Raw genomic sequence first — 57,671 nt, forward strand, 5'->3', positions numbered from 1 at the left:
TTTTTTAATAAATATGCTACAGATTAGATTTTTTAATAGGAATATTTTTTTCTAAAAATTTGAAATTAAATGTAAATTATTATTTATTGAAAATAAATTGCTTAAAAAGATGTTGGTATAAAAAATAAGTGCTGCAGATTATTCTACAGCACTTACTTACAAAAATAATGTATATGAAAAAAACTATTTTATTATTCAGTAGGTCGGAAAACCAAACCTGTTTCTACAAAGTAATCCAGCGTAATTCTATCTCCGTCGTTTACATTTCCTGCAAGAATCTCTTTAGAAAGTTTGTTTAAAACTTCCTGCTGAATTACTCTCTTCAGTGGTCTTGCTCCGAAGGCAGGATCATATCCTTTGTCCATCAGATAATCTACTGCGTCCTGAGTGAAAGTCATAATAATGTTTCGTTTAGATAACATTTCATTAAACCCTCTCAGCTGATACTGAACAATTTTTCCGATTTCTTTTTTTCTTAAAGGCTGGAAGAGTACAATTTCATCAATTCTGTTCAGGAATTCCGGACGCAGCGTTTGTTTCAGCAGATCGAATACTTCGTCTTTTGTTTTGTCTACAATTTCATCCTGATTTTCCTCCGTAAGATTCTCAAAATTCTCCTGAATCAGATGTGATCCTAAATTGGAAGTCATAATGATGATGGAATTCTTGAAATTCACTACACGGCCTTTATTATCCGTCAGACGTCCGTCATCCAAAACCTGAAGTAATGTATTGAAGACATCAGGATGTGCTTTTTCAATCTCGTCTAAAAGCACTACGGAGTAAGGTCTTCTTCTAACTGCTTCAGTCAATTGTCCGCCTTCATCATAACCTACGTATCCTGGAGGCGCTCCTACTAATCTGGAAACACTGTGACGTTCCTGATATTCACTCATATCAATTCTGGTCATATTGTTCTCATCATCGAATAAAAATTCCGCCAGTGCTTTTGCCAGCTCGGTTTTACCTACTCCGGTAGTTCCCAGGAATAAAAAGGATCCGATAGGCTTTTTATCATCACTCAATCCGGCTCTGTTTCTTCTGATCGCATCTGCAACTGCCTGAATCGCTTCATCCTGTCCCACAACTCTGTGGTGCAGTTCAGCTTCAAGATTCAGTAACTTGTCTCTTTCTGATTGCAGCAATTTGGTGACAGGAATACCTGTCCATTTAGCAATCACTTCAGAGATGTTTTCAGCAGTCACTTCTTCTTTGATCAGTTCATTCTGATGATTCTGCATTTCGAGTTCAACCTTGGCAAGCTCTTCTTCCTTTTCACGAAGTTTTCCGTATTGGATCTCCGCTACTTTTGCATAATCTCCTGCTCTTGAAGCTCTTTCAGCTTCAAGTTTCAGAGACTCAATATCTTTTTTGATCTGAGTAAGATCTTCACTTTTCTGTTTTTCTTTCAGCCATTTGGCATTGATCTCATTTCTCTGTTCGGATATTTTGGCAATATCTTCCTTAAGGTGATCAATCTTGGTCTGGTTGCCTTCTCTTGAAATAGCCGCAAGCTCAATTTCCATCTGCATGAGTTTTCTGTCCAGAACGTCCAGTTCTTCCGGTTTGGAATTGATTTCCATTCTCAGCTTTGCAGAAGCCTCGTCAATAAGGTCAATGGCTTTATCCGGTAAAAAACGGTCTGAAATATATCTTTGAGACATTTCCACAGCGGCAATAATTGCCTCATCTTTGATTCTTACTTTGTGGTGAGCTTCGTATTTATCTTTAATACCACGAAGGATAGAAATTGCAGATTCAGTATCCGGTTCTTCCACCATTACCTTCTGGAAACGTCTTTCCAACGCTTTATCTTTTTCAAAATACTTTTGGTATTCGTTCAATGTAGTGGCACCAATGGCTCTTAATTCTCCCCTTGCTAAAGCAGGTTTCAGAATGTTGGCTGCATCCATTGCTCCTTCACCACCTCCGGCTCCTACCAAAGTGTGGATCTCATCGATGAAAAGAATAATCTGTCCATCAGACTTGATTACCTCATTCACCACAGATTTCAGTCGCTCTTCAAATTCACCTTTGTATTTGGCTCCGGCGATCAAAGCTCCCATGTCTAATGAATAGAGAGTTTTATCCATCAGGTTTTCAGGGACGTCGCCACTGATAATTCTGTGGGCAATTCCTTCAGCAATTGCGGTTTTACCTACTCCCGGTTCCCCGATAAGGATAGGGTTGTTTTTGGTTCTTCTGGAAAGAATTTGCAAAACCCTTCTGATTTCTTCATCACGTCCGATGACAGGGTCCAGCTTACCCTCTGCTGCTAATTCATTAAAGTTTTTAGCATATTTATTTAAAGACTGATACGTTTCTTCTGAACTTGCAGAAGTAGCTTTACTTCCTTTTCTTAATTCTTTAATTGCGCCTTCCAGCAGATTTTTGGTTACACCCATATCTTTCAGCATTTTGGAAACTTCAGAAGAGGTGTCCAAAAGAGATAACCATAAGTGTTCAATCGTTACATATTCGTCACCCATCTTCTTAGCGATATTTGGTGCGTCCAGCAATACTTTGTTGGCAGATTGTGAAAGATAAATATTTCCTCCCTGAACTTTAGGAAGCTTTTCTAAATTTTCACGGTTGCGCTCTCTTACTAATGCTGCATCTGCTTCAGATTTTTTTAATAAGAAAGGCGAAATATTTTCATCTACCTGAAAAATTCCTTCAAGAAGATGTTGAGGTTCAATGCTTTGGTTGCCAAACTCCATCGCAACCTGTTGTGCTGCCTGGATGGCTTCCTGTGATTTTACAGTATATTGGTTTAAGTTCATATTTTATATATTTTTGGTAATGATTCGTTTAAAGTTTAGTTTTTAAAAAACATCAAGAAACCAAATTCTAAGGCTCAGTTTCTTAATGCCATCAATTATTTAATCATTTATTCGATGACTGTATCGCAAAAACTGTTCAATTATTAAATTTACAAAAAAAATGGACAAATTTTCCGGATATTGTATTTTTAACGGAAATTTAACTTGACAAAATTTCCGGTTTCGTCATTATCTCTTTACAATTGATGAACAAATCGTCATAGCAGATAAATAACTCAACGATTAAACTGAAGATGAAGACTTTTTTCTTTTTATGATCAAAAAAACGACAGTTTAAATCAGAATAATTACTTTTGCATTTTACCAGATGGAACTCAAAGAAAAACAGAGAAAAATACTCAACGTAGCAGTAGAACTTTTCAAAGAGAAAGGGTATATGGGAAGCTCAGTAAGAGACCTGGCTACAAAACTTAATATCAAAGCAGCATCATTGTATGCACATATCCGTTCAAAGGAAGAAATTCTGGAATGGATTTGCTTTGGCATTGCTCAGGAGTTTTTCGATGAGCTTCAGGAAGTAAAAAATACAGATATTGCTCCCAAGGAAAAGCTGAACCTGTTATTGGATAAGCACCTTTCGGTTGTTCTTAAAAACCGCGATGTTACCCATATCTATTCCAATGAATGGAAACACCTTGAAGAAAGACTTTCTGAATTTGTAGAATTAAGAAAAAACTATCAGCAAGAGGTTGAAGAACTGATTTCCGAGATCTATAAAGCTGAAAGCTGGGAGTTAAAATCTCCGTCATTTACCACCAGATTTATCCTTCATACTTTAAATAATTCCTATTTCTGGTTCAAAAGAAGCAGTGATTCTACGGATGAAATTACCGAAGAAATCAGAGAGAAAATTCTTTTCGGCCTGCTTGGAAACCAGAAAAAATAAGCACATCGGTTGTCGTTGACTACGTCAAATCTTCGATTTCTGACGAAGGAAGAATCTCGTGACAGACTGTTAGATTTTTAAAAGATTCTTCTCTACACTTCGTTCCGCTCAGAATGACATTGGACATAATTTAACCGTCTTTCTTATTTAGAATCATTCGAAATATGACAAAAGTCATAAAAATTTTGTCAGCTTCCGAAATCTTTTTAAATTTACACCTAACAAATGTTAGTTAGTTTTATGGATTTTTCAGTTGAATATCTGGAGCTGGGTCAGTTGAGACAGCTTCAATCCGACCGGTTGATCAGCCTGATCAGCTATTTGGAAGAGAAGTCGGAATTTTATAAAAAGAAATTTGATGAACTTCAAATATCCCCTCAGGATATAAGGTCGATTGAGGATATCACGAAACTTCCTATTACTTACAAGCAGGATTTAAGAGATAACTATCCGTTCGGATTATTTACGGTTCCTAAAAATGAGCTTCAGCGTATCCACTGCTCAAGCGGAACGACAGGAAAGCCGACTGTGGTAGGATATACAAAAGAAGATGTAGACCTTTTCAGTGAAGTGGTGGCAAGATCACTGAATGCTGCTGGTGCTAAACCGGGAATGCAGTTACATAATGCTTATGGTTATGGGATTTTTACAGGAGGATTAGGTCTTCATTACGGAGCCGAAATGCTGGGAATGAGTGTTCTTCCCATTTCAGGGGGAATGACGGCAAGACAGGTAGATCTTATTGTAGATTTTAAACCGGAAGTGATCTGCTGTTCTCCTTCATATGCTTTAACGATTGCTGATGAATTTGCAAAAAGAGGAATATCAGCAGATGAAATCAGTCTTAAATATGCCGTATTAGGTTCAGAGCCATGGACGGAGATTATAAGAGGCCACATTGAAGAAAGATTAGGCGTTCATGCAACCAATATCTATGGATTAAGCGAAATTATCGGTCCCGGAGTTTCCATGGAGGATTTCGAAGAGAAGGGAGGAGCTTATATCTGGGAGGATCATTTTTATCCCGAGATTTTAGATCCTATTACGAAACAGCCGGTTCCTTTTGGAGAAGAAGGGGTTTTAGTGATTACTACTTTAACAAAAAAAGCAATGCCGCTTTTACGTTACTGGACGAATGACATTACAAGCCTTTACTACGATGAAAATGCCAAAAGAACAATGGTGAAAATGAAACCCATTGTAGGAAGAGCAGATGATATGCTGATCGTACGAGGAGTAAACGTATACCCAAGCCAGATTGAAGATGCTTTTTCTTATGTAAAAGGAGTGGTTCCCAATTACTATTTAACACCTGTAGAGAAAGAACACATGTGTATTGCTTTGGATATTGATGTTGAAATAGATGACGAATTGGTAAAATCTCAGAAAATGGAAGCCAATACCGATGATTATTTTAATTTTGTCGGCAACTTTGGGAAAAACATAGAAAACGAAATAAAAAAGAGAGTAGGAATCACTACGAAAGTAAAAGTTCATGCTCAGGACAGCTTGCCAAAGTGCGAAGGTGGAAAAATTAATAGAATACTTAAAAAATAATGAATTCATTTTATAAACTTAAAACAGTTAAAGTTCAGAAAGATACTTCCGAAGCAGTGAATGTGGCGGTAGAAATTCCTGAAGAACTGAAAGACAAGTTCAGGTTTAAACAGGGACAGTATCTGAATTTCCGGATGATAATCAACGGAAATGAAGAAAGACGTTCTTACTCTATTTGTAATGCTCCAAGTGAAAAAGGCAATACACTGGAGGTACTGGTGAAATTATTGGAGGGTGGAAAGGTATCTGGCTATTTCAATGAGCATCTTCATATGGATGAAGTGCTGGAAGTAATGCCTCCGATGGGTGGTTTTAATACCTCTTATCACCCAAGCAATGTAAAAACTTATGTCGGACTGGCTGCAGGTAGCGGAATTACACCTGTATTATCCAATATTAAAGAAAGTCTTTATCAGGAACCTAACAGTAATGCTTATCTGTTCTACAGCAACAGAAGCATGAATCATGTTTTAAGAAAAGCAGAGATCGATAAGCTGGTTGAGCACTTCAATGGCAGGCTTAAAGTGGTTTATTTAGTAAGCCGTGAGAAACATGAAGATCCGGTTTTTGAAGGAAGGATTTCATCAGAAAAATTAGAACAGCTGTTTGAAAGATATACAGATATTGATGTAAAAGAAGCTACTTATTTTATTTGCGGTCCGTCAGAGATGATTAAAGGGATTGCAGATTATCTGAAAAAAGATAAAAAAGTACCTGCTATTCAGGTATTATTTGAATATTTCACTGCTCCGGATGAAGAAAATACGGAGGAAATGAGTGATGAATTCAAGGCCATTGCCAATATTGAAAGTATGGTAACGGTAATTATTGATGATGATGAATATTCGTTCCATCTTAATTCTAAAAAAGAGAGTATCTTAGATAAAGCATTGAAAGACAATCTTCCTGTACCTTTTGCATGTAAAGGAGGTGTTTGTTGTACGTGTAAAGCACAGGTTTTGGAAGGAGAAGTTTTCATGGAGAAAAACTATGCGCTTACCGAAGAAGAAGTAGCCAGAGGCTATGTTCTTACCTGCCAATGTCACCCTACAACCAATGTGGTGATGCTTAATTATGATGTTTAAAAATTAATGTAACAATATAACAATGTACCAATATAACAATCATTGGTACATTGCTAGACTAATACATTGTTAAATTGAAAAAATTATGGACTTAGAAAAATTTGTTCAATACGTTCACGAAGAAAATAAAGTAGAACCAAAAGATGTAATGCCTGATGATTACAGGAAATTATTGGTTCGTCAGATTTCACAGCACGCCCATTCCGAAATTGTAGGAATGCTGCCGGAAGCCAACTGGATTTCCAGAGCACCATCATTGAGAAGAAAAATGGCTCTTTTAGCGAAAGTTCAGGATGAGGCTGGTCACGGCTTATATCTTTATTCTGCCACTGAAACATTAGGAGACGGAAGCATCCGAGCAGACCGAGATGCTACCTATGATGATATGCTGGAAGGAAAAGCAAAATATTCAAGTATTTTCAATTATCCTACCCTAAGTTGGGCAGATATCGGTGCCATCGGTTGGTTAGTAGATGGTGCGGCTATTATGAACCAGGTAATGCTGATGGGGAATTCTTACGGTCCTTATTCAAGAGCGATGGTGAAAATCTGTAAGGAAGAATCTTTCCACCAAAGACAAGGATATGAAATTCTTATGGCATTGTGCCGTGGAACAAAACAACAGAAAGAAATGGCTCAGGCTTCGTTAAACCGTTTCTGGTGGCCGGCTCTGATGATGTTCGGACCTAATGATGACAGCTCACCCAACTCTAAAATCTCTATGAACTACAGAGTAAAAAGAGAAAGTAACGACAGTCTTCGTCAGAGATTTATCGATGTTACCGTTTCTCAGGCTGAGTTCCTTGGATTAACTATTCCGGATAAAGACCTGAAATGGAATGAGGAGAGACAGCATTACGATTTCGGAGAACTTCCCTGGGATGAATTCATGGAAATCTTAAAAGGAAACGGACCTTGCAACAAAAAGCGTATCGAAACAAAGAGAAAAGCGCAAAGAGAGAATGCTTGGGTAAAAGAAGCTGCGGCGGCTTTTGCAGAAAAACAACAAAAAGAAGTAATATAATAATGTAACAATATACCAATGTAGAAATGTAACAATCATTGTCATGCTGAGCTTGTCGAAGCATTTCATTGTTAAACTGGTACATTGATACATTGTTAAATTAATTTGATTATGGCAAATTTAGATATGTGGGAAGTGTTTATTCAGACTAAACCGGGATTATCTCACAAACACGTTGGAATTGTACAGGCACCAACAGCAGAAATGGCTTTGCAGAACGCAAGAGACGTTTATACAAGAAGAAAAGAAGGAACTTCAGTTTGGGTTGTTCCAAGTAAATATATTGTGACTTCGGAAGGCGTGGATAAAGAAGCTTTCTTTGATCCGGCTGATGATAAACTATACCGTCATCCAACTTTCTACGAGATTCCTAACGACGTAAAAAATATGTAATAAGACTTTTGAGATAATAGACAGATAGATAAAAGACCTTAAGGTTTACTTGTCTATTTTCTATCCATCTATCATCTATCTGTCTTCAAATTGATAAAACAATGAACCCATTATATAATTATTTATTAAAACTAGCAGACGACAGTTTCATTATGGGACAGCGTTTGTCTGCGTGGTGCGGTGAAGGTCCTTACTTAGAGGAAGATATTGCATTGACGAATATTGCGTTGGATGAACTGGGACAAGCGAATAACTTTTACGTTTATGCTTCGAGAGTGATTGATAACGGTAAAAGTGAAGATGATATCGCATTTTTAAGATATGAGCATGAATATGTGAATGCACATTGGGTAGAACTTCCCAACGAAGATTATGCGCAGACTATTCTTAAAGTATATGTATTGTCAGTATATCAGAAACTGATGTATGAGGCTTTATCAAACTCTGCTAACGAAGAACTGGCTGCCATTGCTCAAAAGTCATTGAAAGAAGTAAGATATCACTATACTCATGCTGCATCATGGATGAAAATCTTTGCTCAGGGAACAGAAGAAAGTAAGTCCCGTCTGGTAAAAGCTATAGAAAATATCTGGGAATATACGAAAGGTCTTTTTGCTAAAACAGAAGGTGAAGATGATCTTGTTGCCTTGAATATTGCTCCCAATTCAGATGCGCTTTATGAAGAATTTCTTGCGATTACCAAGAAAGATTTTGCAGATTTTGGTTTAGAATATCCGGGAAATCCTTTCATGCAGCCAAAATCAAGAACAGGATACCATACAGAGTATTTCGGATATATCCTTTGTGAGCTTCAGTATATGCAGAGAGCATATCCGGGGTGTACATGGTAGGAGATTGCAATTTTGAAAAAGAAATATTTTAAAATACTGATAATAGTATTGATCATTTTAATCCCAATATTTTACTTGGGAATAATCAATACGCAGGTTAGTTTAAAGTACGAAACTAGTATTCCTGAAGATTGTGTTTCACAGATAACAGGAAAAAATTTATGTAAGGATATAGAACGAGGAAAAGTATTAATTGTCATTGATATTATTGTGATTGTTCTTTTAATGTTGTTTAGAAAAAAAATAATAAGAGATTGAAAAATCCTTTAGAAATATTAGAAATGGTTCCCGATCCGGAAATTCCGGTAATCAATATTGTGGAATTAGGAATTGTAAGAGATGCACAGATTACAGGTGAAAATACCTGTGAAGTGATCATTACTCCTACTTATTCTGCCTGTCCTGCCATGTTTACCATTGAGGAAGACATTATTAAAATGATGAAAGAAAACGGATGGGATGCAAAAGTAGTCACCAAGATGTTTCCGATCTGGACAACAGACTGGCTAACGGATGAAGCGAGAGAAAAGCTCCGTGTTTACGGAATCACTCCTCCCGAAAAAGGAGCAGACGAACACCACATCGGAAAACCGAAAAAATGTCCGCGCTGTGGTTCCGAGAATACCAAACAGATCAGCAGATTCGGGTCTACTTTGTGTAAGGCCTCTTATCAATGCTTAGACTGTCTGGAGCCATTTGATTATTTTAAATGTCATTGATGAATAATCAACCCATACACAACAAATTTTACGGCTATGCAAAGCATAACGAAGGAATTGTTAGAATGTTAAATTATTAGACCGTTACATTGATTTATATTGTTAAATTAGTGCGTTGTTAAATAATAAATTAATAAAAACTATGTATACACAACTTGATATTGAAACGCATTTTGACGGTAAGCTGAAAATCGCATATCTTAATCAACCGGAAACGATGAACGCCCTTACAAAACCGGCTTTATCAGATCTTAGAGACTTTGTTAAAGAGTGCAGCGAAGACGAAACGGTAAGATGTGTTGCCATTTCCGGAAGAGGAAGAGCATTCTGCTCAGGTCAGAATCTGGACGAAGCTTTTGTAGTAGGCAAAGAACACCATGATCATGATATCATCAGAAAAATTGTGGTAGACTATTACAATCCATTAGTAATGGAAGTTACCCGTTGCAAAAAACCGGTTATTGCTTTAGTAAACGGTCCTGCAGTAGGAGCTGGAGCAATGTTGGCGTTAATCTCTGACTTCGTTCTAGCGAATGAGGAAGCATATTTTGCTCAGGCATTTTCAAATATCGGTTTGATTCCTGATACCGGAGGAACTTACTTCTTACCGAAACTTCTAGGTAGACAATTAGCCAATTATTTAGCATTTACAGGTAAAAAATTATCTGCAGAAGAATCTAAAGCGCATGGCCTTGTAGCAGAAGTGTTCACTGAAGAAGAATTTGTTCCGAAATCTATGGAAATCCTTGAAAGAATGGCAAACATGCCAACAGCAGCCATCAAGCTTACGAAAAAAGCATTTGCCAATTCTTATAACAACACATTAAAAGAACAGCTTGAACTGGAAGGTGATCTTCAGCAGGAAGCTGCAGAAACAGAAGACTTCATAGAAGGTGTAAACGCCTTTTTACAGAAAAGAAAACCTAATTATAAAGGAAAATAAGAACTAATATAACAATGTACCAATGTAGCAGTTTATCAATGAGATGCTTCGACAAGCTCAGCATGACAATGATTGTTACATTGTTACATTGATACACTGTTACATTATGAAATATGTAGGAATTATCGGTGCCGGAACCATGGGAATCGGCATTGCACAAGTAGCCGCAACGAACGGATGCAAAGTATGGGTTTATGACGCCAACGCAAAACAAGTAGAAACGGCAACGGTAGGTTTGGAAAAAACCTTGACCAAATTGGTTGATAAACAAAAAATTTCGGCAGAGAAAATGACTGAAATTTTAGCTAATATTTCCATTGCTACCGAATTGAAAGATTTCAAAGATTGTGAGCTGATTATAGAAGCCATTATCGAAAACAAAGAGATCAAAACCAAGGTGTTTACAGAACTTGAAAATTATGTTTCAGAAAGCTGTATTCTCAGTTCCAATACCTCATCTATTTCTATCACCTCTCTTGGTGCAGAACTAAAGAAGCCGGAGCGTTTCATCGGAATTCACTTTTTCAATCCGGCTCCATTGATGCCTTTAGTGGAAGTTATTCCATCCTTATTAACAGAAAAAACATTAGCAGAAAAAATCTACAACCTCATGAAAGAATGGGGGAAGACTCCTGTTATTGCCAAAGATATTCCAGGATTCATCGTCAACAGAATTGCAAGACCTTACTATGGGGAAGCCCTTAGGATTGTTGAAGAAAACATCGCCACACCGGAACAGGTAGATGATGCCATGAAAATATTGGGGAACTTCAAAATGGGACCTTTTGAATTGATGGACCTTATTGGAGTAGATGTCAACTTTGCAGTAACAACCACTGTTTACAAAGATTATTTCTACGATCCCAAATACAAACCTTCTTTATTACAGCAAAGAATGTCTGAAGCCAAACTTCACGGCAGAAAAACAGGAAAAGGGTTCTACGATTACAGCGAAGGAGCAGAAAAACCTGTAGCTCGGAAAGACGAAGCTTTATACCAACAAATCTTTTTAAGAATCATTTCCATGTTGATCAATGAGGCTGTTGAAGCAAAAAGATTAGGAGTAGCCAATGACGAAGATATCGAGCTGGCCATGCAGAAAGGCGTTAACTATCCGAAAGGATTATTAAGCTGGGGTAAAGAAATCGGGTATACAAAAATCTCCGAAACCCTTCAGAGCCTTTACGAAGAATATCAGGAAGAAAGATACAGGCAAAGTCCTTTACTTCGTAAATTATAAAATATACCAATGTATCAGTTTATCAATGGAACAATCATTTTATAAACATTGCTAAACTGATAGATTGTTAAATTGCTACATTTAAAAAAATAATGAATATAGATGAATTCAGGGCAGAGCTGGAGACCAGACTTTTAATTGAGAAACAGTATTTAACTCAGGAAGCTTCCTCTGTTGATGAGCAGGAAAGACTTGAGCTTTTAGGAAAATTTAATGAGAAATATAAAGAGCTGATCAAAAGATTGGCCAACGAAAATGGAATTGATTTAAATGAACCCTATCCCTCTGAAAATTCATCAGATTCAGAAAGCCTCTCATACGGACAGATCATTCTGGGAAAAACAATGAACGTTTATGACAGATTATCCGATGAGCTGTATGAGGAAATAACAAACATATAATTAATAGAAATGAATCCAAGACAAGTAGCAGATTATATGTTCAATCAGGATTATTTTTCCCAGTGGATGAATATCAAGATGATTGAAGTAAAAGAAAATTACTGTTTAATAGAAATGCCAATCAAGAAGGATATGCTGAACGGACTGAAAACAGTTCATGGGGGAGTTACCTTTGCGTTTGCAGACTCTGCGCTGGCATTTTCTTCCAACAATACCGGAGATGCTGCCGTAGCATTGAACTGTATCATCAATTTTACCAAAGCAGGAAAGGAAGGCGATGTTTTCAGAGCAGAAAGTGTTTTGGTCAATGATACGAGGAAAACAGCTGTTTATGATATTCAGATTACCAATCAAAACAAAGAGCTGATTGCAAAATTTGTAGGAACAGTTTACAAAATCGGGAAAAAAGTAACCGAATTATAAAAAACTAATACCAGAAACCGGATTAAATAAAATGAAAAAAATATTAGTATTACTTTTCGGGATTTCAATCCTTGCAATCAATGCTCAGCAGAAAGTAAACGAATCTTTGAAAAATGAGCTTGACGAAATCATGAAGGTGGATCAGGGGTACAGAATGCTTTTTGATAACGAAACTACTTCGGAGAAAAAAGAACAGCTTTTGAAAGATCTGAATATTGACAAAGATGAATTCAAAAAGAAAAACTGGATGTTGGTGGCGGAACAGGATAGCCTGAACATGCAAAAAGTTGAAAGTATTATTGCTCAATATGGCTATCCCGGGAAGACACTAGTGGGAGAACCTACAAATCAGGCGGCCTGGTATGTCATCCAGCATTCTAATAAAATTGAAAAATACCTTCCTCTCATTAAAGAAGCAGGAAAAAAGAAAGAAATTCCGTTTACCTGGGTGGCCATGATGGAAGACCGGTATCTGATGGGTAAAGACAAGGAACAGATCTATGGAACTCAGGGAAAAGGCGAAATGACCAGAGATAAAGACGGAAAACAAATCTTTGTAAATTTTGTATGGCCTGTAAAAGATCTCAAGAATGTGGATAAAAGAAGAAAAGAAGCTGGCTTTGATTCTACTCTTGAGGAAAATGCCAAAAGAATGTTCGGAAAAGACTTCCAATATAAGCCCTACACTTTAAAACAGGCTTTAGAATTAAGAAATAAAAACAAATAAATCTGGTATTGTTACACTTTACTGGATTGTTATATTAAATAGCATTATGAACAACGTATACATCATAGACTATGTCAGAACTCCCATTTCAAAACTGCAGGGAGGATTATCAGAAGTAAGAGCCGATGATCTTGCTGCTATTGTTATTAAAGAAATAGTAGCAAGAAACCCTGAAGTTCCAGTTGAGGAAATTGAAGACGTTATTTTCGGATGTGCCAATCAGGCAGGTGAAGATAACAGAAACGTGGCCAGAATGGGGCTTTTACTGGCTGGTCTTCCTTACAAAATTGGAGGAGAAACAGTGAATAGGCTGTGTGCTTCAGGAATGTCTGCGGTAGCCAATGCATTCCGTTCCATTGCTGCAGGAGAAGGGGAAATTTATATTGCAGGAGGAGTAGAGCATATGACCCGTTCGCCTTACGTGATGTCAAAACCAAGTACTGCCTTCGGAAGAGACAGCCAGATGTTTGATACTACTTTCGGTTGGCGTTTCATCAATCCTAAAATGAAAGAAATGTACGGTGTTGACGGAATGGGGGAAACTGCAGAAAACTTAGCAGATATTCATAAGATCAACAGAGAAGATCAGGATAAATTTGCCCTTTGGTCTCAGCAGAAAGCAACTAAAGCTGAGGAAAGCGGAAGACTGGCAGAAGAAATTGTAAAAGTTGAAATTCCTCAGAGAAAAGGTGATCCGATCGTTTTCGAAAAAGATGAATTCATTAAACCAACTTCATCGATGGAAGGGTTGGCCAAACTTCGTCCCGCTTTCAGAAAAGAAGGAACGGTAACTGCCGGAAACGCCTCAGGAATGAATGACGGAGCCGCTGCTTTGATTTTAGCAAGTGAAGAAGCCGTTAAAAAATATGGGTTGAAACCCAAAGCAAAAATCCTGGGATCTTCTGTTGCAGGTGTAGAACCAAGAATCATGGGAATAGGACCTGTAGAAGCCACTCAGAAATTATTAAAAAGATTAAATCTTTCCCTTGAAGATATAGACATTATTGAACTAAACGAAGCATTTGCAGCACAGGCATTGGCTGTAACAAGAAGCTTAGGGTTGAAAGATGACGATGCAAGAATAAACCCGAACGGAGGTGCAATTGCAATCGGTCATCCACTTGGAGTTTCCGGGGCCAGAATCGTAGGTTCTGCAGCATTGGAACTTCAGAAGCAGGATAAAAAGTATGCATTGTGTACCCTTTGTATCGGTGTCGGACAAGGATATGCAATGGTCATTGAAAAAGTATAATTAATTTGAAAGTGAGCTAATTTGAAAATGTTGAAAGACATTATTAATTTTCAGATTATCTCATTCTCAGATTTTCAAATTAAAAAAATGAACATCTACTCATACCACGGGATTCGTCCCATTATAAAGCCCTCCGCCTACATTCATCCGCAGGCAGTCATTATCGGGAATGTTGAAATAGGAGAGGAAGTATATATTGGTCCCAATGCGGTCATTCGCGGTGACTGGGGTAAAATTATTATTAAAGACGGAGCCAATGTACAGGAAAACTGTACCCTTCATGTTTTCCCGAATATAGAAACGATCCTGGAAGAATCTGCACACATCGGACACGGAGCGATTATTCATTCCGGACATATTGGAAAAAACTGTCTGATTGGAATGAATTCCGTTGTAATGGACAAAGCTTATATCGGCGACGAAAGTATTGTCGGAGCATTAGCTTTTGTACCAGCCAATTTCACGTGTGAACCAAGAAAACTGGTGGTAGGAAGCCCCGCAAAAGTGATCCGTGATGTTTCTGATGAAATGATTCACTGGAAAAAAGAAGGAACAAAATTATATCAGGAGCTGGCAAGAGAAGGAAAAGAAGCTATTCTGCCTTGCGAACCGTTTACAGAATATGTTCAGCAGATCCCAACTAAAATTGTTGATTACAGTATTTGGGATGATATAAAATAATAACCATTACAATTAAATATGATTAAAAAAATTGCGCTTGCATGCAGCATAATGTTTGCGGTGGGGTGTACGTTATCAGCACAGATTGTTGCTACAAAACCGCTTACAATAGGAGAAGTGAGGACCATTAAGTCCAAAACCTTAAATGAAGACAGAACGCTGAATATTTATCTTCCACAGGGATATGATAAAACAAAATCATACCCGGTAATCTATTTATTAGATGGAAGTATGAACGAAGATTTTATTCATGTTACAGGCTTAGTACAATTCTTTAATCAGATGTATTCCATGCCGGAAACCATTGTGGTGGGAGTTGCTAATGTAGACAGACAAAGAGATTTTACCTTTCATACGGATTTGAAAGACTTACAAAAAGACTATCCTACAACAGGACATTCAGATAAGTTTATTGCATTCGTTGAAAAAGAACTAAAGCCTTACGTGGAAAGTCAGTTTAAAACTACAGATAAATACCTTTTCGGTCAGTCTTTGGGAGGACTTCTGGCAACGGAAATCCTTTTGAAAAAGCCGGAAATGTTTGATAACTATTTTATCATCAGTCCAAGTTTGTGGTGGGATGATGAAAGCCTTTTAAAACAGGCTCCACAACTACTTTCAAAATCTCCGGATACCAAAAAGTTTGTTTATGTTTCTGTAGGGAAAGGAGAACATCCGGTGATGGTAAAAGATGCTGAAGCTTTCTATGATGTTTTGAAAAAAGCAGGAAAGAAAAACTGGACGTTGGAATATAAAATGATGGAAACAGACAATCACGCAACCATTCTTCACAGAAGTTTATATGAAGGATTGGTGAAAATGTTTCCCTATCAGGAACCTAAATAGATGAGTTGCAGTTGATGAGCACTCTGAAAAAATATTGGATCATAATACTGATTGTCATAATCATTGTGAATGCTTTAGGGTTTCACTTTGCAAAAGAATCAATAGGAATTTCAGATGCTTTGGAACATGTTGAATCAGATGAGGCAATTGCTAAGCTAGAGCGTAAAGATTATTTCTATACGTTATTTGTTGAAATTGTCATCATTTTAGACGGCTGGCTGGCGCTTTTTATTCCTTATCTGATTATTAGAAACTTTATTAAAAAGATTAATCTAAGCAAAAAGTAAAAAACTATATGGAAAAGTTAAAAAACTATATCTGCGGACAATGGGTAGAAGGTACCGGAAACGGAATCCCCTTGTACAACGCCGTTACAGGAGAACAGGTAGCTGTTTCCGATACAGAAGGGCTTAATTTTGAACAGGCTCTTGACTACGGAAGAACCGTAGGATATAAAAACCTTTCTTCAATGACTTTCTACGATCGTGGAGAAATGTTGAAAAAAGTAGCACTTTACTTACTGGAAAGAAAGAAAAAATACTACGACTTATCATACAAGACGGGAGCTACCCACATAGATTCCTGGGTAGATATTGAAGGAGGGTTCGGAACTTTCTTTACTTATTCCGGATTGGCAAAAAGAATGCTTCCTAACACTTCATTTTGGGTAGATGGTGACACTCAGAAGATTTCTGCTAACGGAACATTCCTGGGAACACATATCTTAACGCCAAGTGAAGGAGTCTCAGTACAGATCAATGCTTATAACTTTCCGGTGTGGGGTATGTTGGAAAAATTATCCACTTCCTTATTGGCTGGAGTTCCTTCTATTGTAAAACCATCTCCTTTTGGATCTTACCTTACCAATGCAGTGTTCCAGGATATGATTGAAAGTGGAGTATTACCTGAAGGAGCTATTCAGTTAGTGTGCGGAGAACCTGGAAATATTTTAGATTTTGTTCAGGATGGAGATTCTGTATTGTTTACAGGTTCAGCAACTACAGGAAGAAAATTAAAATCACTTCCGTCTATTGCAGGAAATGCGGTTCGTTTCAATATGGAAGCAGATTCCCTGAACTGTTCAATTCTTGGATTGGAAGCAAAACCGGGAACACCTGAATTCGATCTGTTCATCAAAGAAGTTCGTAACGAAATGACGACAAAAGCAGGACAGAAATGTACTGCAATCAGAAGAATCATCGTTCCTGAGCATTTAATCGGTGATGTTCAGAATGCTTTGTCTAAAGCTTTGGATCAGACTAAAATCGGTAACCCACTAAGCAGAGAAACCAAAATGGGATCTTTGGTGGGAAGGCAGCAGTATGATGAAGTTTTAAGAAAAGTAAATCTATTAAAATCAGAAACAGAACTTGTCTATGACGGAAAACATGAACTGGTAGATGCCAACTACGAAAACGGTGCATTTATGAGTCCGAAACTATTCCTGAACGACAAGCCTTTCGAAAAAAATATCTCTCACGATGTAGAAGCTTTCGGGCCGGTATCCACATTAATGCCGTACAAAGATGCTGAAGAAGCTGCTGCACTGGCCAAAAGAGGAAAAGGAAGTCTGGTAGGATCTATCGTTTCCCATGACGAAAACTTTATCGCCGAAACTTCATGGAAAATGGCCTCTCAGCATGGAAGAATCTTTGTATTGAACAGAGATAACGCCAAAGAAAGCACAGGTCATGGTTCTCCACTTCCGACACTGATGCACGGAGGTCCTGGTAGAGCGGGAGGCGGTGAAGAAATGGGCGGTTTAAGCGGTCTTCATTTCTTCTTACAGAAAACAGCTATTCAGGGTTCACCGGATGTTCTGAAAGCAATAACTAAGATTTATCAGCAGGGAGCTGAGAAAAAATTCTCAGACAAACATCCTTTCCAGAAATATTTTGAGGAAGTGGAAGTAGGAGACTCTCTGGAAACAGCAGGAAGAACTGTTACTGATGCCGATATCGTTAATTTTTCCAATGTTTCATGGGACCATTTCTATGCCCATACAGATGCAACAAGTTTAACAGGTACTATTTTCGATAAGACTGTTGCTCACGGATATTTTATCCTTTCAGCAGCAGCAGGACTATTTGTTTCAGGTAAAAAAGGACCTGTAATTGCTAATTACGGATTGGAAGACTGCAGCTTCTTCAAGCCTGTATACGCCGGAGACACCATCACGGTTTATTTAACAGCAAAAGAAAAAATCAACAGAGGAGTAAAAGGAAGAAATATTCCTTCAGGTGTTGTAAAATGGCTGGTTGAAGTTGTAAACCAAAGAGATGAGGTAGTTTGCGTGGCAACAATTTTAACACTGGTAGCAAAACAATCTCCTTTCATTGATCTGAATTTGAAAAATATTCAGAAAATACTGAATGGATTAACAGAAAGTACACCTGCACTTTGGGGAAAAATGTCTCCTCAGCAGATGTTAGAACATCTTGAACAGGCAGTATTGGTAAGCTTTGGAGAGCCCGAAGCAGAAAAATGCTTTACTCCAGAAGAAAATCTTGAAAAATGGCAGGATTCTCTTTACAACCACAGAGCGATGCCAAAAGAATTTACAGCTCCATTCCTTCCGCAGGACGGTTCACTTCCGGAACCCAAACATAAAAATCTGGAAGCAGCAAAACTGTCATTCATGGATAACCTGAAGAAATTTGTGATCTACTATAAGGAAAACCCGCAGGCAGAGCACATGAATTACGTTTTCGGAAAACTGAATAAAGAAATGTGGGAACTGATGCACAAAAAGCATTTTACACACCACTTCCAGCAGTTTGGATTGATTTAATTCAAAATAAAATATAAATTTAGAGTCCCTTCCGGTTTAAACTGAAAGGGACTTTTTAATAACTCCTGCCAAGGTTTGAAACCTTGACAAGGGTAATATTATTTTATATTTTCAAAGTTCAAAAACACAAAATGAAAATGGCAGATATTAGAACAGCTCCAATTGAAGCAAATTGTTTTTACCACATTTATAATCGGGGTATTAATGGTGAAGTTATATTTAAATCAGATCGGAATTATTTGTACTTTCTCAATAAAGTGAGAGAATTTCTTACTCCTGTATGTGATGTGTATGCCTATTGTCTTATGTCTAATCATTTTCATATTTTGGTTAAGATCAAGTCTGATTTTGAATTGAGTAGTTTTGTTAAAGAACAGAATTTTGACAAGGTTATAAAAGGAGGTCTTCATTCTCCTCATAATATTTTCTCAAAACAGTTCGCTCGGATTTTCAATTCCTATTCCCAGGCTTTTAATAAAGAAAATAAAAGACATGGCGCTCTTATTGAATCTCCATTTAAAAGAAAGCTGATTACATCGAATAAATATTTAATTAATACAATGATTTATATCCATCAAAATCCACAAAATCATTTGGCTCTTCGATTTCCAGAATATGCTTTCTCTTCTTATCAATCTATTTTGAATAAGTCAAAAACATTATTAAAAAGGGATGAGGTTCTTGCATTATTTGACGATAGAGAAAATTTTATATTGTCACATCAAAAAGTGATTGATTTTGATGGCGAATTTTAGTTTAAAAGTCCAGCTCATCCTTGTCAAGGTTTAAAACCTTGACAAGGATGTTGGTTGATTGTAATGTGTTTTATTTCAGTTGGTTGTTTTGTTTTTATTTAAAAATTACTAACTTTAATAGGCGAAATCCGAAAAGCATACAGAGTAGGAGAGAACATCAAAACAAACCACTATGAAAAACTTAAAAAAACTTTCAAGACATGAGTTGAGATCTCTTAAAGGAGCCGGGCCAAACTGGTCTTGTACTCTTAACCCTTGTCCTCCCGGAACATGTTGTCTTCCCGGAAGATGGCCTAATATTGCCAGAGCATGTTATATATGTGCGGATTCTTAGATTTTTTTAACTTAAAACAATACACAAAGCTGCTACTATTCGTGATTGGCAGTTTTTTTTATATTTTTTCTTAAACTTAAAATATCCGTACATTAAAATGGGTAACGCGAATATCTGAAACAAAAAAACAAGCAGTGAGGGAATTCCTTCCAGATGATTTGCATTAGCTTTTATAAGGAGCTGCTTGCCAAGCGGTCCGTTCGAGAATATCAGAATATTAAACAAATTCCAGCCCAGATGAAGACCTATAGGAAGGTACAAAGATTTTGTCTTAGCAAAGGACACTGCGAGCATCCACCCAAAAATAGAGGTCATTACAAAAATAATTACCATCTGAAAAGGATTTCCGAATGCACTATAAGAAAACCAGTGGTAGACTCCGAAGCAGACAGCAGATAAAATGCAGGCTTTTGTTGTTCCCCATTTTTCAATAGCAAGATATAGCAAAGCCCCTCTGAAAAGTAATTCTTCAAACAAAACAGACTTTACAATCCACCATAAGCTCATCAATGCTGCAGAAAATGATATTGGCTTATTCAGTATCCAGCTGTTATTGATAAAGGATGTTGTCAAGATGTGATAAACGCTGCATACTACAGCTGCCAAAAGAAAACCTATGCTCAGGTTAATCAATCTTGCCTGGCTGGGTTTAAATCCTAAAACAGAAAGGTCCTTTTTTGCGATGAACCTCAGGAGAAGCCACGAAATGATAAGCTCAATAATGATTCCAATCATAGGTTAGAAGTTTTAATTGAATAAGTGTTATCTTATTGAAAACGAATATAATAAAAAACGGATGCGAAAAGTTTCTTTAAAATATTTATCGGTCAAGACTTTAAACCTTGACAGGATGATGATAAAAGGTTTGAGCAACAGGATAATTTTGTTACTTTACAATAAAAATGATTTCATGGATAGAACTTTTGCGGATCATGTGATAGATTTCAACAAAAAACTTAGTTACACAGGAAATCTTCCTGATGATTTTCAAGTCCTGAATCCTTATCTGGATAATCCTGAGACGTTGAAGGTGATGGAAGAGTTTTATCATAAATTCTACGATGATTCAGCTAAGAGGAAATTCATCATCGGAATCAATCCCAGCCGCCATGGTGCGGGAGTAACCGGAGTTCCGTTTACCGATACAAAAAGACTGGAAAATGTCTGCGGAATCAAAATGAAATCTGCCCGTACCCATGAAGTTTCTTCCGTTTTCATGTATGATATGATTGAAGACTATGGTGGTACTGATCTTTTCTATAAAGATATTTATATCAATTCTCCATTTCCGCTGGCTATTGTAAGAAAAACAAAAAATGGCTGGCTCAATGCTAACTATTATGATGATAAAAAACTCTTCAATTCAGTCAAAGACTTTATGATCGAATCTTTGAAGAAGCATATCAGCCTTAATCTGGATACCTCAGAAGTTTTTGTTCTGGGTAAAAAGAATGCCGAATTCATTTCAAAATTAAACAAAGAAACCCAACTCTTTGAGACGATGACCGTTCTGGAGCATCCAAGATATATCCAGCAGTACAAATCAAAAGAAAAACAGCTTTATATAGACAAATATATTTTAGCTCTGAAAAAATGACAAAATCCCTTCGTTAAAAGGGATTTGTCATTCATGAATTAGAATCTTTGTGGGATATGGAACTTATAAAATTTCCTGATATTAGTTTTTAATGACTTTGGTAGATTCTGTTGCTGTTTTAATAATATAAACCCCTTTTGGAATCTCTGAAATATTAACCTCATTATTTCCTTTTTGAGTTTGAATAGTTTTCAGCAATTTACCATCCAGGTTGTAGATCTTAGCTTCACTTGCTTTTTCTGTTGTAATAGAAAGAGGTCCGTTGGTTGGATTAGGATAAACAGTCAGGTCTTTTTTAATGCTTTTAGTTTCCGAAGTCCCCAGTACAAGATTGCTGTCTTTTACCCAGGTGAAAGCATCCAAACCTACATATCGGAAAGCTCCGTTCGCAGTGATTTGTAGCTCATCAATCACAATGTTTGAATAATTCTGACCATTTAAGTTGGTAAGATCAATTAAGGTGTATCCATTTGTGCTGCCTAAGCTGGTTGCAAATCCGGTAGTTTTTGTTTGCGTGAATTTTGTTACACCGCTTAGTTTTCCGGTTACAGTAAGTGTTCCTGCTACATTAAGATCCAGGTTCAATGCAGAAAGAAACATCCAGAATCTGTTTACTTTAAACAAATTAGATGTGGTTTTGATGCTGAATGTCGGCGGGGATTGTGAGTTATTCGAATTGTCGATGTACCTGTTATCATTTGCTGTTCCACTCCAGCCGGTTCCCGGGAAATTCCCCTGAATATCAAAAACACTTACATGTGAAATGATATTAAAGATGACTCCATTATCGGTGAAGCTGGTACTTCCGTGCGATTCCGTTTCAAATTGTTCTGTACTGGTCTGCCCGAATGAAAAAATTGAAATGAGCAGACTACAGATTGCTAAAAAAGTAGTGCTTTTCATGATATTTGGTTTTAAATGTTAGGTTATGGTGTGGATATTAATCCCTTGGCGGATAAATACCTTCAACACAAATGATATAATTTAAGCCTAGGTAAGGAGGCATATTATTCAACGGTAAGCCTTGTCCTGTATAAGAAATACTTAACGGATTGATAGTTGTATCAGGGTTGGCATCATTCACGAAACTCGGTACTGCATTGAAATCTCTTCCCACTTGTGTTCCTGAAATGGCAATTGTTGAGGTAGCTGTAGGAGTAGATGAATTAGCATTCTTATTCGCTACTTTAAGCTGAAATCCGGCCCCTATACTTGGGAGGTTCGATGATAAAAGAGTATTTTGTGTTGTACCGGATACGATTCCCAAAGGATAACTTTCGCCGGAGTTTACATTCCCTGCTCCCAAAGCCATACGTCCTTTTAAGTTAGGCAGGGCAAAAGTAGTGATACCGTCTCCACCGTAAGTTGTTCCTAAAATAGAAAATAAAGCAGAATTTCTTGAGATGCTTATTAAGCTTCCATCACAAAACATCCAGCCTCTAGGTGCGAAATTTCCTGCAAATAATTTTACGATTCCAATGTACTCGTCCATGATAATATGTTTTTAGTTTTTTAGATTTCTTACTCTTTTTACAGGCTTTTCAGATTCCGCCTTTTGGTTATTAATTCTTAGTTCAAAGGAACAATTAATAAAAGGCAGGTACTAGAGTAGAAAATACCAAATTAAAAACTCCGTATTTCTACGTAATAATGTCTTGAATTTTGCGGGTTCGGAAAAGAAAATTTATACTTTAAGTTTCTCTGAACGAGCTGTATTTCGTATTTTTGTAAGAATCCAATAAAAATAAAAATGAGCGAATTTGTAGCATCAGAAATTAAAAATAATATTGCCGAAATCAGTTTCGGAACACCTAAAAGTAATTCTCTTCCAGGAGCAATTTTGGAAAAACTGGCAGAAACTATCCTTGAAGAGGGGGCAAAAGAAGAAGTGAAAGCTATTTTAGTGAAAAGTGCAGGTGAGAAGGCTTTCTGTGCAGGAGCAAGTTTTGACGAGCTCTTAGCCATTGAGGAACTTGAAGCTTCAACACAATTTTTCGGAGGTTTTGCCAAAGTTTTAAATGCAATGAGAAACTGTGGGAAAATTGTTGTGGTAAGAGTACAGGGAAAAACTACCGGCGGCGGAGTAGGAATTGCCTGCGGGGCAGATTATTGTTTTGCTACTAAAGACTCGGCTCTTGCACTTACAGAAATCAATCTTGGAATTGGCCCTTTTGTAATCGGCCCTTATGTTGAAAGAAAAATAGGTAAGTCACAATTCTCCGCAATGGCCATTGATGCAGACTTCAGATCTGCTGAATGGGCTGAGCAGCATAATATGTATCATTCGGTTTCAGATACTATTGAAGAAATGGATGAAAAGCTGGAGAAATTTTTGCAGACTTTAGCATCCAGAAGCAGTGATGCTTTGGCATTAATTAAAAAAGTTTCATGGGAAGGAACAGATCATTTCAATGAATTGATGCCGGCAAGAATTCACATGAGTGCCAGTCTTATTCTTGAAGCTTCTGCAAAGAAAAATATTGAATCTATTAAAGAAAGGTTAAGGGCTAAATAAGGTATAAAAATAAAGGATTTTAATCCAAAAGCTATCCGTAGAAATTTTTGTTTTTACGGATTTTTTGTGCATTATTATATGTCAGGATACAGGTTTTAGCTTTTCCGCTGCTTATAAAACAATAAATAGATCGTGATGAGAATTATTTCCAGAATTTTAAAAAAAACTTGGAAAATTGAAAATAAATCATAACTTTGTAATTCAAAGTTCTTTTTATGGATTCAAAAAACTATCACGAAGACTTATCGCATATCCGTTCTATGATGGAGCGGTCCTCCAGATTTATTTCGCTAAGTGGCTTATCCGGAGTTGTTGCGGGTTTAACGGCTATTATCGGTGCTGTATATGTGTACTGCGTTTTTCAGAGGGAAGGAATCAGTTATTTTGATGGAGACAGAAACATTCTTGGGCCTGCCATGGTGAAAGAACTTGTTATGATTGGGATTGCAATTTTGGTTGTAGCTGTCCTTAGTGGTTATATTTTTACCGCCCATAAAAGCAAAAAGAAAGGTTTGAAGATCTGGGATGCTACAACAAAGAGACTTTTGGTTACCTTTGCAGTGCCTTTGGCAGCAGGTGGTGTCTTTTGTCTCGCTCTGCTTTATCATCATCTTTTTGTTTTCATTGCTCCGGCTACTCTTATTTTTTACGGATTAGCTTTGGTAGCCGCAGAACGATATACATTAACGGATGTAAAGTATTTAGGATATCTTGAAATTATTTTAGGACTTGTTTCTTTGTTCTTTTTAGGATGGGGATTGCTGTTCTGGGCCATTGGTTTTGGTGTTCTGCATATTGTATATGGATTGATCATGCATAAGAAATATAAATAATGGATAAGGTTTGGTTTTGCTATTGAATAGTGAAAATCGGAATAATAATCAAACATATTGCATTTTAGCAGTGTTTCAGAATAAATAAGATAAAGTAAAATGATCAAAATAAATCAGCTCAATAAAGAATTCGAAAGCCGTGTAAGACTGGGTATTATGTCCGTTCTTATGGTTAACGACTGGGTTGATTTTTCTGAAATGAAAAGCCTGCTCGAAATTACAGACGGAAATCTTGCCAGCCATAGCAATGCGCTGGAAAAAGCAGGCTATATCGAAGTAAAGAAGGAATTTGTCGGGAAGAAACCTAAAACGTCTTATCGTGTTACACAGAGCGGAAGGCAGGCGTTTAATGAGCATTTAGATGCACTTGAAAAATTATTGGGGCGATAGTCCTATATTTTTTTGAAAATTAACTTTGAATTACAAAGTACTTTATATGTTTAAATTAAATAAAATGATGACACAGAAACAAAAAACAATCGCCATTTATGCCCTTCCATTGGCTATACTCTGTATTCCCTTGGTTGGAAATCTATTTTCTAAGGAAGTGAACTGGTCAGGAGCAGATTTTCTTATTGCAGGAGCTTTGCTTTTTACAACCGCTTTTCTCATCAATATAGTTAGAAATAAAATCAAAAAGCAAAATCAGAGAATGCTGGTCTGCATTTTTATATTACTAGCTCTGGTACTTATTTGGGTCGAATTAGCCGTAGGAATCTTCGGAAGTCCGTTTGCTGGAAGCTGATCAACCTTTTTTATTTATTAAACCTTGAAATAATGAAAGATCAAAAAATTATATACTTCGGAAGATTCATATTCGGATTATTCTTTTTAGCCGGAAATACCTGTCTTTTCGGGTACATTCTAACAAAAGAATATTGGTTTGCAGACTCAGGATTTCTACTGATTACTTATGGAACTATATTCAATATTATTGTCCTATCAGTTTTGTTGATATATGCTGCTGCAGACCGGTCTGCAAGTAAAGCCTGTTTACAGTCGGCGGGGTTAATTCTGATCAATATACCCATAGCTATACTTTATACCATAATAGGATGCAATCTTGTTATTTTTAATTAATTCACTATGAAAAAAATACGTGTTCAGTTTCTGCTTTTTGTGTATGATAAAACTCAAAAACTATACAGAAAATATTTCAAAAAGAAAAAAAGGCAGTGGCAGTTCAATGAAAAACAACTGCTGGAGTTTAAGGAAGATTCTTTAGGACGAAAACTGGGAGAATTTTATAGAAAACACGGTTTTTCGATGATCCCCAAAATGGAAAATCATGATGTACACCATCTGATTACAGGTTGTGGAACCAACTTCGAAGATGAAATTGCCATGCAGTATCTGCTCCTTGGAAACGGTAAACTCAATGCACATCTGCTGGCCGCAATCGTATTGGGAACAATTATACTGCCTGAGTATGCGAAAATTTATATCAAAGCGTATAAAAAGGGACAAAATATGAGAGCCTTTCATCACTGGGATTTTGAAGAGCTGCTATGGCAGAATTATGAGCATGTGAAAGATTTTATTCAACAGAAAGAAACGATAGTTCTTCATTAAAATTAAAAATAATAGAAAAAATAAAATTCAGTCCACTAGGGGAGAAGACATTTTTAATCTCATTTTTGCTGGGTACCTCTTTGCTGCTTTTATTTTGGATTACAAAAGCTGAATTTCTCGTGATACTCGGATTTTACTATGTGGTGATTGCGGCTGTAGTGAATCTGTTAATCATTCTATATGAATTGATGGAATTCCTGAGTGATATTTCAGAGAAGAAAAGGAACGGAAACTCTGTCCTTCTATTGCTGCTCAATATCCCTGTTACTTTTCTATACCTCACCCTATTCTTTAATTTTTGCTAATCTCTATCTCTGTAAATTAAATCTTTCAATTCTTTCAATCTTTTAAATAATTAACCTAATGAAAACACATCATTATATATTTCTTACAGCCATTCTCTTTGTCATCGTCTTTTATGATCAGGAGTTGGGGCTTAATCTTGGAATTCTTGGAATTGTCTACGCATTATTAACACTTTTCAGGACACCTGCAAAAAATAAAACAGGAATACTATATGGTCTTTTTGCGACAAGTATTCTTTCCAGCATTGCATTTGCCTGGTTTGGAGATTTTACATCCTTTATTGCAGTAGTGAGCTCGTTGCTTTTGCTGGGATATAAATCAAAGAACAGAAGGCTGAAGATTCTCTTTTTAATTCCGGTTTTTATCGTGAATAGCTGTACTTCCTTCTGTCGTTTTTTTAGCTTTGATGAATGGCTGCCTAAGAAAAATTTTTCAGGATTTTGGCAAAAGACATTGGCTTTCTTTTTGATTCCGCTGGTGTTGGTTTCCGTTTTCTTTGGAATATATTCTGCAGGAAGCGACCATTTTGCAGCCCTTTTCACAGATTATGAGCTGGATATTAATCTATGGCAGGTATTCTGTCTCTCTGTGCTGGGATTCTTTATTGCCTTTAATTACTGGAATTATGCGGTGGAAAAGTTAATCTATAAAAACAATCATGTTCTGGATAACGAGTTCCGCAAAGAATCCCGGATTCCCAAAGCTACTTATTCCTTCCTTGATCTTGATGCAGAGAGAATAAGCGGAATCATTTCTTTTGTCTTGCTGAATGTTTTATTGGTATTCTTTATTATTACCTATAATTATGAACAGTTTTATGAAGCTGTAAAAACACCTGTTCAGCTTTCAGAAGAAACCCATGAGAGAGTAAACGCTGTTATTATGTCTATTGTCATGGCAATTCTTGTGATCATGTTCTACTTTAAATCAGGATTTAATTTTGATCCGAAAGCAGGTTCACTGAAAGTATTAGCCAAAATATGGATTTTCCTTAATGCTGTTCTTGTTATTTCCGCAGCCCTTAAAAATTATGAGTATATTGTTTATTATGCATTTACCTATAAAAGACTAGGTGTATTTGCTTTCCTGCTTTTATCACTGATCGGCCTTGTTCTGACTTATGTTAAAATTCAAAAGCAAAAAAGAAATATTTTCCTTGTTAATACAATGATCTGGTATTTTTATGCAACTGTCCTTGTGTGCAGTTACTTCAACTGGGGTGGTTTTATTACTTCCCAGAATATGAAACGAAAGGATTTTGCGGTCAACTATCATGTAACGTCTATCAACTTCAGTGAAAAAGCACTCCTGAAATATGCAGATGAAAAAAATGATCAGAAACTTAAAAAGATCTTGCAGGATAAGGTGAAAAACAAAACATCCAAAAACTTTCTTTCAAAGATTTTATATTATCAGACTATAAAATAAAAGATCATGAAAAACTTTGTAGAACCCTCAAGATTTAAAATTAATGTATTGTTGATAATGATGACCATATTCTGTTTCAGTCTTTCTGCTTTCAGATACTATATCAGTGATACAAAAGTGTTTTTGTTTCTCAACTGGAACCTCTTTCTGGCGTGGATTCCTTTATTATTAAGTTCTTTTGTTCTTGCTTTTAATATCAGAAGTAAAATCTCGCTGGTCTTTATTATTATAATCTGGATTTTGTTCTTTCCCAATTCTCCCTACATCCTGACAGATCTTTTTCATCTCAAAGCAAGAAATTCAATCCCGGTCTGGTATGATCTCATTGTGATTCTTTCTTTTGCATGGACCGGACTGATCTGCGGATTTATTAGCCTTAATGATATTGAAAAAAAACTTTCTTATTACGGGAAAAAAAATAGTATCAATGGAATTATTGTATTTTTTCTTTTCATGAGCAGCTTTGGAGTTTATCTTGGCCGTTTTCTGAGATGGAACAGCTGGGATGTACTTAATAATCCTTTCGGCCTGTTCTCTGATATTGTAGTGAGATTTATTTATCCGATGGAATATACCAAAACATGGGGTGTTACTCTTTTGATGGGAATTATGCTCAACTTTATGTACTTTACATTTAAATGGTCGGGCATCAGTGAAGAAAAAGAATTGCGGCCGGGAAGCAAATCATTAAACGGATTGGAACAGTTTTAGCATTTAAATGAGCTCAGCATAATTAATGTTGATCCATTCTTAAAATAATTATTATGAAAAAAAGCTTATTGTTAATTCCTTTGATTATTGTTGCCTGTAAAAAAGATCCAGCTGTGACAAACGTTCCGGAGAAGGATTCTACAGTGGTAACAGAAATGCCGGATTCTGTGGTAAAAACAGATTCTGCAGCATTAAGAAAGAAAGACTCCATTATTAACAATGCTCCGGCCACTAAGGAAGTTCTGCGAAAAGGGGTGATGAGAAATGAAAAAGACGGACAGATCATAAGAACGGCGGATGCTAATCAGCTGCCTTTTACGATTGGAGAAGAATTTACAAAAGATGATCAGGATTTTATTTTAAAACTGACCCACTACGACCGCCCGAACATCAAAGCAAAAATTTCTACCAAAGAAAAGGACTTCAATATCCGGTTCAATCAGATCAGACTTCCAAACGGAAATTATGATGGGCCTTTCGGAAGAGAAATCACCTATGATACTCCCGGAAAAGGTGAAGTATGGCTGATTATCGGGAAAAGTAACATGGCTTCCGGAAATACAAAAGGAAGTTTTACGGTAACTGTAGAATAAAATTCAATCAATTTGGTACAATTTCTGCAAACTAACCTTTAAGTTTAAAATTTAAAAATTATGAAAAATATAGTTCTAACAGCAATGGCCGCTTCAGCTGTACTCGTAAGTTGCGGAACCGTACAGTCGCTGGTTCAGAATACATTTCCATACACAACGAATGTTTTGGTGTCTACGGGAGTTCCTGCAGATAAAGAAGTTTCTTCCACTGCAACAGCTACCAATGTACAGACCTGGTTCGGAGGAAATAACAATGCAAAAATTAAAGACGTAAGAATTTCAGATGCGAAAATCTCTGTAGCTTCTCCTTCAGGAGGAAATCTGGGTGCTTTCAAAACTGTAAAAATATACGTTTCATCCAACGGAACGGGAGAAAGACTCATCGCTTCGCGTTCCAATATTTCCACCAATTCTTCCAGCTTAAATCTTGATCTTAATGATACCGGATTTCTGGATGAAATTGTAAAAAGTTCTGGTTTAACAGTAAGAACAGTGTACGAGCTGAAAAATCAGACCTCTTCAGATATGAACATCAAAGTGGCACTGAATTTCAGCAGTGTTCCTGCGCAATAAGTGCAAAAAAAATTACTATTTAAAAACCCTCTTGCAGTATTCTGGAAGAGGGTTTAATGTGAAGTAAAATGTATATAAAAATCTTTATTTTTTAGAGCTTTGTCAGTTTTTCAACAACTCTTCTCTGGCCTTCATTAATATTAATAATATACTGACCTGTCGGTAATTGGGAAATATCAATTTTCTCATTTGGTACAACTGAATTTTTGATAACCGTACGACCCTGAAGGTTAATAATCTCTACATTCAGTTTTTTATTTTCATTGCTTTGAATAGCGATAGAACTGCTGGACGGGTTAGGATAGATCTTAACTTCCAATGCCGGTAAAGCTGTAACAGGTGTTGCCAATTTACTTTCCAGCTGAAGAATCGCATTCTTCACATTGGGAAGAGGTCCGATCTTTTGGCCGGTCACAGTTCCTCCCTGAGGAATCCCCGTTGAAATTAAAAGGTTTTTCATCGCTGAAGGGGTTAAGTACTGACCTGTAGTCTGACGATAGTAAGACTGGATCAAAATAGCCGCAGAAGATACCACCGGCGTAGCAGAACTGGTGCCGCTGAAATAATTATAGGTTCTGTTGTTATCATTGTCATATTTCGCATAAGACCCATAACCTGCTGCCATCACACTGCTTCCCCAGCCCTGTACATCCACTCTGTTTCCATAAGTACTGAAACTTAATTTTGAATGGGTAGTATTGGGAGATCCTGCTCCTACAATGATAGCTCCGCTGTTTCCTCTCGCAAGATACGTAGCATAAAAAGGGTCATCCAGGTTCTGATTCCCGTTACCTGCCGCTGCGATAATAATGATTCCTGAATCAGTAGCAGCTTTTGTAAGATCCCAGATTACTTTATCATATTCTGCAGGACAATATTGCCCGTCTTTTCCGCCAGTCTGCATTTCATACAAAATAATATCTCCGGCCTGAGAAGCGTTGATGGATCTGCTCACGGCAGAAGCTCTGTTATAACCTACTGTCGTCCATTCCATATAGCCTTTTATCTCAGAAGTATTGTAGGCTGCTCCCGTAAGCCCAATATTATCTTTTACAGAACCTAAAATACTTACTACTGCCGTTCCGTGATCACGGTAATTATTATTGGCCAGTCCGGCATTTGGAGAATATCCCGGTTCCAGTTGTATGGAGTTTTGATTAGACAGCATCTCGTGAGTTTTATAGAACCCATATTCTACATCCCGCACACGGATATTCTGGCCTGTGATTCCTCGGGACCATGCATATTTGGCGTTGATTCCCGGATTATCATTCAGGTAGGTCTGCAGGCTTTCCAGATCAGGAGTTGCCACAAAAGCATTTACCAAAGGTGGTTCGATAGGCTCGCCACTCATTACAGATACATATTCTATCTCAGGAAACCTCTCCAGAGTATGGATGATTTTTTCTGAGGTTTCTTTATTTTGAATAGGAATATCAGCCTTATAAATTCTTTTCAGTTTTTCCACAGATTCCGTGGAATTTCCGATGGCCTTGCTGTTTCTGGCCATTTCATCAAGTTTGCTTTCTGTGAAGTCCAGATCATACTTGAATGCGATGTGATTTTCTCTTGAAAATCTTTCCAGATCAGCGTTTCTGCTGAAGGCTGTTTTTTCTGAATTGATGCCTTTTGAAAAGCATACATAAATAATTGAATTTTGTTCAGTAGCCATTTTGGGCTGACTGTCCTGCCCGAATGACAGAGTAGAACAGAACGCAAACAATGCGAAAAGATTGATTTTTGTTTTCATACAATTTTGTTAAATGGTTGTGAATCAGTTTTGATTTGCGTCAAAAACAATAATAAAATGAAAACAAATCACATTTTTGTGAATTTAATTTTAAAATTTTTACTCTTTTCTTTTGTGTAAAGGATTTTTTTTTGTTTTTGAGTCATAACCTCACAGGTTTTCAAAACCTGTGAGGGTTAAGAGCGCATATTTTATACGTACTCATCAAAAAAATACGCTTCATAAATTGAAGCGTATCGGGTGTATTTTACACATTTGTCTTTCTCTGCTTAGCTTTTGGTAATAGAATCCATTACAATGGTTAGAGGCCCATCATTGACCAGAGAAACCTTCATGTCAGCTCCAAAAATTCCGCTTTCTGTTTTTAATCCCGATTTGGCTATTTCCTCCTTAAAATACTCAAAAAGCGGTATAGCTTTATCCGGTTTTGCGGCCTTTATGAAAGAAGGTCTGTTGCCTTTTTTATAATCTGCAATTAATGTAAACTGGCTGATGCAAAGAATTTCTCCTGAAATATCCTTCACAGAAAGATTAAGCTTGTCATCTTCATCACCAAAGATTCTAAGATTTAAAACCTTCTGTACAAGCCAGTCTGCATCAGCTTTTTCATCATTTTCATCGATACCTGTCAGCAGCATAAGCCCTTTTCCGATTTCACCCACAATTTTTCCGTCCACTTTTACACTGGCTTCGGAGACTCTTTGTATAACGATCTTCATTTTGTATTTTTAATAATAAACATTTAAAGTTTTGCTTGGCGCATCATAGCTGTAGGGATATGTTTTTGGAGGAAGAGACGTTTTACCGCCGGATTCCGGATTCCCGTTCAGCATCCACTTCATATTGTCTTTGGGACATATGATCGAAATATTGTCTTTTACTTCAAGCGTTGTATTGTTATCCGGGCATAGGTGTGGCGCATTTCTGTCAAACACCTTAAATTCACTGCCGGTATTAATAATAATGAGGCCTCTTGTTCCTGACTGTTGCTCGTTCACATAAATCCAGCCGTTGATATTGTTTAAAGCATAATAAGCAGGCAGGTTTAAATTAAGTGATACATTGATAGGAACATTGGGAAAGCAGGTTACCGTATCTTCTCTGCTTCCACACGAGTTTGTGGTTAAATTGCTGAAAATCAATAAACTGAAAATGGATAAGATTGAAAAAGTTTTTTTCATTTCAATTTAAATTTTTATATATTTGTAAAAATTAAACGATTACAACACGAAAACATTGTCCGGCAAATGTCGGATTATTTTTTTATACTAAAACTAAATTTTGAAAATTATGGCAAGCTATGTAACTAAGGAGGGCCTAGAGAAAATGAAAGCTGAGCTGGAACAGTTGGAAACTGTGGAGAGACCAAAAATTACTCAGCAGATCGCAGAAGCAAGAGATAAAGGAGATTTATCGGAAAATGCAGAATATGATGCGGCTAAAGAGGCTCAGGGGATGCTTGAAATGAGAATTTCCAAGCTGAAAGATGTTATTTCTACTTCTAAAATTATAGACGAAAGCCAATTAGATACTTCAAAAGTTTCAATCTTAACAACAGTGAAACTTAAAAATAATGCTACCAAGCAGGAGCAGGTATTTACATTGGTACCGGATAATGAAAGCGACCTGAAGACAGGGAAGATTTCTGTGAATACACCTATCGCAAAAGGCCTGTTAGGAAAAGCTATTGGTGAAACTGCTGAAATTATTTTACCCAACGGAAACAAACTGTCTTTCGAAGTATTAGACATTTCTTTATAGTCTGATATCCCTTTCTATTTCTAAACTTCTAAATATCTAACCCAAACTTCTGATAAAATGAGCACTATATTCACGAAAATCATTAATGGCGAAATTCCCTCTTATAAGATTGCAGAAAATGAAAACTTTATTGCATTCTTAGACGCAATGCCTTTGGTGAAGGGACATACTTTAGTTGTACCTAAAAAAGAAGTGGATCTGATTTTTGATCTTGAAAGTGAAGAATACAAAAACCTTTGGGGATTTGCCCAAGAGGTAGCCAAGAAGATCAAAACTGCAGTTCCATGTGTGAGAGTAGGAGTAGCAGTGGTGGGACTTGAAGTTCCTCATGCACACATCCATCTGATTCCTTTAAATAAGATGGAAGACATGAATTTCAGAAATGAAAGATTAAAATTAACGAACGAAGAATATACAGAGATTCAACACTCAATTATGAATTCTTAACAACCAGAAAATCGTAAAAAAGTAATTTTTTACGATTTTCTTTAACATATACATATATATTATATCATATGAACTCAAACCAATGTTCTTTCTGCGGCAGAAAAAGAAATGAAGTACAGATGCTGATTTCCGGGCAGAATGGTTTTATTTGTGAAAATTGTATAGAGCAGGCACATGCGATCGTAAAAGATGGTGCATCCAAAACAGGATATTCACCTGCAGACAGCATGGATGAGCTTAAAAAACCAAAAGAGATCAAAGAATTCCTTGATCAGTATGTGATTGGACAGGATCAGGCAAAAAAGCAGCTTTCAATCGCTGTATATAATCATTATAAAAGATTACTTCACGCCCAGGACGAAAACAGGGAGGTGGAGCTTGAAAAATCAAACATTATCATGATAGGGGAAACCGGAACAGGTAAAACCCTTTTGGCGAAAACGATTGCCAGAGAGCTTAATGTTCCTTTCTGTATCGTAGATGCTACTATTTTAACAGAAGCCGGATATGTAGGAGAAGATGTTGAAAGTATCCTTTCAAGACTTCTTATGGTGGCAGATTATGATGTGGAAAAAGCTGAAAAAGGAATCGTTTTCATTGATGAGATTGATAAAATTGCCAGAAAATCAGACAACCCAAGTATTACAAGAGACGTTTCCGGAGAAGGAGTACAGCAGGGATTGCTGAAACTGCTGGAAGGAAGTATTGTGAATGTTCCGCCACAGGGAGGAAGAAAGCACCCGGATCAGAAATATATTCAGGTAAATACCCAAAACATCTTATTTATTGCAGGAGGAGCTTTTGACGGAATCAAAGAAATCATCGAAAGAAGAATGAACAAGCAGGCCATCGGGTTCAGCTCTGAAAAAATCAATAAAACTGACGAAGACGAATATATATTAACAAATATTAATGCAATTGATCTTCGTACTTTCGGATTAATTCCGGAACTTTTAGGAAGATTTCCAATCATCACTTACCTTGATAAACTCACCAAAGAGACTCTGGTAAGAATCATGAAGGAACCTAAAAACTCTATTGTGAATCAATTTGTGGAACTTTTCAAAATGGATGGCACAAATTTGGTTATTACAGACGGAGCCATTGAAAAAATCGTAGAAGAAACTATTGAAAAAGGACTAGGTGCAAGAGGTCTTAGAGGGACCACCGAAAAAGTTCTAGAAGACTATATGTTTTCAATAGGAGAGGAGAAAGATATCATCTTAAATGAAGATAATGTTTTGATTAATAGATAAAAAATTTTTTTTTTAAGAAAAATAATAATACCTTTGCGGGTGAAGATTGTATTAACACACAAATAATTTATACAATGAGAAAAAGTTTATTTGCTATAGGTCTTTTAGCAATTAGTTATTCTGTTCAGGCGCAGATACTATGTCATGTTGACACTAATGCTAATATGTATGTGAGCGAAGGCACCCTAGTTTATAGCGGTGGAGGTGTACAAACAAAGGGTAATGGCCTTTTGGACGTGCATGGAAATATTATGGTTGTAGGATCTGGTACAGATGCTTTTAAGACAATTAATGCTGCCGGAACAGGTGATAAAACTGACGGTGGAAATATCATCTTAAGACTTAATACCCCTGCTTCTTTTGCTACTTCCACGTATGGCCAGCTGTACATCGATGGGCTATCCCAGTCCAACATTACGGGTATTGTAACCAAAGAGTACAGAACTACAAGTAATGGTAGTGGTAATTATTTCCAACAAGTTGCTTTGCCTTTCTATGGTAAAGCTTTAAGCTCATTATCTACTGAAGTTGGTAAGACTTTCAATACGGGGAGATACAGCAATCCGATTCTTAAGTGGGACAACGCTAATGCAGTTTCTGCACATTTTACAAATTTAGCAACTACAACTACTGATGGTCCGGGATATTATATGCTGAAAGTGACCAATAATGATTGGAATCCAAGCACACCTGCAACCGGAACAGTATTCAATATTAACGGAAAGCCATATGCTCCGTTAGCTGGAACTGTAACATTGCAGAATGGAGGAAAATCTAATTTGGGACCTTCTAATGTCGTATTCGGAGCTGGTGGTAATGCTGTGAATTCTTACAACGAAAAGTACAACACTTATTTAGATGACAGTTTTGAGTTTACTACAAGCGCATGGGCTGGAACATTTGGACAAAACTGGTATCAGTTTGGTAACCCATTCCTTACCAATTTAGATTTATCTAATATCGGATATACTGAAAGTGTTACCGGATCAGACGGAAATGCTGTAAAAAATATCTGGGGTATTGAATATAACCCGGGTACTGTTGTTACACTTCCGGGAGGTTCTACGTATGCTACAGGTGCTCAGGTGGTTACTTTTGTTACTACAGGTGATGGTGTTGCTCCAGCTGTTGGAGATGTTGATAATGTAGTAATGAAACCTATGCAGTCATTTAAAATAAAGTTAAGAGACAATACAGCTCAGACTTTAGATTTTAATACACTGAGAAGATTCAAATCAACAGCAAGAGCAGCAGGTACCCCTAACGGTGTAAATGCAGCCAGAATGGCTGGTAAAGGTACAAACAGTACAGTGAAACAGCTTGGGGTAATCGGTCTTGATGCTAATGGTAAAGAGATTTCCAGAACATATTATGTGGTTTCTCCATCATTTACAACAGGACACCAGGTTTCTACAGCTACAACAGTTCAGGCTTCAGCAGGTACCAGAATCATTGGTACTTACGAAGAAGCGCTGAATGGTGGGTATGATAACAATTATACTAATTATTGGTTATATATTAACGAAGCTAATGAGAGTAACTTCCAAGGTAAAAATGTTAAGTTAGTTAACTATAAACTTGATCAGGTTAAATCTTATAAGTTCGAGATCAGAGAAAATGCAGAACTTATTCCTGCTGGGACACACCAGTTATCTTCAGGAATTGGTTTCTATTATAAAGCGGAAAATGGAAATTTAGTACAGGCTAAACAAGGAGATGTTGTAGCGGTAACAAATGAAGAAGCTAACTTGTATTACGGTGAGCCAAGTAATATTACTTTGGCTGTAGATAAAACAGCTCCTAGTGTTTCAAGAACACTTGTTGTTTACGATCCATCAGTTACAAATTACATTGTTAGATTTGATCCAAAATGGAAAAAAGCGGACATTCAAGTTTATGATATGAGCGGTAAACTGGTAATCTCTAAAAAAGCGGTTGAAACATCCCGAGATTTTGTAATCGAGCTTGATGGCTCAGTTAAAAATTCATATGTTGTAAAAATCGTTTCTGATAAGGGAGAAACTGTTAATACTAAAATCTTAAAATAAACCACATGAAAACTATTAATAAACTAGTTCTGGCGTTTTTCCTGTTTGCTGTATCTTTAGCAAATGCCGCTCCACCACAACCAGCAATCCCGGGAGGAGGAGGAAACGGAGGAAATGGTACCGGGTCACCTGCCTCACCAATTGATATGTATGTATATGTACTTGGTATCGTAGCAATTGGATTTATTGTTTACTTTACAAAAAAGTACAAGAGCGTAAAAGCATAAAATTTTATTAAAATAATATTAAACTCTCTGATTAGTCAGGGAGTTTTTTTATTTTTACTATATGAAAAAAATTTATATGCTATCTGCAGTTTTAACTGCATTTGCTCTGCAGGCTCAATTTACTGTTACAATTCAGACTCCGGCAGATTTTAAAGATCAGGACGCTATTTTATATACATTAAACGGATCGAAAGATATTATTGTTACTAAAGAACAGAGTAAGAATAGTACGTGGACTTTTAAATATCCGGGCCATTATATGGGGATGATGAAAGTCTATTTCCCTGGCTCCAATAATACCGTAAGCTTTATTTCTGAAAATAAAAATGTCAACTTTAAACTGGATATTCAGAATAATAAAGTGAAGGATGTTATCTATCTGGATGAAGCCAATAATCTGATGAGTAAACAACAGGAGGGTTCACAAAAGAAAGAGCTTATTTTACCGGCTTTAGCACAGATTAAAGAATACTATAAAGATAATACCGACTTTGGAAAAGCGTTGAAAACAGAAATTGACAGGCTTTCCGGTGCATCAAGCTCTATTGATGCAGCGCAACACCCGTTTATTGCTTATTACAATACGAATTACAACAAGTTCCTTTCCAATTCTCCTGATTCCGTGAAAAAAGCAGATCAGGAAGAAATAATCAACTTTCTGGACAAATCCGGTGATATGCTTGAAAGCTCATCATTACTAAGACCTTTGTTGGTCGCTTATCTGAATTCAGGAGGGAATACAAACGTTACGGCGTCTGTTGATAAGTTATTGGATCGTTTAAAAGTAGAAACTCCAAGAGGGCAGACTGTATTGTCAGAATTGATTGATATTTTTGATGTCTATCAGATGGATGAATATAAGAGTAGATATCTGTCTCTTGCCAAAAATCTTAAGTGTACCATTAACGATAGACTTGCTTCTACGTTGAAATCGAACGCCAACATTGAAATGGGGGCGGTTTTCCCTAATTATAAGTTCCAGTCACCTGTTAATACCACTGCCAAATCATTACATGATATTAAAGCAGATAAAAAGGTTGTTGTCTTCTGGTCGTCCACATGTTCACACTGTGAAAGTGAACTTCCGAAACTTCTGGAAAAATACAATGACCTGAAATCAAAAAATATCCAGATTGTAGGACTGTCTTTGGATGTGGATAAGAATTCATATACCAAAAAAATCGCTGCATTTCCCTGGGTGAATGATTCAGAATTGAGAGGATGGAACAGCAGTTACACAGATTTGTATAATATTCATGCAACTCCGACGTATTTTATTTTGGATGCTAACAATAAGATAATCAGCAAACCAGATCATGTTGGAGATGTTTTAGAATATTTTAAGGTAAAATAATTTTGGAGGTAAAGAAATATTTTCTATATTTGCACCACCAAAACGGCGAGGTAGCTCAGTTGGTTAGAGCGCAGGATTCATAACCCTGAGGTCACGGGTTCAATTCCCGTCTTCGCTACAATAAACCGCAATCATTGATGTAGTGATTGCGGTTTTTACTTTTAAAAGAATTAATACTTTACTCTTTAATTCTTTCAACTCAATTTTATTTTTAATAATTTAAGTCTTCTGATGGAGTATTAAGGGAATAATTATACTTTTCAGCGCTGGTACTGAGATCATTTATTCGTCTGACGTTATTATCTCTTTTATATTCGCCTTTTTGCTGTCTTTTTTTGATGATCTTATTGTCAGTAATAGGAAATCCTTTGTTTCGCTGAATTATGGCTGTAATGGCCTGTATAAAAGGAAAAGTATATTGCGTTTCCGGAAAATAGGATCATAGAAGTGGGCATCTTAAAAATAAAGAATAAAAAACCGTCTTACGCATCTGTAAAACGGTTTTAATGTTTTTTAAAAGCTTATCAAACCTGATATCCGAGCAGCTTTCTGATCTGATAGAAGAATCTTTCAATCAGTCGCAGATCCTGTGTGACAATCTCTGCACTGCCTCTAAGCTCTTTATCGAATGTAAGTGTTTTATTGTAGCTCGTTTTTAATCCTTTTGGCAAAATCACATCTACATAGTAGTTTCCTTTATCATCAGGAATCAGGGAGATGTTCTGTACTTTTCCTTCGATGATACCGTACTCCTGGAATCTGTAGTTATCCAGTTTAATCAGAACTTTTTCACCTGGAGTTATTTTTCCTGAGTTTGTTGTAGGTACGGACATTCTGCCCACCAACTGCTCTTTATTTTTAGGAAGAATAGAAAGGATAGGTTCACCTACCTTTACGAATTGATTCTCGCCAAAAAACTGCTGAAAACTGGCAACACCGTCTGTGGATGAGATCACCAGATAGTTCAGCTCCCACTGTTTCAAAGATTTTCGCAGCTGTTCAAGAAGCTGCAGGGTTTGTGACGAGTAGGTAATTCTGTCTTTTTCTGTGTTAATGGCAGTTCCGCTTTTGGTTTTATTCAGGTTGGAGATCCCTTCATCCATTTGTGATATGGAAATTTTAATATTCTCAAGATTTTGCTGAGCCTGAAGATATTTAATTTTTTCGTTTTCAAGTTCCATAGCAGAGATAACACCCTGATTAAATAGTTCCTGAGACCTGTTGAAATTTTTCTTAGTCAGATCATACTTTATAGACTCCAGGTTTTTCTGCTGTTTTAACGTGGCAATTCTTACTTTATATTCTGAAATACTCTGATTGGCCGCCAGATTTTCGGGAGCGTATGGCTGTAATCTTGTAAAAAGGGCTTCGTCCTGAAATGCTTTTGCGAAACTGTTGTACTCACCCTGTAATTCACCAAGCTTAAATCTTGAAGCCTGGGCAATAGGGAAGGAGTATAATTGATCGGGGGTGATGGAGTCTACCAGCTTTTTAAGCTCTAAAATATCCTTATAGTTGGCTGCAGACTGCATCACCATCAGGACATCATTTTTTTTAACTTCCTGGTGGTCTTTTATGAATATTTTTTCAATTTTAGAGCTGGTTCGTGCTTCTATTTTCTCCGGAGGATTCTGAGAAGTTACAATAATAGGAGCTGGCACAAATTCCGGATATTTTATAATGTAGCTCATTAAGAGAATCAACAGCAGGATAATAAATATCACCGTATTTCCCCAGCGGATCATCCAATGCGGCGGCTGGGTAAGAATATCCTGTACGCTTTCTGAGCGGAGTTCAATATTGTCTAAAACGTCTTCTTTCATTGTTATGTAGTAAAATTTCCCCCAATATTTCAGGGGGAATATAATTTAAATAATTGGGCAGTTCCCGTCATACCATGATGGTGGCGAAGTGTCTGCATCCGGCGGGCATTCAAAGTGCTTTATGCGGCATGGTACCCAGCTGCCTAGACACCAGGATCCACAGCAGTTGTTGTCTGGAATAATAACACCTCCGCTGACAAATGTCAAATCTTTTCTCGAAAGTTTTTTAAGATTTTTCATGATTACTATTAGTTTTTATTTTTCCTACTCTGTAAGCTTTTCGGATTCCGCTATATGGTGGCTTTATCTTGGTTAATTTCCTAATTCAAGCTGATTTCTTACCAATCTGTAATATTCTCCTCTTAAGTCTACCAGCTCAGCATGGCTTCCTTCTTCTACGACTCTTCCCTGATCCAGTACAATGATTTTGTCTGCATGTCTTACTGTGGAAAGTCTATGGGCAATCACCACTGCTGTTTTGCCTTTGAAGAACTGCTCAAGGTTTTCCATGATCACTTTTTCATTATTGGCATCCAGTGCAGAGGTAGCTTCATCAAACAAAATATATTCAGGAGCTTTATAAACAGCTCTTGCAATGAAAAGTCTCTGTTTCTGGCCACCACTTACTCCAACGCCCTCATTTCCGATTTTGGTGTTATAGCTTAATGGAAGACTTTCAATAAAATCTTTGATATTGGCTATTTCTACAGCGCGTCTCAGCTTTTGTTTATCTATATGATCTTCACCAACAGCAATATTGTTGGCAATGGTGTCATTGAATACATATCCTTCCTGCATGACAACACCGCAATGATCCCTCCAGTATCTTGGAGAAATATTTTTCATATTGGTATTTCCGATTCTGATTTCACCCTGATCAGGATCATAAAACTTCATCAGCAGTTTCAATAAAGTTGTCTTTCCACTTCCACTGGCTCCTACAATTGCTGTCGTTTGCTGATAAGGTATTGTAAGGCTGAGATTTTCAAAAACCGGAACATCGGAACCAATATACCTGAACGACATATCTTTTATTTCAATATCTTGTTTCGGAACATCGGTAACATATTGCTCATTCTTATCTTCTTCATCATCTTTATCGTGGATTTCTCCCAATCTTTCAAGAGAGATTTTAGCATCCTGTGTCTGCTTGATAAAGTCGATAAGCTGAAGAAGCGGGCTGTTCAGCTGTCCGATGATATACTGAACAGACAGCATCATCCCCAAAGTAAGGTTTCCGCTTAAAACAAGTTTAGCAGAAAGAAAACTCACCAGAATATCTTTCATCTGATTGATAAAATTACCTCCCACAGACTGCCATTGTTCTAAGGATAGAGATTTTATCCTGATTTTAAATAGTTTTACCTGAAGGAATTCCCAGTCCCATCGTTTTTGTTTTTCAGCATTATGCATTTTGATTTCCTGCATTCCGTTGATAAGCTCGATGACTTTACTCTGCTCCTGAGATACCTGAGAGAATCGCTTATAATCAAGTTCTTTTCTTTTTTTCAGGAAGAAACTGATCCATCCGATATACAATACTGCTCCAACAAGATAAACAAGGAAAAGCCTGTAATCATAAAACAGTAAGACAATACTGAAAATGATAAGGTTCACCAGTGAGAATAATGTATTCAATGAAGAACTTGTAAGAAGCTGTTCAATTCTGTGATGGTCATTAATTCTCTGCATGATATCTCCTGTCATCCTGGTATCAAAGAAACTTATCGGAAGTTTCATCAATTTAATAAAGAAATCGGAGATGATCGAAATGTTAATTCTTGCTGAAAGGTGGAGAAGAATCCAGCTTCTTATGGTTTCAATTCCCATTCTTCCCAGAAATAACATAATCTGTGCAAGCAAAACCACATAGATAAAATTAATATCCTGGTTCTGGATGCCGACATCTACAATACTTTGGGTAAGAAAAGGAAATATAAGGGAAAGTAAACTCCCACCTAAAAGTCCGATCGCAAGCTGTATAACAAGTGTTTTGTACTTTAGAAGATATTTGGAAAGGAATGTAAAACTTGCCTTACTTTCTTCTGCATCAAATTCTGTTTGAAAGAATGCAGGAGTAGTTTCAAGGATCAGGACAATTCCCTCTTCTGTATTTTCGTTGGCATTTTCTCCAATCCAGGACTTGATGAATTCTTCTCTGGTATAAGTGATCAGTCCATAGCTGGGATCTGAGATATATACTTTGTTATTTTTGTCAATTTTGTATACAACTACAAAGTGATTTTTATTCCAGTGTGCTACACATGGAAATGGAACTTCTTCTTTGAGGGTATTGAAATCGATCTGGACTCCCATTGACCGGAATCCCAGATTTTCTGCGGCATCACTCAGCCCAAGAAGGCTGCTTCCTTCACGGGTGGTTTCGGAGAGGTTACGAATCTGCTGCAGGGATATACTTTTACCATAATACTTACTTACGATCCTGAGACATGTAGGACCGCAGTCTTTGGTATCTGGCTGCTTATAAAAAGGAAACTTTTTTTTCAAAACTACTACTCATTATAAAATGCCGCCAATAGATGGCGACATTTTTGCTTTAATTCAATTATAATTCAATGAAATGGTAAACTGGAAATAGTCCCATTGATCACCGTTTTTCTACTCTTTTACATCTTTTCAGATGGTTATTTTGTTTTTCCTAAGATAGTGAAATTTTTAAATGAAGAAGATTTATTTGCTAAATCTCATCATCCTCGATTAATTCATCAATAAAGAAGGTGATATCTTCGCGATCATACTTATCCGGGAACTGATATCCGTTGATGATAAAGATAGGCGTAAAGCTCAATCCTGCATTACTGTTTTCTTTAGACATCTCTACCAGCGGCTCCAGATTTTCTGAGTTTACTTTTCCTCCGGAAAGAGCATTGATTTTGCCTTCATCCTTGGTTTCAAACCATTCTTCAACAGCGTGTAAAAACTCTTTTTCAGGTTTGTTATGATAAATATGAGTTAAATCTGAAATAAGCTGTGTATATTTTTCTGGAGCTCTGTCCGGGCTGTAATTGAATCTCATCTGCAATGAAATATCATCAGGATATTTCTCCAAAAGTCCTTCCACCAATTTATGCGCATCTTTACAGAAACCACAGTATGGGTTGGAAACGATAGAAATACGAAGCTTGGCATCCCTTTTTCCAACAGCAAAAGTTTCAGTATCCTGAAATTTTATTTTTGGATTTTGTTCCATCTGATTTTTGAAAAGGTCATAGTTTCTTTTGAATCTGAGATTTTTTGCATTCGATTTTTGCAGCGTTTCTTTTTGCTCAAGAAGAGTATTGAAATAAATAACTGCCGAAAATACAAGAGCCCAAAGAATAACAGTCAATAAAAGAGTTCCCACACTGAATGACAGATTCTCGAAAAATAAACTGCTTACTACGATCTGGACTACAAGAATTGAAATGATCAAAAGACATACTCTGCAGAATGTTTTTTCTATAAATACCTGAATGTACAGAGAGTACCCGATGGCAAGTACAGAAACGAATGTAAATCCTTTTACAATATAAGCCGTAGCTGGTAAGAACAGACCTAATACAGCGAGTCCTGTAAAATAAATCAGAGAAAAATCTGCAAATTTTAAACCCAGAATACTGGTTTTATCCTGTTTTATAATTTTATCACAGGAGTTGGCTGTCTGGCTTGCTGCTGCACCTCCGCCTCCGCATATACTTCCGATAACCGTAGAGGTGTTTCCGAATTTCTGGTTGAAAATTTCCAGAGAAATATAAACTCCTGCTAACGAAAGAAGATTGAATATAGCTTCATAGATGCTTTGGCTTATCAAAGAATAAGCAAGAACGGCAGCAAAAATAATATAAAGGACCGGCTTGAAATTAAATGTCAGTTTGCTTTCTGCATTTTCTGTTTTTTCAAACAATAATACAAAGTCCGTTGATTTATTATAAAGCTCCTCTTTACCGAAAGTTTTTGCTTTTTCCGAATATACTGAATAATTGCTTCCTGACTTTTTTACAAGAGAGAATGAATTCTCAACAATGGCAATAAATTCCTCCGGAAGTTCGTCCCAATATTCTTTGTCAAGTTCATAAGCGTCATTTTTTACCCCCATAAAGTTGAGTGTGTCACTGAATGCCAGTGCAGATGGGTAATTGGGATGAGAGTTGAACTGGAAAATAAATTCCTGTTTATCTAGTTTTAGATGGTTGATTAGTTTGTCAAAAATCATATTAATATTTTTATCTAAAATACACAGATGTTTTAAATATACAAAAAAAAATCTCCTTTATTAGTGAGATATAAACGGATGTTGGTAGATTTTATTTGATCTTCAGTATTTTATTTCTTGAATCCGGATACGAAAGCAGTTCTTGGAATATGCCTTTTGTATTATTCTTTGAGTAATTGATGTTTTACTATTTTAAGCGGGATTATTTTAAGAAGGAAAGATCCATTTCCCACAGGCAGGTATTCTAAAGTTTTCATGGTTAAGCGTACATTAAATGTTGCCTGTAGGAAGTAAAAGGATCTATTAGAAAAAGTATTTCGTGTTTTTACCTGAGACAAAGATGCATTCATAACTCTGGGAATGCAAGAAAGGGATGTCGGAATTGATCAATTTTGGATAATCTATTATCCGTTCCTGTAGGATTGCGTTGATGGAATGAATTAAGAAAATAGAAAAGTGTACCATTATGCCTTTACAGGAATATAACACAAGGTCCTTTACTATTTCGATTGATTTTTATGGAAATGTAATACTTGATAATCTTTGTGGACTTTAATTCAAGCTGGGATTATTTGTCAACATATCTGATGCTAAAGAGCTTGGGAGATCATATGGTATAATGGCAGTTATGTGGAAATTTCTATTTTGAGACAATAAACGGAATCGATATAAAAATGAATGGATTTTTATCTGAGAATATCCTGGATTATGAAGTTCAGATTTTTGGAAATATCATATAAAATACTGAGGATAACTCCAACTTTAAAACATAGGAAATAAAGCTGAGAAATAATATTTTTTATGTAAACAAATGTTTTATTTTGTTATTATTTTATAGCTTGTAGTGGGTTTTACCCTTGTTTTGTTTATTAAATTTCGATATTCTATGTAATTTGTAACAAACAGAAATGAACTCAAAAAAACTTAAAAAATCATAAAGTTTTCATAAAGTTTTAAAAAAGGATAGAAATGTTTTTGTATTTATAAAATATGTCGTACTTTTACATCGCCTTGAATGAGGGAACAAGTCAAGGTAATAAATTTTTTTTCATCATTTGTGTTTTTAGAATCGTATCGCCTGATACGATTCTTTTTTTATGTTTTCTCATAGCTTAAGAGAAGATCAATAAAGTAAGAATAGGTAACAGAGCCTTCCTGCTGATTACTTTTCAGAAACAGGTTGTTAGTAAATCCAAAGAATTCATCAAGCCATCCCTGATGCTGAAAAATAAAACTTTTTTCATAAGCACGGTCTCTTTTCATGGCGGGAGAATACTGGTGAAGAATATTCTTTACAAATTCAGGATCTTTCTCCACAATAAATCTTAAAAGACTTTTTAAAGTGAAAAATTCAGTACTGTATCTCAACTCAGGATTACCGGAATGAATGCCTATTAAGTACCCTATAAAATTAGCTTCCTGCTCTCTGGCAAAGCCAAGCTGATGTGAACTTTCGTGCGCTGTGGTGAAAGGGATTAATGTATGAGGCAGCTCAGTATTATACTGGGCTTCAGCTGTAAAAGGATTATAATAGCCTAGAATTCCTGTAAAGCTCATTACATTTTTGAATAAACTAGGCTTGATGTCCAGTATCTCCGGAGCTTTTTTATCGGAAATATAAGAAGGCAGCTTGGTCTGCTGATTCAGGATTTCCTTTTGAATAGATGTAAGGTTTGTGATTATAAATACTCCGTTGCTGTCCTCCTGTGTATACTGTCGTGTTGCCTTACACTTTTTAAGATAAACAAGAGCCAGTTTTTTTGCTTTTTCTATATCCGGTTCATTCTGGCTGGAAAGTTTTTTAATAATAGGAACCTGAAAATACAGCATTCCCCAAAAGATCTGATAAATAAAATAAAAGATATTCATGACGATAAGAATTTTTCTCATCGAATCACTTCTTTGCTGCTTTTTGAATAAGGTGATGAAACAGTATAAAAGAAAAGCTCCCAGCACAATATAGATCAAATCCCCGACAGAAAATGGAACCCAGCTGAACAGCACCTGATGAAGCTCTTTCTGAAATTCAAAAAAGCGTTCAAAAAAAGAAATCATTATTTTGGATTTTGAAAATCCATAAAACAAAAGAAATTGGGCAAGTAATACACCTGCCCAAAATCTTTTTTTCTTATATATATTTGTTGTTATATTAATGACCACTGCCTTTAGATATTTTATCAAGATCAATGCCCTGGGCTTTCAGAATCCCACTTACACGGATCGCATAGAATGCAAGATAAGCAAAACAAATAACCCCTACGATATAACTGAAATGAATATTGGTAATATCTGCAACATATCCCTGTATAACGCTTACAATACCTCCTCCCATAATCATCATGATAAGGTATCCTGAACCCTGGTTAGTGTGTTTTCCAAGCCCGTTGATAGCCAATGCGAAGATACACGGCCATAGCGTAGAGCAGAAAAGACCTACACTGGTAAATGCATATACAGATACCATTCCTGTAGTGAACATCCCTATAAGTAGAGCGGTGATCCCTGCCAGAGAGAAGATCAGAAGCATTCTTGCCGGGTTTCCTTTGCTTAAAATATCACAGATAATCATTGCGATAATGATAAATCCATATACATAGAACGGAGAAAGATCATGATCGGCAATAGCGTTTACCAATAAAAATACACCGAATGCAAGATAAGGAGCTAAGAATCTTAAGATCTTTTTGAATCCTGCATTGACATCAAATGCTTCTACAGCACCTGTCCAACGGCCAATCATTAATGATGCCCAGTATAAAGAGATATAAGGTGCTACCTCTTTCGTTTCAAATCCCAAGCTTTTTTCCATATAAGCAGGAAGGTTACTGGCTGTGGAAACTTCTACCCCTACATAAACAAAAATAGCGATCATTCCCATCACCAGCTGAGGATACTGGAATGCTGACTTTCTATGTTCTCCCGGAGTTGCATCATCGGTGTCCTCAGTGTTTGTTGGAGTTACTGCAGGAAGAGAAGAGAATTTAAGCATTAAAGCTACCAGAGCAAAAGCTGCTCCTAATATCAGATAAGGTGTTTTTACACTTTCTATACTTGCTTCCGTGTTGGCAGCACTTGCAGATCCAAAAATAGCAAATGCAACGATAAGCGGTCCAATAGTAGTTCCTAAGTTATTAATCCCTCCTGCCATTGTTAGCCTCTGAGATCCCGTTTCCGTAGGACCTACTTCAATAGCAAGCGGATTAGCAACAATCTGCTGAAGAGAGAATCCTAAACCTACAATAAATAACCCTGAGATCATTAAAGGGAAAGAATGCATATTGGCAGCCGGGTAGAACAATAAGGTTCCCAATGCGGAAATCAGAAGCCCCACAATAAGACCATTCTTATATCCGATTTTATTGATCAAATCCTGTTTAAGGCTCTTTGATACAAGCATATAAATTAAAGAACCTACAGTATACGCTACATAAAAGCAGATCTGTACAAGCATACTTTCAGTTTGGGATAGATTGAAGGCTTTTTGAAAAACAGGGATCAGAATATCATTACTGGCTGCTACAAATCCCCAAAAGAAGAATACAGTAACCAACGGAATGAATTGGGCCCAATTGGTTTGTTTAGAATAATTTGACATATTTATTATAGATTTCACAAACAAATATAACTATTTCCTTTCAACGGAATACCTGATTAAGGTTTTTTTTATTGTCTCATAAGCCTCTGCTTTTGAGTCTTTTGGAGAATCTGAAGGCTCAATGATGCCATTGTAATATACCTTTACCCTTCCGGGAAAGCCTTTTGAGTTTTCAAAAGGGAACATTTCTTTAAGTCCCACAAAGGTATAAACAACGATAGGAGAATGATGTTTTGAAGACAGTATAAATGCACCGTCCTTAAAATCATCCAGGATAATAGAAGTGTCATCCGGCACACCGCCTTCAGGAAAAATCGCGATACTGTTACCTTCTTCCATCTTCTCTGCACATCTTCGGTAAACATCTGCACGGCTTTTTGCACTCGCTCTGTCTACCATTACACATATCCTTTTATATATAGTTCCGAAAATAGGAATCTTAACCAGTTCTTTTTTTCCTACAAAACAAATCGGATGATCAGGAAACAGAATACATACAAGCATGATATCCATAATAGACGTATGATTGGAGATAAAGACATAAGGGATATTTTTATCTTTTTCCTGTTCCGAAAGTTTAATCAGGTCATATCTGAAACCCATTCCGTAGAACATACCGAAACACCATAGCCTGACCAGTTTATAGCCGTATTTATAATGCTTTTTATTAAAGGATAAAATGTAAACCGGGATCCCAATAATAACTGTCAGAAAAAATGCCAACAGCAGCAACCAGAATCTCCAGAGATAATTTAAAATTTTTGTCACAGCCTAACCGTTAAAAATTACTTTCTTTTTTATCGAATAATTCAGAATGGAAACCAGCAATATTGCTGCAATTTTACTGATCATTTCCGGGCTCAAGGTATAAAAAAATAAATTGATATTATCTTTAAATACGAAACTGTAAAATACCTGGAAAAAACCTAAGCTGAGTAATGTTGAAAAAAAAGATACTACCATAAAATAAGCAAATTCTTTTCTCTTCGAATGTTTTCCCCTTTCAAATACAAACCAGATGCTCAGAAAATAATTGGTAATAATCCCGCAGCTCGTGGAAAAAATGTTGCTTAAAGGATAGTGTACTCCGTAGAAATTGGTTTCCTTTACAAAGAAGTGCGGAAGATAGGTGCTGAAAATCTTAAAGCTTCCTATTTCTACAATGGCACTCAGTCCTCCTGCAATGATGAAGAACAAAACCTGTTTCTGGCGTAAGAGTATTTCTTTCATTTAATAAGTATAAAACTAAACATCTTTGTACATATCGGACAGTCTGCCAGGTTGATTTATCTCTCACAATATAAACACCTTAGAAAATTTCTTCTGTTTATAACGGTTTTTAAATCCCAGCAGTTATACCGCTTGACAATATGAATATGCAAATTTATAACTATATGTTAAACACTGAAAAAAGTTGTTAAAATATTTTTTTTAATAAAAATTATTTCTAATTTTAATATTCAGAATGATGTAATAAAGACCTGATAATAAATTCATTTTCAACTCCTTGTGTTGATGGTTTTTTCTATCTTGTAGTGCACGGTTAAGAGCATATACTCCAACTTTTTTATGACCCAATTATTAATAATATTTGTATGAAACGTCAAAACAAATACAGAAAATTCCAGCTTCAACAGAAAAATATTGAGGCTCTTGAGAAAGAAAATTCCCGCTTCAAAAGAGTGTATTCAGAGTATGAAAATATGTCAAACGAATTGTGGAATCTTGAAAACTCCACTGGCGATCCGGTGCCTGATGATTTTATCAATGCAATGGAATTACAGACTTCCTATCTTGAAGATGAAATAGAAGATTGGCTTTTACAATTCAATGAAAAAAAAACACAAATCAAACATTAATGATTTTAGACAGCTTCCAGGTTGTTTTTAAATGCTAATTGAAGATAAATTCATAATTTAGCACCCTTAAATTAAAATCTAAAATATGGTTGCTATTGTAGATAGTGGTTCTACTAAAACGGATTGGGTAATTCTTGATGACTTTAAAAAAGTTTTTCTGAAAACAGAAACCATCGGTTTCAATCCGAATTTTATCAACAGAGAACTTATCGCTCCTGAAATACAGAAAAATAGCAATCTGATATCGGTTAAAAATTCAATTACCAAAGTCTTTTTTTATGGTTCCGGATGCGGAGTGAAAAAAAACTGCGAAACCATAGAAGAAGAGCTGACAAAAGTTTTTGGAAAAGCAGAGATTATTGTGAAGGAAGATCTGATGGCTGCAGCCTATGCAGCATACAGTGGAAAACCTGCTATCGTGTGCATTCTCGGCACAGGATCTAATTCCTGTTTTTTTGACGGTGAAAATGTGAAGATAGAATTGCCTTCGCTGGGATTCCTGATCGGGGATGAAGGAAGCGGCAGTGCTATCGGAAAGCAGCTGGTACGCAGATATTTTATGAAAAAACTGCCTGCGGATCTTCATAAAGAATTTGAAGCAGATTATCAGCTTACCGTAGAAGATGCATTGAAAAACATGTATCACACGCCGAGACCCAATGCATATCTGGCGAATTTTACCAAATTTGTAATCGAAAGAAAAGATCATCCTTATTTCAAAGATATGGTTTTTGAAGAAATGAAAAGTTTCTTTGAATACCAGGTTCTTCCTTATGAGGAGGCGCATGATGCCGAGATCAATTTTATTGGCTCCATCGCTTATTATTATGAAAATATACTACGTTCTGTAGCTGCAGAACTTAATTTAAATGTGGGACATGTTGTGCAGAAACCAATTGAAAGCTTAGTAGATTACCACATTAAATATATACTTTAACAAAAAACAAAATTTTATGTCAAGTAACAACAATCGTGACGAAAAGAACTTTAGCCAGGCAGCGCTAGATTATCATAAAGCAGAACCCAAAGGAAAAATTGAAGTTATCCCGTCAAAGCCACACTCTTCCCAAAGAGATTTATCATTGGCTTACTCTCCGGGAGTAGCGGTTCCTTGTATGGAAATTCATGATAAGCCGGAAACTGTATATGATTATACGGGAAAAGGAAACCTGGTAGCAGTCATTTCTAACGGTACTGCCGTACTTGGACTGGGAGACATCGGTGCTGAGGCTTCAAAACCGGTAATGGAAGGGAAGGGACTATTATTCAAGATCTTTGCAGATATCAACGTTTTTGATATTGAGATCGATGAAAAAGATCCGGATAAATTTATTGAAATCGTAAAAGGAATTGCTCCTACTTTCGGAGGAATCAATCTTGAAGATATTAAAGCTCCTGAAGCTTTTTATATAGAACAAAGACTGAAAGAGGAGTTGAATATTCCTTTGATGCACGATGACCAGCACGGAACAGCTATTATCTCAGCTGCTGCGTTGATCAACTCTCTGCAAATTGCCAATAAAGATATTGATAAAGTAAAAATGGTGGTGAACGGAGCTGGTGCTGCAGCTATTGCATGTACCAAGCTTTATATTTCATTAGGACTGAAAAAAGAAAACGTTCTGATGTGTGACAGTAAAGGCGTAATCAATCATAAAAGAGAAAACCTTACTCCTGAAAAATTAGATTTCATCGCTCAGACAGATATCGAAACATTAGAAGATGCTGTAAAAGGATCTGATGTTTTTGTAGGATTGTCAAAAGGAAACGTAATGACTCCTGAGATGTTGCAGAGCATGAATGAAAATCCTATTGTATTTGCTCTTGCCAACCCTGATCCGGAAATTGCTTATGATCTTGCACTGGAGACCCGTAAAGATGTGATCATGGCTACAGGTAGAAGTGATTATCCTAACCAGGTCAACAACGTATTGGGATTCCCTTATATCTTCCGTGGAGCATTGGATGTACAGGCTACAGGAATTAATGAAGCCATGAAACTCGCTGCGGTACACGCTATTGCTGATCTTGCAAAAGAACCGGTACCGGAAGCTGTAATTTTAGCATACAATGTTCAGAACCTTCAGTTTGGAAGAGAATACTTTATTCCAAAACCATTTGATAACAGACTGATCACAAAAGTATCAAGCGCTGTAGCAAAAGCAGCTATTGAAAGTGGTGTTGCCAGAAAAACCATTACGGATTTTGACGAATACGAGCACCAGCTTTTAGACAGAATGGGTAGAGATGAAAGATTGGTAAGAATGATGCAGAGCCGTGCGAAATCCAATCCGAAAAGAATTACCCTTGGAAATGCTGAAGAATACAATGTATTGAAAGCTGCCCAGATTCTTTATGAAGAAGGAATTGCTTACCCAAGCCTTTTAGGGGACAAAAAATACATCAAGGAGCAGATGGAGCGTTACGGAATTACTCTGGATGTTCCGATCATTGATCCAAGTGATGACGATCAGAAAGAAAACAGAAAAAAATACAGAGAAACTCTTTGGAAACTTCGTCAGAGAAAAGGAATGAACGAGTACAAAGCGAAGAGATATGTACGCCAGAGAGACTATTTCGGACCTTTGATGCTGAAACATGGTGATACAGACGGACTTATCGTAGGATTCTCTAAAAACTATACTTCTGTTTTACGTCCTGTTTTAGAAGTTATTGAAAAAGATAAAGGAGTAGATAAAGTAGCGGCCATGATGATGATCTTGTCTGAAAAGAAGCCTATTTTCTTCGCAGATACTTCGATCAACCAAAACCCTACAGCAGAAGATCTTGTGAATATTGCTAAAATGGCTGAATTTACAGTAAAGTCTTTTGCGATTGAACCAAGAATTGCAATGCTTGGATTTGAAAACTTTGCTGCGATTTCTGAAACTTCCAAGAAAGTAGCAAAAGCAGTAGGAATCCTTCATGAAAAATATCCGAAAATGGTTGTGGATGGTGAAATTCAACCTGATTTTGCAATGAACGCAGACCACCTGAGCGATTATCCATTCTCAAAATTAGGAACTACTCCTGCCAACACATTCATCTTCCCGAATCTGGAAAGTGCAAACCTTTCTTACAAAATTCTGAGAGGTATGAAAGTAGCACAGGTTATCGGACCTATCTTAATGGGATTAAAGCAGCCGGTACACGTACTTCAGATGCGTTCAAGCGTTGATGAGATCGTAAACCTTGCTACCATTGCTGTTCTTGATGCTCAAAGAAGAGAGAAGAAATAATACAGAACTGATGGCATCACTCGAAATAAATAATCCATCTTTCTTATTTCAAAATTGACACTTTAAACCGTGTACAGATAGTAAAAAGGCTCCATATTTTGGAGTCTTTTGTTTTTCTGTTAATTCCTTGAATTCTTATTTAAAATTTAAGTTAAAAATCATTCGTACATCAAATGAAAACATTAATTAGTTTAAATTGCTATATTTGGGAGTTTTAAAAATTAATAATGATATTTTCTTTACAAGGCACTGTTCAAGAACTTACGCCTACTTACGCTGTCATCAATGTTCAAGGAGTTGGTTACTATGTGGGAATCAGTCTGATGACCTCACAGACGCTGGTTTTGAATCAGCAGACCTTTTTATTTATTCAGCAGATCATTCGTGAAGATGCTCATCTTCTCTTTGGATTTAACACACGTTCAGAAAAAGAAATGTTCAATCTGTTAATAAGCGTTAATGGAGTAGGAGCTGTTTCAGCATTGATTCTGTTGTCAACATTGAGCCTTGATGAGATTGCTTCGGCGATACTTTCCGGAAACAGTGCATTGATCCAAAAAGCAAAAGGAATTGGTGCAAAAACTGCCGAAAGGATTATCGTGGATCTTAAAGATAAAGTACAGAAATACAGCGATCCAAACGCGAACATTTCTGTGATGGTGGATAATAAAATTAAGGAAGAATCGTTATCTGCATTAGAAGTTTTAGGCATTCCTAAACGAACAAGCGAGAAGATTGCGGATAAAATTATCAAACAAAATCCAAACATCTCGGTAGAAGAATTGGTTAAACAAATCTTAAAAAACATTTAACATTTGGTGGCGAATATTAAGCATCTTAACATATATTTGTTCCTGTCGTTCCTGTGTATGTCTGTAAATGCCTTTGGGCAGGCACAGAAAGATACAGCGATCATAAGAAAACAATATGAAGTGGCCGACCCTACGAGGTATGAAGCCTATTACGACATAAAAACCGGGATGTACTATGTATATCCAAAAATCGGAAATACCATTACAGGTCCTCCTACAGCCATGTCTCCGGAAGAGTATAAAGAATATATGCTTGCCAGCCAGACAAAGGCCTATTACAAGGAGAAATCTGATAAATATAATCTTCTCTTCAGAAGAGACAGATCTGATGCCAGAAAGAAGGGGCTTATTCCTTCATTACAGATCAACAACAAGCTTTTTGAAACCATTTTCGGTGGTAATAAAATTGAAATCATCCCTTCAGGATACGCATCCCTGGACTTTGCAGGACTTTACCAGAAAATAGATAACCCAATGATCCTGCCTCAGAACAGGACCAGTTTTACCTTTGATATCGATCAGAGAATTCAGTTGGGATTATTGGGAAAAGTAGGGGAAAACCTTCAGTTAAAGGCCAATTATGATACCCAGAGTGGTTTTGCTTTTGAAAACAGAATGAATCTTGTATGGCAGGCAAAAGGAAGCTGGAAAGATCTTCAGAGTAAAGGTCTTGGGAATGTAGATAAACCCAACGAAGGAGGAGAGGATAAAATCATCAAAAGAGTTGAATTTGGTAACGTAAACATGCCGCTTTCAACCAGCCTTATCCGTGGTTCACAATCGCTGTTCGGGGTGAAAACAGAATTCCAGTTAGGAAAAACATTTGGAACAGTAGTTCTTTCCCAGCAGCAGGGTGAAGCCCGTAATATTGTAGTACAGGGTGGTGGTGTGATGAACAATTTTAAAGTCAATGCCATTGACTACGAAGAAAACCAGCACTTCTTTATAGGACATTATTTCCTGAACAAATATGATGATGCCTTACTTAATTATCCGCAGATCAACTCAACCATCAACATTACCAGAATGGAAGTCTGGGTATTGGATCAGGGGAACAGTAATCTGGCATATCAGAAAAGTATTATCGGGATCAGAGACCTGGGAGAAGGTCCTGGAGGAGTTACGCTGCCGGATAACTCGCTGAACGGATTGTATGATGAAGTATCACAAGTAGCTGGAACAAGAGAAGCTGGGAAAAATTACAATGCTCTTTTTCAGGGGCATGTCTTCCCGGGAACACCTACTCCCTACAATAACGGAGAAGAATTTGTTCTTGCTACAAAAGCGAGAAAGCTGAATGCTAACGAATTTATCTACCAGCCACAACTGGGATATATTTCATTAAACCAAAAATTGAATGACCAGCAGCTTTTAGCCGTTTCGTACTCTTATACTGTTAATGGAAGTAATAAAGTATACAAAGTAGGGGAATTTTCTGAAGAAAGCCCTGTGCTGATCACCAAGGTATTGAGAGTAAATAACAAGGTGAACACTCAATCTCCGATGTGGGATCTGATGATGAAGAATATCTATTCTATTGATGCGGGACAGGTATCTCCGGATGGCTTTATCCTTAACGTATATTACAGAGATCCAAAAACAGGAGGTAAAGTAAACTATCTTCCGGATACTCCTGTAAAAGATCAGAATTTACTGAAGTTATTTAACTGGGACCGTCTTAATATGAATGGAGATATCCAGAACAATAAAGATGGAAGTAAAGGAGACGGTATTTTCGACTTTGTGAATGGGATTACCATCAGACCGGAAACAGGAAGAGTCATCTTTACCAAAGTACAGCCTTTCGGTAAATTTCTGGAAGCAAAATTAGGAACAAGTGATCCTCAATATATATTTCAGGATCTTTATACCAAACAAAAACAAGAAGCTTCCCAGAGTAACCTTACACAAAGGTATACCATGGAAGGGCGTTACAAAGGTGTTCAGGGACAAGGTATTTCTTTAGGAGCTGTAAACGTTCCTCAGGGATCAGTAAAAGTGGCAGCAAACGGAGTACAGCTTACGGAAGGCGTAGACTATACAGTAGATTATATGCTGGGTACGGTTACGATCATCAATGAAAATGTAAAACAGTCCGGACAGGCCATCAATATTTCACTGGAAAATCAGTTGACATTTAATACCCAAAGAAAAAGATTCTTAGGATTAAATTTAGAAAGAAGATTTAGTGAAAACTTTATCTTGGGAGGAACGGTGATCAATTACTCAGAATCTCCATTGACTCAGAAAGTAAACTTCGGGCAGGAAGCGGTAAACAATACCATGGCAGGGATCAACCTGATGTACAACAATCAGGCACCTTATCTTACAAGATTTGCCAATAAACTTCCTATGGTAAAAACTGAAGCTCCATCCAACTTAAACTTTAAGATGGAAGCAGCTTACTTATTACCTGGATTGAATAAAGGAACAAATAATCAGTCTTATATTGACGATTTTGAACAAACAACCTCTAAAATATCATTAAAAGAGCCGGCAGCATGGAGTTTAGCTTCAAAACCGGAAAAAAATAAATTACCGCCATTTAACACAGTGCCTGGCAATGATGATCTAACAAGCGGATATGGAAGAGGATTATTAACATGGTATAACATCGACCCTAGATTCTGGGGAGTTGGAGGGAAAGCACCTGCAGGAATTACACCGCAGTCTGTATCTAATCACGCTTCCAGAAGAGTACAATATTCGGAGATTTATAATAACAGAGATTTCGTAGCAGGAGAACAAACCTTTACGAATACTTTTGATATCTCTTATTTTCCGAAAGAAAAAGGACCGTACAACGTAAATCCAGTAACAGAACAGGCACAAAGCAGATGGGCAGGGATTATGAGATCAATCAGTGTTCCGAACTTTATTACTTCAAACATTGAGTATGTTGAATTCTGGATGATGGATCCTTACGCAGATGGTAAAACGCTGGGTACTGATCCAAAACTTTTACTTCACTTAGGAAACGTTTCGGAAGATGTATTGAAAGATGGAAAAATGCAGTATGAAAACGGACTGCCAACGCCAGGTACACCATCTTCTACAACGAATTCAAATTGGGGAGTACAGCCAAAACAGCCGCCAATCTTATATGCATTCTCTACAGAAGGAGAGGATAGGAAAGTACAGGATGCCGGATATGATGGTCTTACCTCGGACCAGGAAGCCATGAGATTCGGAAATACGTTTGTAAATCCGGTAACCAATATTGCAGACCCTGCAGTAGATGACTTCGTATTCTATCTTTCGGATAAATTTACAGGAAGTCAGGCAGCTTCAGTAGTGGAACGATACAAATATTTCAGAAATCCGGAAGGAAATTCAGAAGCAAACTCTCTTAACGTAGCTTCACAAACTCCGGATGTTGAAGATATCAATAAAGATTACAACCTGGAT

At 36.7% G+C, this 57,671-nt stretch carries 55 protein-coding genes and 1 tRNA gene (1 of these 56 only partly in view); 42 read left to right on the top strand and 14 right to left on the bottom strand.

Annotated elements, in window-relative coordinates:
* Positions 1 to 191 precede the first annotated feature (191 nt).
* Positions 192 to 2,783 carry an ATP-dependent chaperone ClpB gene (gene clpB / locus DEU40_RS15445; protein ID WP_110010668.1) on the bottom strand — a complete coding sequence of 864 codons (2,592 nt, stop codon included), beginning with the start codon at positions 2,781 to 2,783 and terminating at the stop codon, positions 192 to 194.
* 367 nt (positions 2,784 to 3,150) lie between these two features.
* On the opposite strand from clpB, the gene DEU40_RS15450 reads away from it, so the two are divergent.
* The 19 genes from DEU40_RS15450 to DEU40_RS22485 all read left to right on the top strand — a co-directional run bounded on the left by DEU40_RS15450 (position 3,151) and on the right by DEU40_RS22485 (position 19,751).
* On the top strand, positions 3,151 to 3,729 hold the full coding sequence (locus DEU40_RS15450) for a TetR/AcrR family transcriptional regulator (protein WP_110010669.1): 579 nt from the start codon (positions 3,151 to 3,153) through the stop codon (positions 3,727 to 3,729).
* Positions 3,730 to 3,969: 240 nt separating this feature from the next.
* The gene (locus tag DEU40_RS15455) at positions 3,970 to 5,286 is read left to right on the top strand and encodes a phenylacetate--CoA ligase family protein (RefSeq protein ID WP_110010670.1); all 1,317 of its coding nucleotides are present in this window, start codon (positions 3,970 to 3,972) and stop codon (positions 5,284 to 5,286) included.
* Positions 5,286 to 6,371, top strand: a complete 1,086-nt coding sequence (locus tag DEU40_RS15460) for a 2Fe-2S iron-sulfur cluster-binding protein (protein WP_110010671.1) — start codon at positions 5,286 to 5,288, stop codon at positions 6,369 to 6,371. Before DEU40_RS15455 ends, DEU40_RS15460 begins: the two co-directional genes overlap by 1 nt.
* An 85-nt stretch (positions 6,372 to 6,456) precedes the next feature.
* A complete protein-coding gene (gene paaA, locus DEU40_RS15465; protein WP_110010672.1) occupies positions 6,457 to 7,395 on the top strand; it encodes a 1,2-phenylacetyl-CoA epoxidase subunit PaaA in 939 nt (312 codons plus the stop codon).
* A gap of 111 nt (positions 7,396 to 7,506) precedes the next feature.
* Positions 7,507 to 7,788 (top strand): 1,2-phenylacetyl-CoA epoxidase subunit PaaB, encoded by a 282-nt coding sequence (gene paaB / locus DEU40_RS15470; RefSeq protein ID WP_002981782.1) that lies wholly within the window; start codon positions 7,507 to 7,509, stop codon positions 7,786 to 7,788.
* A 101-nt stretch (positions 7,789 to 7,889) separates the two neighbouring features.
* On the top strand, positions 7,890 to 8,639 hold the full coding sequence (gene paaC / locus DEU40_RS15475) for a 1,2-phenylacetyl-CoA epoxidase subunit PaaC (RefSeq protein WP_110010673.1): 750 nt from the start codon (positions 7,890 to 7,892) through the stop codon (positions 8,637 to 8,639).
* 281 nt (positions 8,640 to 8,920) lie between these two features.
* A complete protein-coding gene (paaD, locus tag DEU40_RS15485) occupies positions 8,921 to 9,358 on the top strand; it encodes a 1,2-phenylacetyl-CoA epoxidase subunit PaaD (RefSeq protein WP_110010721.1) in 438 nt (145 codons plus the stop codon).
* A 142-nt stretch (positions 9,359 to 9,500) separates the two neighbouring features.
* Positions 9,501 to 10,301 carry an enoyl-CoA hydratase/isomerase family protein gene (locus DEU40_RS15490; protein ID WP_110010675.1) on the top strand — a complete coding sequence of 267 codons (801 nt, stop codon included), beginning with the start codon at positions 9,501 to 9,503 and terminating at the stop codon, positions 10,299 to 10,301.
* Positions 10,302 to 10,407: 106 nt separating this feature from the next.
* Entirely contained in the window at positions 10,408 to 11,541 is a 1,134-nt protein-coding gene (locus tag DEU40_RS15495; RefSeq protein ID WP_110010676.1) for a 3-hydroxyacyl-CoA dehydrogenase NAD-binding domain-containing protein, read from the top strand.
* Positions 11,542 to 11,633: 92 nt separating this feature from the next.
* Entirely contained in the window at positions 11,634 to 11,942 is a 309-nt protein-coding gene (locus DEU40_RS15500; RefSeq protein ID WP_110010677.1) for a hypothetical protein, read from the top strand.
* Between the two features lie 9 nt (positions 11,943 to 11,951).
* Positions 11,952 to 12,365, top strand: coding sequence for a PaaI family thioesterase (locus DEU40_RS15505; protein ID WP_034695815.1), 414 nt, complete (start codon positions 11,952 to 11,954; stop codon positions 12,363 to 12,365).
* 31 nt (positions 12,366 to 12,396) lie between these two features.
* Positions 12,397 to 13,092 carry a DUF6624 domain-containing protein gene (locus tag DEU40_RS15510; protein ID WP_110010678.1) on the top strand — a complete coding sequence of 232 codons (696 nt, stop codon included), beginning with the start codon at positions 12,397 to 12,399 and terminating at the stop codon, positions 13,090 to 13,092.
* 46 nt (positions 13,093 to 13,138) lie between these two features.
* On the top strand, positions 13,139 to 14,344 hold the full coding sequence (gene pcaF / locus DEU40_RS15515; RefSeq protein ID WP_110010679.1) for a 3-oxoadipyl-CoA thiolase: 1,206 nt from the start codon (positions 13,139 to 13,141) through the stop codon (positions 14,342 to 14,344).
* Between the two features lie 87 nt (positions 14,345 to 14,431).
* Positions 14,432 to 15,025 carry a transferase hexapeptide repeat family protein gene (locus DEU40_RS15520; RefSeq protein ID WP_110010722.1) on the top strand — a complete coding sequence of 198 codons (594 nt, stop codon included), beginning with the start codon at positions 14,432 to 14,434 and terminating at the stop codon, positions 15,023 to 15,025.
* A gap of 18 nt (positions 15,026 to 15,043) precedes the next feature.
* Positions 15,044 to 15,871 (top strand): alpha/beta hydrolase, encoded by an 828-nt coding sequence (locus tag DEU40_RS15525; protein ID WP_110010680.1) that lies wholly within the window; start codon positions 15,044 to 15,046, stop codon positions 15,869 to 15,871.
* A gap of 14 nt (positions 15,872 to 15,885) precedes the next feature.
* Positions 15,886 to 16,158, top strand: coding sequence for a hypothetical protein (locus DEU40_RS15530; RefSeq protein WP_110010681.1), 273 nt, complete (start codon positions 15,886 to 15,888; stop codon positions 16,156 to 16,158).
* Between the two features lie 8 nt (positions 16,159 to 16,166).
* Positions 16,167 to 18,662, top strand: a complete 2,496-nt coding sequence (gene paaZ / locus DEU40_RS15535) for a phenylacetic acid degradation bifunctional protein PaaZ (protein ID WP_110010682.1) — start codon at positions 16,167 to 16,169, stop codon at positions 18,660 to 18,662.
* Positions 18,663 to 18,793: 131 nt separating this feature from the next.
* Complete coding sequence (locus DEU40_RS15540; protein ID WP_228406533.1) at positions 18,794 to 19,417, top strand: transposase; 624 nt, start codon at positions 18,794 to 18,796, stop codon at positions 19,415 to 19,417.
* A gap of 172 nt (positions 19,418 to 19,589) precedes the next feature.
* Positions 19,590 to 19,751, top strand: a complete 162-nt coding sequence (locus DEU40_RS22485) for a bacteriocin-like protein (protein ID WP_171006316.1) — start codon at positions 19,590 to 19,592, stop codon at positions 19,749 to 19,751.
* 6 nt (positions 19,752 to 19,757) lie between these two features.
* Here the strand turns inward: DEU40_RS22485 and DEU40_RS15545 are convergent, their stop codons facing one another.
* Complete coding sequence (locus tag DEU40_RS15545; protein WP_110010683.1) at positions 19,758 to 20,486, bottom strand: CPBP family intramembrane glutamic endopeptidase; 729 nt, start codon at positions 20,484 to 20,486, stop codon at positions 19,758 to 19,760.
* Positions 20,487 to 20,661: 175 nt separating this feature from the next.
* Between DEU40_RS15545 and DEU40_RS15550 the strand changes: the two genes are divergently transcribed.
* Positions 20,662 to 21,348 (top strand): SMUG2 DNA glycosylase family protein, encoded by a 687-nt coding sequence (locus tag DEU40_RS15550; RefSeq protein WP_110010724.1) that lies wholly within the window; start codon positions 20,662 to 20,664, stop codon positions 21,346 to 21,348.
* An 81-nt stretch (positions 21,349 to 21,429) separates the two neighbouring features.
* Here the strand turns inward: DEU40_RS15550 and DEU40_RS15555 are convergent, their stop codons facing one another.
* Positions 21,430 to 22,251, bottom strand: a complete 822-nt coding sequence (locus DEU40_RS15555) for a T9SS type A sorting domain-containing protein (protein ID WP_110010684.1) — start codon at positions 22,249 to 22,251, stop codon at positions 21,430 to 21,432.
* A gap of 37 nt (positions 22,252 to 22,288) precedes the next feature.
* Complete coding sequence (locus DEU40_RS15560) at positions 22,289 to 22,840, bottom strand: phage tail protein (RefSeq protein WP_110010685.1); 552 nt, start codon at positions 22,838 to 22,840, stop codon at positions 22,289 to 22,291.
* A 258-nt stretch (positions 22,841 to 23,098) separates the two neighbouring features.
* Between DEU40_RS15560 and DEU40_RS15565 the strand changes: the two genes are divergently transcribed.
* From DEU40_RS15565 to DEU40_RS15610, 10 genes are all read left to right on the top strand, one after another.
* Positions 23,099 to 23,863, top strand: a complete 765-nt coding sequence (locus tag DEU40_RS15565) for an enoyl-CoA hydratase/isomerase family protein (protein WP_110010686.1) — start codon at positions 23,099 to 23,101, stop codon at positions 23,861 to 23,863.
* Between the two features lie 215 nt (positions 23,864 to 24,078).
* Positions 24,079 to 24,696 (top strand): hypothetical protein, encoded by a 618-nt coding sequence (locus DEU40_RS15570; protein ID WP_110010687.1) that lies wholly within the window; start codon positions 24,079 to 24,081, stop codon positions 24,694 to 24,696.
* Positions 24,697 to 24,795: 99 nt separating this feature from the next.
* Entirely contained in the window at positions 24,796 to 25,086 is a 291-nt protein-coding gene (locus DEU40_RS15575) for a winged helix-turn-helix domain-containing protein (protein WP_110010688.1), read from the top strand.
* Positions 25,087 to 25,150: 64 nt separating this feature from the next.
* Positions 25,151 to 25,441 carry a hypothetical protein gene (locus tag DEU40_RS15580; protein ID WP_110010725.1) on the top strand — a complete coding sequence of 97 codons (291 nt, stop codon included), beginning with the start codon at positions 25,151 to 25,153 and terminating at the stop codon, positions 25,439 to 25,441.
* A gap of 32 nt (positions 25,442 to 25,473) precedes the next feature.
* Positions 25,474 to 25,776, top strand: coding sequence for a hypothetical protein (locus DEU40_RS15585; protein ID WP_110010689.1), 303 nt, complete (start codon positions 25,474 to 25,476; stop codon positions 25,774 to 25,776).
* Between the two features lie 6 nt (positions 25,777 to 25,782).
* Positions 25,783 to 26,268 carry a Coq4 family protein gene (locus tag DEU40_RS15590; protein ID WP_110010690.1) on the top strand — a complete coding sequence of 162 codons (486 nt, stop codon included), beginning with the start codon at positions 25,783 to 25,785 and terminating at the stop codon, positions 26,266 to 26,268.
* Between the two features lie 363 nt (positions 26,269 to 26,631).
* On the top strand, positions 26,632 to 28,002 hold the full coding sequence (locus DEU40_RS15595) for a DUF4153 domain-containing protein (RefSeq protein WP_110010691.1): 1,371 nt from the start codon (positions 26,632 to 26,634) through the stop codon (positions 28,000 to 28,002).
* A gap of 6 nt (positions 28,003 to 28,008) precedes the next feature.
* On the top strand, positions 28,009 to 28,713 hold the full coding sequence (locus DEU40_RS15600; protein WP_110010692.1) for a DUF1361 domain-containing protein: 705 nt from the start codon (positions 28,009 to 28,011) through the stop codon (positions 28,711 to 28,713).
* 53 nt (positions 28,714 to 28,766) lie between these two features.
* Complete coding sequence (locus DEU40_RS15605; protein ID WP_110010693.1) at positions 28,767 to 29,306, top strand: hypothetical protein; 540 nt, start codon at positions 28,767 to 28,769, stop codon at positions 29,304 to 29,306.
* A gap of 60 nt (positions 29,307 to 29,366) precedes the next feature.
* Complete coding sequence (locus DEU40_RS15610; protein WP_110010694.1) at positions 29,367 to 29,879, top strand: hypothetical protein; 513 nt, start codon at positions 29,367 to 29,369, stop codon at positions 29,877 to 29,879.
* Between the two features lie 91 nt (positions 29,880 to 29,970).
* Here DEU40_RS15610 and DEU40_RS15615 read toward each other — a convergent pair whose 3' ends face one another.
* The 3 genes from DEU40_RS15615 to DEU40_RS15625 all read right to left on the bottom strand — a co-directional run bounded on the left by DEU40_RS15615 (position 29,971) and on the right by DEU40_RS15625 (position 32,810).
* Positions 29,971 to 31,629 carry a S8/S53 family peptidase gene (locus tag DEU40_RS15615; protein ID WP_110010695.1) on the bottom strand — a complete coding sequence of 553 codons (1,659 nt, stop codon included), beginning with the start codon at positions 31,627 to 31,629 and terminating at the stop codon, positions 29,971 to 29,973.
* A gap of 269 nt (positions 31,630 to 31,898) precedes the next feature.
* Positions 31,899 to 32,348 (bottom strand): D-aminoacyl-tRNA deacylase, encoded by a 450-nt coding sequence (gene dtd, locus DEU40_RS15620; protein ID WP_110010696.1) that lies wholly within the window; start codon positions 32,346 to 32,348, stop codon positions 31,899 to 31,901.
* A gap of 9 nt (positions 32,349 to 32,357) precedes the next feature.
* Positions 32,358 to 32,810, bottom strand: coding sequence for a hypothetical protein (locus DEU40_RS15625; protein WP_110010697.1), 453 nt, complete (start codon positions 32,808 to 32,810; stop codon positions 32,358 to 32,360).
* A 109-nt stretch (positions 32,811 to 32,919) separates the two neighbouring features.
* Between DEU40_RS15625 and greA the strand changes: the two genes are divergently transcribed.
* The 7 genes from greA to DEU40_RS15660 all read left to right on the top strand — a co-directional run bounded on the left by greA (position 32,920) and on the right by DEU40_RS15660 (position 38,840).
* Positions 32,920 to 33,390, top strand: a complete 471-nt coding sequence (gene greA / locus DEU40_RS15630; RefSeq protein ID WP_110010698.1) for a transcription elongation factor GreA — start codon at positions 32,920 to 32,922, stop codon at positions 33,388 to 33,390.
* Positions 33,391 to 33,447: 57 nt separating this feature from the next.
* Positions 33,448 to 33,837, top strand: coding sequence for an HIT family protein (locus DEU40_RS15635; protein WP_110010699.1), 390 nt, complete (start codon positions 33,448 to 33,450; stop codon positions 33,835 to 33,837).
* A 68-nt stretch (positions 33,838 to 33,905) separates the two neighbouring features.
* Positions 33,906 to 35,093, top strand: a complete 1,188-nt coding sequence (gene clpX, locus DEU40_RS15640; protein ID WP_110010700.1) for an ATP-dependent Clp protease ATP-binding subunit ClpX — start codon at positions 33,906 to 33,908, stop codon at positions 35,091 to 35,093.
* 74 nt (positions 35,094 to 35,167) lie between these two features.
* Positions 35,168 to 37,141, top strand: coding sequence for a T9SS type A sorting domain-containing protein (locus tag DEU40_RS15645; RefSeq protein ID WP_110010701.1), 1,974 nt, complete (start codon positions 35,168 to 35,170; stop codon positions 37,139 to 37,141).
* A gap of 5 nt (positions 37,142 to 37,146) precedes the next feature.
* Positions 37,147 to 37,368, top strand: a complete 222-nt coding sequence (locus tag DEU40_RS15650; RefSeq protein WP_110010702.1) for a signal peptidase — start codon at positions 37,147 to 37,149, stop codon at positions 37,366 to 37,368.
* Between the two features lie 61 nt (positions 37,369 to 37,429).
* Positions 37,430 to 38,722, top strand: coding sequence for a TlpA family protein disulfide reductase (locus tag DEU40_RS15655; RefSeq protein ID WP_110010703.1), 1,293 nt, complete (start codon positions 37,430 to 37,432; stop codon positions 38,720 to 38,722).
* A gap of 44 nt (positions 38,723 to 38,766) precedes the next feature.
* A tRNA-Met gene (locus DEU40_RS15660) sits at positions 38,767 to 38,840 on the top strand.
* Positions 38,841 to 39,246: 406 nt separating this feature from the next.
* Here DEU40_RS15660 and DEU40_RS15665 read toward each other — a convergent pair.
* The 7 genes from DEU40_RS15665 to DEU40_RS15695 all read right to left on the bottom strand — a co-directional run bounded on the left by DEU40_RS15665 (position 39,247) and on the right by DEU40_RS15695 (position 49,583).
* Positions 39,247 to 40,545, bottom strand: a complete 1,299-nt coding sequence (locus tag DEU40_RS15665) for an HlyD family secretion protein (RefSeq protein WP_181397983.1) — start codon at positions 40,543 to 40,545, stop codon at positions 39,247 to 39,249.
* Between the two features lie 312 nt (positions 40,546 to 40,857).
* Positions 40,858 to 43,053: a peptidase domain-containing ABC transporter gene (locus DEU40_RS15670; protein WP_110010705.1), complete on the bottom strand. Its 2,196-nt coding sequence runs from the start codon at positions 43,051 to 43,053 to the stop codon at positions 40,858 to 40,860.
* 190 nt (positions 43,054 to 43,243) lie between these two features.
* Positions 43,244 to 44,758: a thioredoxin domain-containing protein gene (locus DEU40_RS15675; RefSeq protein WP_110010706.1), complete on the bottom strand. Its 1,515-nt coding sequence runs from the start codon at positions 44,756 to 44,758 to the stop codon at positions 43,244 to 43,246.
* 1,095 nt (positions 44,759 to 45,853) lie between these two features.
* Positions 45,854 to 46,813 (bottom strand): DUF3810 domain-containing protein, encoded by a 960-nt coding sequence (locus DEU40_RS15680; RefSeq protein ID WP_317047532.1) that lies wholly within the window; start codon positions 46,811 to 46,813, stop codon positions 45,854 to 45,856.
* Between the two features lie 94 nt (positions 46,814 to 46,907).
* Positions 46,908 to 48,353, bottom strand: a complete 1,446-nt coding sequence (locus tag DEU40_RS15685) for an MFS transporter (protein WP_110010708.1) — start codon at positions 48,351 to 48,353, stop codon at positions 46,908 to 46,910.
* Positions 48,354 to 48,383: 30 nt separating this feature from the next.
* On the bottom strand, positions 48,384 to 49,121 hold the full coding sequence (locus DEU40_RS15690) for a lysophospholipid acyltransferase family protein (RefSeq protein ID WP_110010709.1): 738 nt from the start codon (positions 49,119 to 49,121) through the stop codon (positions 48,384 to 48,386).
* A 3-nt stretch (positions 49,122 to 49,124) separates the two neighbouring features.
* Positions 49,125 to 49,583 carry a GtrA family protein gene (locus DEU40_RS15695; protein ID WP_110010710.1) on the bottom strand — a complete coding sequence of 153 codons (459 nt, stop codon included), beginning with the start codon at positions 49,581 to 49,583 and terminating at the stop codon, positions 49,125 to 49,127.
* Positions 49,584 to 49,948: 365 nt separating this feature from the next.
* Between DEU40_RS15695 and DEU40_RS15700 the strand changes: the two genes are divergently transcribed.
* The 5 genes from DEU40_RS15700 to sprA form a co-directional block, all read left to right on the top strand.
* Positions 49,949 to 50,212 (top strand): hypothetical protein, encoded by a 264-nt coding sequence (locus tag DEU40_RS15700; RefSeq protein WP_110010711.1) that lies wholly within the window; start codon positions 49,949 to 49,951, stop codon positions 50,210 to 50,212.
* A gap of 85 nt (positions 50,213 to 50,297) precedes the next feature.
* Entirely contained in the window at positions 50,298 to 51,149 is an 852-nt protein-coding gene (locus DEU40_RS15705; RefSeq protein ID WP_110010712.1) for a BadF/BadG/BcrA/BcrD ATPase family protein, read from the top strand.
* 16 nt (positions 51,150 to 51,165) lie between these two features.
* A complete protein-coding gene (locus DEU40_RS15710; protein WP_110010713.1) occupies positions 51,166 to 53,451 on the top strand; it encodes an NADP-dependent malic enzyme in 2,286 nt (761 codons plus the stop codon).
* 227 nt (positions 53,452 to 53,678) lie between these two features.
* The gene (ruvA, locus tag DEU40_RS15715; protein ID WP_110010714.1) at positions 53,679 to 54,263 is read left to right on the top strand and encodes a Holliday junction branch migration protein RuvA; all 585 of its coding nucleotides are present in this window, start codon (positions 53,679 to 53,681) and stop codon (positions 54,261 to 54,263) included.
* A gap of 57 nt (positions 54,264 to 54,320) precedes the next feature.
* Positions 54,321 to 57,671 carry the beginning of a cell surface protein SprA gene (gene sprA, locus DEU40_RS15720; RefSeq protein WP_110010715.1) on the top strand. It continues 3,681 nt past the right edge of the window, so the window shows 3,351 of its 7,032 coding nt (coding positions 1–3,351); its start codon is at positions 54,321 to 54,323; the stop codon falls past the right edge of the window.

This window comes from Chryseobacterium sp. AG844, from assembly GCF_003182335.1.
GTDB classification, from domain to species: Bacteria; Bacteroidota; Bacteroidia; order Flavobacteriales; family Weeksellaceae; genus Chryseobacterium; species Chryseobacterium cupriresistens.

Coding starts and splice junctions, on each gene's coding strand:
- paaA (WP_110010672.1), top strand. CDS start 6,457: ATGGACTTAGAAAAATTTGTTCAATACGTTCACGAAGAAAATAAAGTA.
- DEU40_RS15585 (WP_110010689.1), top strand. CDS start 25,474: ATGAAAGATCAAAAAATTATATACTTCGGAAGATTCATATTCGGATTA.
- clpX (WP_110010700.1), top strand. CDS start 33,906: ATGAACTCAAACCAATGTTCTTTCTGCGGCAGAAAAAGAAATGAAGTA.
- DEU40_RS15490 (WP_110010675.1), top strand. CDS start 9,501: ATGTATACACAACTTGATATTGAAACGCATTTTGACGGTAAGCTGAAA.
- DEU40_RS15505 (WP_034695815.1), top strand. CDS start 11,952: ATGAATCCAAGACAAGTAGCAGATTATATGTTCAATCAGGATTATTTT.
- DEU40_RS15625 (WP_110010697.1), bottom strand. CDS start 32,810: ATGAAAAAAACTTTTTCAATCTTATCCATTTTCAGTTTATTGATTTTC.
- DEU40_RS15700 (WP_110010711.1), top strand. CDS start 49,949: ATGAAACGTCAAAACAAATACAGAAAATTCCAGCTTCAACAGAAAAAT.
- DEU40_RS22485 (WP_171006316.1), top strand. CDS start 19,590: ATGAAAAACTTAAAAAAACTTTCAAGACATGAGTTGAGATCTCTTAAA.
- DEU40_RS15615 (WP_110010695.1), bottom strand. CDS start 31,629: ATGAAAACAAAAATCAATCTTTTCGCATTGTTTGCGTTCTGTTCTACT.
- dtd (WP_110010696.1), bottom strand. CDS start 32,348: ATGAAGATCGTTATACAAAGAGTCTCCGAAGCCAGTGTAAAAGTGGAC.
- DEU40_RS15455 (WP_110010670.1), top strand. CDS start 3,970: ATGGATTTTTCAGTTGAATATCTGGAGCTGGGTCAGTTGAGACAGCTT.
- DEU40_RS15675 (WP_110010706.1), bottom strand. CDS start 44,758: ATGATTTTTGACAAACTAATCAACCATCTAAAACTAGATAAACAGGAA.
- DEU40_RS15525 (WP_110010680.1), top strand. CDS start 15,044: ATGATTAAAAAAATTGCGCTTGCATGCAGCATAATGTTTGCGGTGGGG.
- DEU40_RS15540 (WP_228406533.1), top strand. CDS start 18,794: ATGAAAATGGCAGATATTAGAACAGCTCCAATTGAAGCAAATTGTTTT.
- DEU40_RS15520 (WP_110010722.1), top strand. CDS start 14,432: ATGAACATCTACTCATACCACGGGATTCGTCCCATTATAAAGCCCTCC.
- DEU40_RS15590 (WP_110010690.1), top strand. CDS start 25,783: ATGAAAAAAATACGTGTTCAGTTTCTGCTTTTTGTGTATGATAAAACT.
- DEU40_RS15705 (WP_110010712.1), top strand. CDS start 50,298: ATGGTTGCTATTGTAGATAGTGGTTCTACTAAAACGGATTGGGTAATT.
- DEU40_RS15545 (WP_110010683.1), bottom strand. CDS start 20,486: ATGATTGGAATCATTATTGAGCTTATCATTTCGTGGCTTCTCCTGAGG.
- DEU40_RS15495 (WP_110010676.1), top strand. CDS start 10,408: ATGAAATATGTAGGAATTATCGGTGCCGGAACCATGGGAATCGGCATT.
- DEU40_RS15550 (WP_110010724.1), top strand. CDS start 20,662: ATGGATAGAACTTTTGCGGATCATGTGATAGATTTCAACAAAAAACTT.
- DEU40_RS15665 (WP_181397983.1), bottom strand. CDS start 40,545: ATGAAAGAAGACGTTTTAGACAATATTGAACTCCGCTCAGAAAGCGTA.
- DEU40_RS15610 (WP_110010694.1), top strand. CDS start 29,367: ATGAAAAATATAGTTCTAACAGCAATGGCCGCTTCAGCTGTACTCGTA.
- DEU40_RS15600 (WP_110010692.1), top strand. CDS start 28,009: ATGAAAAACTTTGTAGAACCCTCAAGATTTAAAATTAATGTATTGTTG.
- DEU40_RS15450 (WP_110010669.1), top strand. CDS start 3,151: ATGGAACTCAAAGAAAAACAGAGAAAAATACTCAACGTAGCAGTAGAA.
- DEU40_RS15555 (WP_110010684.1), bottom strand. CDS start 22,251: ATGAAAAGCACTACTTTTTTAGCAATCTGTAGTCTGCTCATTTCAATT.
- DEU40_RS15500 (WP_110010677.1), top strand. CDS start 11,634: ATGAATATAGATGAATTCAGGGCAGAGCTGGAGACCAGACTTTTAATT.
- paaC (WP_110010673.1), top strand. CDS start 7,890: ATGAACCCATTATATAATTATTTATTAAAACTAGCAGACGACAGTTTC.
- DEU40_RS15575 (WP_110010688.1), top strand. CDS start 24,796: ATGATCAAAATAAATCAGCTCAATAAAGAATTCGAAAGCCGTGTAAGA.
- paaB (WP_002981782.1), top strand. CDS start 7,507: ATGGCAAATTTAGATATGTGGGAAGTGTTTATTCAGACTAAACCGGGA.
- DEU40_RS15710 (WP_110010713.1), top strand. CDS start 51,166: ATGTCAAGTAACAACAATCGTGACGAAAAGAACTTTAGCCAGGCAGCG.
- greA (WP_110010698.1), top strand. CDS start 32,920: ATGGCAAGCTATGTAACTAAGGAGGGCCTAGAGAAAATGAAAGCTGAG.
- clpB (WP_110010668.1), bottom strand. CDS start 2,783: ATGAACTTAAACCAATATACTGTAAAATCACAGGAAGCCATCCAGGCA.
- DEU40_RS15635 (WP_110010699.1), top strand. CDS start 33,448: ATGAGCACTATATTCACGAAAATCATTAATGGCGAAATTCCCTCTTAT.
- DEU40_RS15580 (WP_110010725.1), top strand. CDS start 25,151: ATGATGACACAGAAACAAAAAACAATCGCCATTTATGCCCTTCCATTG.
- paaZ (WP_110010682.1), top strand. CDS start 16,167: ATGGAAAAGTTAAAAAACTATATCTGCGGACAATGGGTAGAAGGTACC.
- DEU40_RS15605 (WP_110010693.1), top strand. CDS start 28,767: ATGAAAAAAAGCTTATTGTTAATTCCTTTGATTATTGTTGCCTGTAAA.
- DEU40_RS15655 (WP_110010703.1), top strand. CDS start 37,430: ATGAAAAAAATTTATATGCTATCTGCAGTTTTAACTGCATTTGCTCTG.
- DEU40_RS15650 (WP_110010702.1), top strand. CDS start 37,147: ATGAAAACTATTAATAAACTAGTTCTGGCGTTTTTCCTGTTTGCTGTA.
- DEU40_RS15530 (WP_110010681.1), top strand. CDS start 15,886: ATGAGCACTCTGAAAAAATATTGGATCATAATACTGATTGTCATAATC.
- DEU40_RS15560 (WP_110010685.1), bottom strand. CDS start 22,840: ATGGACGAGTACATTGGAATCGTAAAATTATTTGCAGGAAATTTCGCA.
- DEU40_RS15460 (WP_110010671.1), top strand. CDS start 5,286: ATGAATTCATTTTATAAACTTAAAACAGTTAAAGTTCAGAAAGATACT.
- pcaF (WP_110010679.1), top strand. CDS start 13,139: ATGAACAACGTATACATCATAGACTATGTCAGAACTCCCATTTCAAAA.
- DEU40_RS15695 (WP_110010710.1), bottom strand. CDS start 49,583: ATGAAAGAAATACTCTTACGCCAGAAACAGGTTTTGTTCTTCATCATT.
- DEU40_RS15645 (WP_110010701.1), top strand. CDS start 35,168: ATGAGAAAAAGTTTATTTGCTATAGGTCTTTTAGCAATTAGTTATTCT.
- DEU40_RS15685 (WP_110010708.1), bottom strand. CDS start 48,353: ATGTCAAATTATTCTAAACAAACCAATTGGGCCCAATTCATTCCGTTG.
- DEU40_RS15565 (WP_110010686.1), top strand. CDS start 23,099: ATGAGCGAATTTGTAGCATCAGAAATTAAAAATAATATTGCCGAAATC.
- DEU40_RS15680 (WP_317047532.1), bottom strand. CDS start 46,813: ATGATTTCTTTTTTTGAACGCTTTTTTGAATTTCAGAAAGAGCTTCAT.
- paaD (WP_110010721.1), top strand. CDS start 8,921: ATGGTTCCCGATCCGGAAATTCCGGTAATCAATATTGTGGAATTAGGA.
- ruvA (WP_110010714.1), top strand. CDS start 53,679: ATGATATTTTCTTTACAAGGCACTGTTCAAGAACTTACGCCTACTTAC.
- DEU40_RS15570 (WP_110010687.1), top strand. CDS start 24,079: ATGGATTCAAAAAACTATCACGAAGACTTATCGCATATCCGTTCTATG.
- DEU40_RS15595 (WP_110010691.1), top strand. CDS start 26,632: ATGAAAACACATCATTATATATTTCTTACAGCCATTCTCTTTGTCATC.
- DEU40_RS15510 (WP_110010678.1), top strand. CDS start 12,397: ATGAAAAAAATATTAGTATTACTTTTCGGGATTTCAATCCTTGCAATC.